Below are 57,671 nucleotides of genomic sequence, written 5' to 3' on the forward strand. Positions count from 1 at the left end.
ATTGCTCCACAATTCAGGATGCGCGCCTCAACCGCCGTTCCGCATCCAGATCCACCACTACATCTGTGCGCATGGATGATCCCAACCAGAAGGTTCGTCGCCGACGTGTCCTCGTCAATGAGCAGCAGCGGCGATCCGAGTTCGACAGCTTCGACGATGGCTGCGGCCTGCGAGGTCGAACCTGAAGCGTTTGCCGTTGAAAAGCGGGTGGTGTCGGCGCCTCCAGGGAGGTGAGTGATGAAAGGGGAGACATCGACGCCGGTGACGGCCCGCCCGTCGGCGGCCCGGATCTTCATCGCGTCAGGAGTGGTGGCCACAAGTTCGCGTCCGTCACCGGGGATGTGCGAGTAGACGCCGCGCTGCAAGGCTCCCAGCAGTGTGGATTTGCCGTGGTAGCCGCCGCCGACAATGACGGTGACTCCAGGTTCAATGGCCATGCCTGTGACTTGGCCTGCGTGCGGCAATGTAACGGTGGCGCGCAAGGAGTCTGGCGAGTCGAACGCGACGGCCTGGTCTGCGTCCATCGGAAGCTGGGAGACGCCGGATTTGCGAGCCAGGATGGACCCGTCAGTAACGAATGCCACCCAATTGTTGGCGACGAGGGCGTCTTGGAGTGCCCGGTGGTCAACGTAGGTTGCGATGTGTGCGAGCAGGGCTTGGCGTGCGAGCTGGGTTTCGGGTTCTTCGGAGACGAAGTCGAAGGCGTCCATGACGATGTTGGGGACGTCGACGTCGAAGAGTTGGGCGGCTTGGCGCCCGAGGATGGAGCGGCCTCGTGCGGGCATGTGGACTTGGAAGCGGACCTCGACGCGGTCGGGCAGGACGGTGGCTGCGGAGCGTTGGAGGATTTCTTGGCCGGGGTGGGCGATGCGCACGGCTGAGCCTGCGCCGCGCCTGCGGATGGCTGTTTCGAAGGAACGCACGAGGAAGTCTGCGGCGGCTAGGCGGGTTGCGCCGTCTTTCAGGGCTTCGTCTGGCAGGCCCATGGCCTTGGGGGTGGTGGTGGCGCGGATTGACGAGGGCGGGGCGTAGGGGTCGGCTTGGACTCTGTCGATAGCCAGGGAGAAGTCACCGTAGTTCCAGTCGCCGACGACTGACTTGTAGGTGCCGTAGGGGCGCCCGTCCATGCGTTGCAGGTCGTTGATGAGGTCTTGGTCGGAGCCTGCGCGGCGGCGGCCACGGTCAGAGAAGTTGTTTCGGCCTGAGCGGTATTCGGGGCGCGGAGTCATGGGTTTAGTTTATCGGCAGGTCGGGAAGGGCCGGTGGGGAGGCGCCGGTGGGAGAAAGAATTATGGGCGTCCCTCGCGAAATTTTCTCCCCGCGAGGGACGCCCAAAAGTCTGCCGAGGGACGCCCATCTTTCTCGCGAGGGACGCCCAAATTGGTCTTAGAAGATCCCTGTCAGCATTGAGTAGTCATAACCTGTCGAAGAAAGGCTAGCCAGGACGAAGACGACAATGACAATGTAGAAGAGGATGATGACACCCCACAGGATCGTTCCAACGATGCCGAGGATCTTGCCGATCTTTGCGTTAGAAACCACGTCCTCAGGAATGCCTGCAGCCTGAGCCTTCTTAATAAGGCGACCGCCCCAAATCCACGCCGGAATCGCGGTGAGTGGGCCGAGGAGGATCAAGCCGAGGATGCCGAGAACGAGGACGACCGTCGAGTCCGAACGCAACTTCGCCGGATCGACAATTTCGCCGTTGATCATCACGGGCTGGGCGAGTTGTGCGGGCTGGCCGTACATCGGCTGTTGGTAGCCAGGCTGGTATCCCTGCTGGTAGGGAGCCTGACCGTACGGGGGCTGGCCGTATGCTGCCTGGCCCTGTGTTTGGTCGTAGCCGGCCTGGCCGTAACCGCCCTGAGGGTAACCCTGACTGGTCTGCTGGTATTCCTGCTGAGCAGTCGACCAGCTTGGGTCCTGTGTGGTGCTTGCCTGCGACTGGTCAGAAGCCGGCTGTGTCGAAGAAGGCTGGGCAGATGCCCACGCATCGTTACTGTCGCGATTACCCGTGCCGTATGGGTCAGAGTTGGGAGTAGGAGCTGCGTAGGGATTCGTCATCTCAGATGATCCTTTCAAAAGTGTTAAGGCCACATTACGAGGTCGATGCGTGCTTGCGCACTACTGCGGGTGCGAATCACAGCATGCAGGAGACACAACCCTCGACCTCGGTACCCTCCAACGCCATCTGACGCAGGCGCATGTAGTAAAGCGTCTTAATGCCCTTACGCCACGCATAAATGTAGGATTTATTGATGTCGCGCGAAGTGACCGTGGACGGGTAGAACAGCGTCAACGACAAGCCCTGATCGACATGCTGAGTGGCCACCGCGTAAGTATCAATGATCTTCTCCGGGCCAATCTCGTAGGCGTCCTGGTAGTAGTCCAAGTTGTCGTTGTCCATGAAGGGCGCCGGGTAGTAGACGCGGCCAATCTTGCCTTCCTTACGGATCTCAATCTTGGACACGATCGGGTGGATCGACGAGGTCGAGTTGTTGATGTACGAGATGGAACCCGTCGGAGGGACGGCCTGCAGATTCTGGTTGTACATGCCGTACTGGGCGACCTCGGCAGCCAAAGCAGCCCAATCCTCGTTCGTTGGCACCTTGATCGATGACTTAGCCAGCAGCTCGCGGCACTTGTCGGTCTTAGGTTCCCAATCGCCCTCGATGTACTTGGTGAAGTATTCGCCGCTTGCGTACTTGGAATCCTCGAAACCTTCGAAGGTCTCGCCGCGTTCGCGAGCCATCTTGCAGGAGGTACGGATGGCCTCGAACGCCACCGTCATGAAGTACATGTTGGTGAAGTCCAGGGCCTCTTCGGAGCCGTAATACACATGCTCGCGAGCCAGGTAGCCGTGCAGGTTCATCTGGCCCAGGCCGATCGCGTGGGACATGGCATTGCCGCGCGCAACGGAGGGGACAGACTGGATATTCGACAGGTCAGACACGGCGGTCAGGCCGCGGATCGCTGTCTCAACAGTCTTGGAGAAGTCCTCAGAGTCCATGGTCTTGGCGATATTGAGAGAACCCAAGTTGCACGAAATGTCCTTGCCAACATGGCTGTAGGTCAAGTCGTCGTTGTAGGTTGATGCCTCGGATACCTGGAGGATCTCCGAGCACAGGTTCGACATGGTGATGCGGCCCTTAATGGGGTTTGCAGCGTTGACGGTGTCCTCGAAAACGATGTACGGGTAGCCGGATTCGAACTGAATTTCAGCCAGGGTCTGGAAGAAACGACGAGCATTGATCTTCTTCTTACGGATCCGCCCGTTATCGACCATTTCGCGGTACTTTTCGGTCACAGAGATTTCTGACAGCGGCACCCCGTAGACGCGTTCAACGTCGTAGGGGGAGAACAGGTACATGTCCTCGTTCTTCTTAGCCAGTTCGAAGGTGATGTCGGGGATGACGACGCCCAGCGACAGGGTCTTGATGCGGATTTTTTCGTCAGCGTTTTCGCGCTTGGTGTCCAAGAAGCCCAGGATGTCGGGGTGGTGAGCGTGCAGGTAGACGGCGCCAGCGCCCTGGCGAGCCCCCAGCTGGTTGGCGTAGGAGAAGGAATCTTCCAGCAGCTTCATCACAGGGATGACGCCGGATGACTGGTTCTCAATCTTCTTGATCGGTGCGCCGGATTCACGCAGGTTTGTCAGCGACAGGGCGACGCCGCCGCCACGCTTAGAAAGCTGGAGCGCGGAGTTGATGCCGCGGGCGATCGACTCCATATTGTCTTCGATACGCAGCAGGAAGCAGGACACTAGTTCGCCGCGCGCAGCCTTGCCGGCGTTGAGGAAAGTGGGGGTGGCGGGCTGGAAGCGGCCCGTCATCATTTCGTCAACGAGGCTCTTGGCGAGCTCAAGGTCGCCGCGTGCCAGGAAGAGCGCGACCATGACGACGCGGTCTTCGAAGCGCTCCAGGTAGCGCTTCCCGTCGAAGGTTTTCAGGGTGTACGAGGTGTAGTACTTGAAGGCGCCCAAGAAAGTGGGGAAGCGGAACTTGTGGGCGTATGCCTGCTTGAACAGGGCTTTGACGTCGGAGAAGTCGTACTGTTCGAGGACGTGGGCTTCGTAGTAGCCCTCTTCGATGAGGTATTCGATCTTTTCTTCGAGGTCGTGGAAGAACACGGTGTTCTGGTTGACGTGCTGAAGGAAGTACTGGCGGGCAGCCTGGCGGTCGGCGTCGAATTGGATGTTTCCTTCGGCGTCGTACAGGTTGAGCTGGGCGTTGAGCGCGTGGTAGTCGAGCTCAGGGCTGCGGATGTCTTCTACGCCTGTGTCGGTGAGATTTTGTGCCAAAACTCGTTCAGTCCTTCGCGAACTCTGGAGACGTCCTCGGGGGTTCCGAGGAGCTCGAACTTGTACATGTGTGGGACGTTCAGTTTGGCCGCGACAATGTCACCTGCGAGGCAGAAGGCCTTACCGAAGTTGGTGTTGCCCGACGAGATCACTCCGACGCATTGGCGCCGGTTGTCGGGGTCGTTGAGGAATTTGATGACTTGTTTGGGGACTGCGCCTTTGAGGTTGCCGCCGCCGTAGGTGGGCACGATGAGGACGTAGGGCTGGTCTACGTGCAGGAATTCGTCTTTGGGCAGCAGGGGGATGCGCTGTGCGGGGAATCCCAGTTTTTCAGCGAATCGTCGGGTGTTTCCGGTGGCTGAAGAGAAGTAGACGACGTTGACCACGATGGTCCTTTCGCGTGTTCTCTGGTTCAGGGGGGCGAGTCTGGTGGCGGGGGATGAGTCCGGTTACGGGGGGCCGGCGGAGGTGCTGGGGCAGCCAGCCTGCGCAGTAAAATGTCCCAGCCACCGGGGTGGCCGGGACGTTGAGGCTTAGTTTTGGCCGACGGCAATGGGGGCCGTGGCTGCTGCCGCTGCGGCGGCTTTGATGCGGTCGGGGCGGAAGCCTGACCAGTGGTCGTCGCCCGCCATGACGACGGGTGCCTGCTGGTAGCCCAGGCCCTTGATGAGTTCGAGGGCGTCAGCGTCCTGAGTGACGTCGATCTTGGTGTAGTCCAGACCCTGCTTGTCGAGGGCGCGCATCGTTGCATCGCACTGGGGGCAGCGGGGCTTGGAGTAGACGGTGATCGTCATTTCAGGGTCTCCTCGGAGTTTCTATGTGCCTGTGTTGTATGCGGCGCGGGCGGTGAAAAGCCCGATGACAGGCTTGTAATCACACGGTTGTGGTTCTTGTGAACCGGTTTGTGCCGCGTTGATGAGACAACACTACACCTAGGGTCTAGTCATGTGCTCAACCCCAAGATGTTGTGTTTGTCGCGTTGGTGACTATTGGGTTGTGGATGGTCTGTTGAGTTGTTGTGGACGGGTGGCACATAGTTGTTCTTTGCCTGTCTCACTATCTATTGGAGCGTAGGCATCTGCGGTTCACGCAAGGCTTGGAACCTCGGGGTTTTCGGGCAATCCTGGATCTGCCAGTGAGGTCTTCCGAACCGCTATTGAAACTGTGGATAGGTGAATAAAATCCATCCACAAGTTGTGGAAAACTAGAAAAAACCCCACAAAAATTGCTTCAAATTAGTTGTTGAGATCGGCGTGTCGCCCCTAGATGTAGTGGGGGAGCTTATGAACCAAACCCTACATCTGGGGTTGACTGTTGCTAGTGCTGGGTGCCAGCGTTCGGTTGCGACAGTGTGAGTAGCCTCTGCGCCAGGTGTCGCTCAGCGCTGAGCGGTGTTGGTGTCGGATCTACCCGCAGTTTTAGACACAGTCGTGCCCGCTTTAGACCAGGCGCTTTGAGAGAATCGTTGGAATCTAGAGGTTTTAGAAAAGTGATGCGTACCCAGAAATGTGTGACTGTGTCTATTTTTGCGGGTGGCTCCGGCGTGGCCGCCCGCCGCCAACTCGCCTGGGCTCAGCACTCCACGACATTGACAGCCAGACCGCCCTCAGATGTCTCTTTATATTTAGAGAGCATGTCATTGCCTGTCTGTCGCATTGTCTCAATGACCGCATCCAAAGACACGGTGTGCCGCCCGTCCCCCCACATAGCCATGCGTGCGGCATTGATGGCTTTGACGGCGGCGATGGCATTACGTTCGATGCAAGGGATTTGCACTAGGCCGCCGACAGGATCGCAGGTTAGACCCAAGGAATGTTCCATAGCGATCTCGGCGGCATTTTCGACTTGTGAGGGGGTTCCGCCCAACGCTTGAGCAAGCCCAGCTGCGGCCATAGCGCAGGCGGATCCGACTTCGCCCTGGCATCCCACTTCGGCTCCGGCGATCGAGGCGTTGGTTTTGATGAGAGCTCCGATGGCTGAAGCGGCGAGTAGGAAGTTGTGGACAGAACGACGCAAGTATTCTGGGCTTTCGGGAGTTAGCCGTACATGTGCCAGGGGTGCGATATTGTCTTTTGTTTGGTGTGTCGTGCTATCTGTCAGAGTCGATTCACAGGCTGTGGTGCTTGCCTCATGATCCTCTTTTTCTGCGTTGGGAGGAGCATTCAGGTTGACGCCGAGCGCACCGGCTTCGGGGCATTCGGTGACAAGGTATCCGAGCACTGCTGGGATGACGCCAGCTGCGCCGTTGGTGGGGGCAGTGACGATGCGGTGTCCGGCGGCGTTTTCTTCATTGACGGCGAGGGCGTAAAGGTTGACCCAGTCCATGGCTCGCATTGGATCGTTGGGGGTGGATGCCCAGTGGTTGGTCGGTATCTGCTGTTTGTTTCGGGTGCGTTGCCCGAGTTTACGGGCCAGGGCTGCTGCTCGCCGGGGCACGTCGAGGCCGCCGGGGAGGATGCCGTGGGCTTGGGTTCCTGCGTCGATGCAGTCGAACATGGTGTTGGTAATGCGATCAAGGTAGTTGTCGAGGTCGGTGCGTGGGCGGGCAGACTCTTCGTTGGTGCGAACCAGATCAGAGATGCTCATATTTGCAGCGGCACAGGCTTTGAGTAGTTGTTCGGCGGTAGCGAAAGGATGGGGTGCTGGCACAGTGGAGGCAGATCGGGTGCTGGTGCTGGCCAGTGGTGCAACTTCGGGCCTGTGGGGATCGGCATTGGTCTGGATCATGACGAAGCCGCCACCTACGGAGTAGTAGGTGTGTTGAAGGAGTGTGGTTTCAGGCGCAGGGTCGCCCTCGTATGCGGTGATGGTAAGTGCATTGACGTGGTAGGGCAGGACGGTGCGGGCGTGGAAGCGGATGTCGTCCGCGGGGTCGAGGTTTGCGCGTGCTCCGTTGGGCAGCGTGATGGCGCGGTGAGTGGCGATGGTGGCAAGCAGTGTCTCGATGGTGTGGGTGGTGACGGTTTCGGGGTGGTGTCCGGCGATTCCTAGGAGAACGGCTCGGTCGGTGTTGTGGCCGATTCCTGTTGCGGCGAGGGAACCGTATAGGTCGATGGTGATTCGCGAGGGCGTGGTGGCGGCGAGTTGGGTAGTGAAATGCAAACCGGCGCGCATGGGGCCGACGGTGTGGGATGACGAGGGGCCGATGCCAATGCGGAACATGTCGAAGACGGATAGGGGGTGAGGGGCATTGGTAGCTGCGATTTTGCCGGAGATGAGGTCAGCGGGGGTCGCGGGGATGATGGACTGGGTCATAGGCGTTAATTGTGCCGGATATTGAAGAGGGCGAGGTCGAGTCGGGGCTGGTCCGCACGGGCGTGTCTGACTTCAATTGTCGAGGGACGCCCAAAAGTGTCGCGAGGGACGCCCAAACTGAGGGAGCAGCATGCAACTTGTGCGTCCTTCGACAGACTTATGTGCGTCCCTCGGGGTGGTAGAGGTTGCGTGAGGCTTGCATGAGTAAGTAGTGCTTAAGCTCTAGGACGTGATTAACTGAGAGGTGTTGGGAGGGGATATAGAGGTAGCCTTTTTACCGAACGCCTGTCCCTGTAACCCGTGAATAGTAGGAGTGTGATTTAGGTTTCCGTTGACAAATGATGAATAGTTGTAGAGTATTCTAAGTATTCTCTTTTTAAGAGTCACATCCGCATTAAATTTGATCGCGGGTGGGCAGATCAATCAGCCTCAATCTCCCAAATCGCGGGGGGGGGGGGGGGAGTTCGGAGTAGTTTATGCAGCATGCGGCTTCCGTGAGGCACCGTAGTCGCCTTGTCGACCGGACTGTAGCTGTAGTGATGGCAGCAATACTGGTTTTTGGCAGCATTGTTGGGGCGATCTTCTTACCGACAACCCCGGATGCCCAGGCAGTAACCGAGACTCCTGCGAGTGTGGCCCTCACAATCACCTCGAACCGAGCGAAGGTCGGTCGGACGATCGTCAACAACTCGGGTGACACCACGGCCACCGACGCCTACCCCTCTGATCGTGTGTGCGTCTCCTACTATACGAATGGTGCCTGTGCGCGCTATCAGACCAATCTGATCCGCTACGGCCTCATCGAAGGTAAGACCCCCTACAGCGGTGGTACTGAATTGACGTCTCGTGTAGATCAGTTCTGGGTGACCGGTGACCAGAAGCCCGCGGACATGTGGTCCTATGTTGCCCGCGGTATTCCTGCCAGTGGCAGTTTGGGAACCGCGATCCAGGCAAACGATCAGTCGGCCATCGGTTTCCAGGCCAACCAGCTCACGAGCGTCAATGCCAACGAGCCCTTCCTCATCGGCACGATGCGCCACAACAACAATCCGATCCTGACGATGTATTCGTGGCTCCACTCATCGCTGCATCTTGACTTCAACGGTGTCGAGGAGGAGTTCCCTTTCACCCAGGAAGAGACCAGCAACAATGACACGAACGTCGTCGTGCAGCGCGCTGGAGGCAATTACCGTTACTACGGTCAACCGAGCTACAACAACTGGACCGGTAATTACAGCTGCGGTACGAATCTGGTGCTCGCGCGAGTCAATAGCGCCAGTGGCGCCCTCGGTTGCTACCAGCGTTCTGTGCAAACCGGTGATTATGACCTCTATTCGGATGACACCACCTACGCTGCCGGGCTCAAGATCGGAAGGGCCAACCAATTGCCCTCCTCCGATGATCAGGTGACGATCAACAAGGTCGATTCGGAGCGAATCGTCCTGGGCAAGGACGGTGTCCCCTACCGTCTCAAGATTTGGGGCTTCTACAACAATGGGGCCAACCAGAACTGTCCGAGCATTCCTCCGGGCAGCGACGAGGAAACCGTCACCTATTTCCGCACCAAGGAAGGTCAGGACACTTTCGGTTGTCTCTACGGTGAATTCCAGCAGGAGCGCTACGTTACGATCTCCAAGACCGCCACCGCTGACGCCAACTCCCAGAACATCGCCGTTCCAGAGTTCTCCTTCCGTACTGATGCCGACTCCAAGGCCGAGTACTTCCACACAGCGAACGTCGTCAACGACACCAGCCTGTTCACCGGTGCCACCAAGCAGATCGATGGTGCGCACGCCGGGTTCATCCACGACGGTGCCTTCAACTACACGCTGAAACCCACCACGGCCAGGGGATCGGGTGGAACCGACAACTATGACCTCGCCAATGGCACCAAGACGCAAGCCGATGCCTATTACGCCTTCGGTGTCGGTTCCTCTGGTTTCAGGATCATCGAGAACAACCACGACACCTCTGCCAACCGCACCAGATCCGGATGGAAACTCGAAGGCATCGCCTGTGTCAACGGCAATGGTGAGGACGTCCGCGTGGGGGTCGATCTGAACAGCGGCAGTGTGGACTTCTCCGACGTGGGGGCGGTCACCGACCCCAAGGCCGTACCGATCCGCTGCACCTTCCATAACAAGTACGAGGCAAAATCGACCCTCACCCTGCGGAAGGTCGTCAACGGTGGTCCCGCTGCTGCATCGAATTGGCAGCTGGCGGCCAGGGGGACCGACGCAGTGACCTCCGGCACGACCCGGCAGGGAACCACGGGTTCCGGCAGGGTCACCTCCACTGTTGTGCCCTCCGGTGAATACGATCTCGGCGAGTCGCTGCTCAACCAGAACATTTACGGTTACGAGCTGACGGATCTGACCTGCCGTGACGCTGCCGGGCGTACTATCGCCACCCGTGACGTCGACGGTGACGGGGCCACCTTGGCCGAAAGACTCACCTTGGCTCCCGATGCGAACGTCACCTGCACCTTCACCAATACCTACTCCACCGGTCGCATCGCGGTGGACAAGCTGCTCGACGGGAAGACCGATGGCTTTGCCGGGGGCGGGCAGGGATTCACTCTCAGTTACACGTGCAACTCCGGTCACACCGGCGACCTGACCGTCCAACACGGTGATCCTCAGCGTCTGGTCAGTGAGGAGATCCCGGTAGGGGCTACTTGCTCGATCACCGAGAAGAACCCCCCGACCGGTTCGGAGCGTCTGGTGAACACCTCCTACAGGTGGACCGAACCCTCTTACTCGGCGCCGGTCACCGTCACTAAGCAGAACACGGCCACCAACCCGGCCCTGCTGAGCGTCACCAACACCATCGTCCAGGACACAGGTGTCCTTGAATTGGCGAAGTCGGTCAAGCCTGATCAGGGAGTCCAGCCGGGCTACACCGGTGGCACCACCCGCACCTTCCCGCTCCAGTACTCCTGCAGCCTCGATGGTCAGATTGTCGCCCAAGGCGTGCAGAACGTCGCAGCCGACTCCCAGGTGGCACGAGTCGAGGTGCCTGCCGGCGCGACCTGTACCGTGAGCGAGTCGACACAGACCGTCCAGCCTGGTGACTTCTCCGCCAACTACTACGACTGGTCAACCATCTCCTACGCTGGCAACGACGTGGTGGTCGGAAAGGCCCAGACCAAGCGGGTCACTGTCACCAACACCTACAAGATTGCGACCGTTCCCCTCACCATTTCCAAGGCAGTCGTCGGCCCCGGAGGAACCCAAGCTAACCCCGGTGATACTGGCTTCGTCGCACCCGACCACACCTTCGTTGTGAACTACACCTGTGGCCCAGCGACCGGCCAGGTGCAAGTACGTGATGGTCAGTCTGTTCAGGTACAGGTGCCACGTCAGACCGCATGCCAGCTCGACGAGGTCATGACCTCCCTCGACGATGCAACCCTCAACTCCGATTTCGACTGGGACGCAGACAACATCAGGTATGAGGATGCCAGGGGTACCCAGTTACGAGGTCGATCAGTCGATGTCGGTACCCAAGGCGGAACCGGTGTCGTCGTCAACCCCACCAAGCGTTCCTTCGGCGGCATTGCGATCACCAAAAAGGTGGCGGATCCCTCAGGGCTACGGGCAGATGCAAGATTCACCTATGACGTGAAGTGCTACGCTCCCGGCGTTGATGCTGAAGCTCCGGGTGGTAACCAGCCAAACCATACTGAGACGGTATCCATCACCCTCAACCAAGTGTGGCGCCTAGCAGAGGATACCGTGCCTGCAGGTTCGAACTGTCTGGTCACCGAAACCAGCCCGAACCCAGGTTCTAGCACTGGATTCAACAATGACTCCTATGCCTGGACCACCACCAGCTGGGAAATCAGCCACGGGCAAGAGCATGACGGGCACCGAGGCGATGCTCGTTCCACCATCGTCACTGCCCACCCGAAATCGGCCGAAGGCTTCTACCCGCGGGTCACTTTCACCAATGAGTTCGAGCGCCAGTATGTGACCCTGCAGATCTCTAAGATGCTCGATCTGTCGAGTATCGATCTGCAGGCGATTGACGCCCACACCTACAGCGGCGGATTCTACTGCAAGCTCGGTGACGATGTGATGGCCGGTTCCTGGAGCAAGACCCGTGATGGTGGTCCGGGCGATGCCGGTCTGGCGACCCTGACTCTCACGACAAACGATCAAGGAGTCGATCAGGGCGGACGCACCGACACCCTCACCCTGCTTAAGGGGTCCTGGTGCCAGGTGAGTGAAGAACCGCTCACGACCCGCCCCTATGATGCCGATGCGCACTACGTTTGGGGCGCTCCCACGATTACTCCCGGCACTGCAACCTGGGCCGATGGTGTCACTGAGGAGAAGGTCACTGTCACCAACACCGTCAAGAAGACTGAGGCTAACCTCCTCATCACCAAGGCAGTCTCCGGTGGCGATGAAGGTAAGCAGTACGCGGTGGGGACGAAGTTCGACTTCATCTACACCTGTTGGACCGACGCCACCAAGGTCGCCAAGGTCGTCGTCAACGGAGTTACCGCCGAAGGAACCCGTTCGATCACCGCAGGTGAAACTGCTGAGCTTGCCGATGTGACCCTGCCTGCTGGGGCCTACTGTGAGCTTCACGAGAACATTGATGCCAAGCACGGGATCACAGTCGATCCGTGGGTCTGGGATCCGGTCAAGTATTCCAACGCCACCGAGACAGGTCGCACCATGACCGCTGGCACCGGTGAAAATGCATTGGAGTCTCCGGTGGTCTCGGTGACTGTTCCTGCACAGGGGGCTATCACCGTTCAGGCCAATAACCACCTCAACAACCGTCTTACGAATATCAAGGTGACCAAGCAGATCGCCGGACTCACCGAGGGCTACGTAGGTGGCCAGAACTTCACCTTCAACGTGACCTGTTTGCCGGAGGAAGGCTCCTTCGTCTCCGGCTACCAGGGCACCCACACGGTCACCATTCCTGCCGGTTCGACGACGGCCACGGTGGACACTGGAGCATTGGTTCCAGTTGGCCAGCACTGTTCGGTCACAGAGGTCCCTGTTTCCGGTGGACTCAAGGACACCTCCTACACCTGGGAGGAGCCTCGCTATGAAGAGATTGTCCACGGGGAGAACAAGACTCCGGCAACCGTGACCGCGAGCATCGACAACAGTGCAGAGCTCAAAGTCACCAATCCGATCAAACGGGTCCACGGCACCGTGGGATTAACGAAGAGGATTACCGGCGAGGGCTCCGCCGCCGACCAGGGCAGGGGTGCGATCTACTCTGGCACATTCACATGCACCTACGACGGCCAACCCGTTGCAGCTGTTGGTACCGGAACGTGGACAGTAACCGGTCCCGGCCAAGCGACTGTCAAAGCTGAGGATGGAACGGATCTGACCGTAGCCAATGAGCTGCTGCCGTTGGGTTCGGTATGCGCCCCTGTGGAACAACAGATCAATGGCCAACCCAATGCCAATGATCCGCAGTATCGATGGAAGAACGGCGACGGTGCGCCCATCTACACCAATGCGACGGTCAGTCCCGAAACGCGGGCCGACATGCTTGTCACAAACACCGTCGAGCAAAAGCGTACTCCCGCGAGAATCACGAAAATCGTCACGGATGAAAACGGTTCCGAAACAACGGACTTCCTCAACGATGCGAACCAGAAATTCAACATCACCGTGTCGTGCGCGCCTTCCTTGGACTTCAACAACCAGGTGTTGGTATCCAAAGACCTCACTCATGGGCAGTCGTCTTATGAACAATCCGTTCCTGCTGGCTGGTACTGCCGCATCACCGAGGATAGTCCTCGCAATGAGTGGCTCAAGGATGCTTCATATTCATGGTTGGAGCCAGAGATCACTGTCTTCAACGGCGATACGAGGCTTACCGCAGTCGATGGGCATCCCAATGTCTACCAGATCAATGACGACGTCACGGATATTAGGGTTCAGGTAGTCAACCAGGTTAAGCGCGTCACAGGTCCAATCTCCTTGACCAAGGTGTTGACCAGTCAGGCCCAGGGTGCCGTCGCTGACGCGACCAAGGCCTTCACAGGCCGTTACACCTGCATCTACGATGGCGCTACAGTCTCAGCAGGAACCTGGTCTTCTGTCCCCGGACAAGATGCGATTTTCGCTGAGGACGCAGGCTATCTGGCCGATGTGTGGACTCCGTCTAAGACCGCCGTACAGACCACCGGTGGCCTGCCTCTAACAACTTCGTGCTCCTTCACCGAGGACGCGCCCAGTTCAGACGATCTCAAGAACATTTCCTGGTCGTGGAAGAACCCCGTCTTCGAGGACGGTCATGGTACGCCGGAGAATCCTGTGAACGTGTTGGATACTGGCGGTGCCCGTAAGGTCGTCGTTACCAATGACGTTGCTCCGGTCTACTCCACTCTCAAGATCGTCAAAGATTACGACGGCAGTACCGAAGCCATCACTCCCGGTGCGACAGTCCACGTTCAACTGATCTGTCGTAACCCTAATGACGGGACTCGGATCTCTCAGAGCTTCGATCTCAATGCATTGGGTATCCGCAACAACCAAGCTGACCCGAGCGTATCCAGCGTGATCGTTGACGGTCAGGTGCAAACAGTTAATGGGGCAGAAGTTGACACTGTCAGAGTGCCTGCTGGAGCAGACTGCACCATCACCGAAGACTCTTTGTCGACCAAACTTGAAGATGCTGGTTCCCAGCTCGTCGATACCTCGTGGGCATGGGAAAACGAGCGTTACTCGTCTCAGCTCGGCGACGCGCAGAGCGTCACGAGGACAGGTAGTTGGACTGCAACAACCTCGGCTGATGATCTTCTAACTTTGACGGTCACCAACCGAGCCAAGCGGGTCTACGGATCCCTTGAAGTCGAGAAGATTGTGCCTGACGCTACCACCACTGAAACTAACTCGTATAAGGGTCGTTGGACCTGTATTGACGAGGCCGGAGACGAATACACGGGATCCTGGAACCGCAACGGTGCCGGCGTGGCTTCACTAGAGTCGGATCAGGACTATGACGGTGACGGAGTGCGCAATAATCACGTTCCCGTTGGCTCTCGCTGCACGATCACTGAAACGGATCGACCTGCCCAACCAAATGTCAAAGACCCCTCCTACCAGTGGAGTGTTGAGGTTGGTGCGGTGCCCGTCGAAGCCGTGACCAATGTTGTCGATACTGTCACCTCGAAGGTTGCGACGTCAGCCTCAAATGCGAAGCTTCGAGTCACGAACGATCAGACTCGACGCTTTGGTTCATTCACGATCACCAAGCAGGTGCAGGGAGCGACCGACGCTGTCGACGCGAACGGCGAGTACTGGGTGAACTACACCTGTTTGACTCGCAGTGGTGAAACGGTCAGTGGTCTGGTCAAAATTATGGCCGGTGAGGACAACAAGGCCACGATTGGCAACAGTGAAGAGAATGGAGATGACCTCCCTGTTACTGACCAGACCGGTCGAATTCCAATCGGCTCGAACTGCTATGTCAAGGAGCTTCCTCCGGGCGCAGTAGTAGATGGGGTGACTGCTCCAATTAACCTTGCCAAACCAGGAACGGATTTCGTGTGGCGCGATACCGTCGCCTACTATGCGACCAATGCTTCGGGGCAGGTGGTACCGGACGAAGGTGGCGAAAACCGAGATGTGAAGAATCCGGGTTACTCCTTCATTCTGGGGCCGGATCCAACTAACGCTACAGTTGTCAATAACCTTGATCCGGTAGCGCAAGTTACGAAGACTTTTGCTGAAACCACTCAGCACGTGGGAGCTGACGGAGCCTGGGACGGTACCTGGGATCTTCGGTACACGATCACCGTGACCAACCCCTCCTCAAAGGTTGGCGTCGCCTATGGTCTGAAGGACACCCCCTCGGTGCCCGAGGGTCACACGATGACAACCATGACAGTGACCGGGCCCAACGGCACCATTGATGTGTCGGGACAGCCCTTGGCCAGCGGCAGGCCGGTGACATTGGTCCCCGATCTGCGCAGTGGTGCTGTCCTGGGCCCCAAGGGGTGGGTGAGTGCTGAAGGCGAGATCCTCATGACGAAGGAGGCCCTGCAGGCCGCCGGTGCTGAGCAGAACCAGGACGGCAGGTGGGTGATCGCCAACCCAGACACTGCCGATGTCGTATTCGTGGACGGAGAACTGCGGACTAGAAACGGCGATAAGATCGCCCTCGATCGACGCGCCTATCTGCCGCTCTCTGGCACCCACACCTACACTGTGGTGCTCAATGTGACTGCCAATGAGCAGGGCACTGGGGTGGATCGGGCCGAACCTGAGAACTGCCGGGCCATCACTCCCGGTGACGCGGTAAACACCGTCCACAACCAGGCTGACGTCAGTTCGAACAAGGTAATCCGATCCGCCGAGGACTGCGGTAACATCCCCGATTCCCCGACTTTCTCAGTGAAGAAGGTCAACTCTGGGATCGAGGAGAATGGTGAAGCCATTCGCAACTCGGACGGTTCCTACACTGCCGCCTACGACGTCACGGTGACGAACACGTCGACGACGTCCTCGAAGATTTATGAGGATGTCACTGACGCGCTCACCCTGCCCGACTCGGCGACGCTCACCAAGGTGGTGTTCACGGATACTCACAAGGTGGGGGCGATTGACGCCGGGATTGAACAGCAGCTCTTCCCTGCTGAGGTTGGCCCCTGGACGCTGGCAGCAGCGGGGTCTGGCGATGTCCTTGCCGGAGGGATCAAGGGTGATGATGGGACCGTTACGGGAGGCGCATCCCGCACCTTCCATGTGGTCGTCACCTTCACCGTTGACTCGGCCTCACCAAACTTCAAAGACGAGGAGTATCAGTGCGGCACAAGCCGCGGTGCCGATGGCACGATGCCTAACGGCATTTACAACCTTGCCTCGATGGAGGGCGACACCGACGGGCCGGACAACAACCATGCTTGCCAACAACTGAATCCGAAGTTGAATGTTAAGAAGGAACTGGAAGCTTCCGGCGGCAATACTGGTGCGGCGACCTTTGACGTGATTTACAAGATCACTGCTGAAAATCTCGGTCTTCTTGCTCAAAATACTGGTGTGCTCACCGATAAGCCTGGTTTCGCTACCGGTCTGACCATTAACAAGGTGCAGGTGGCGCGCACTGTCGCAGAGTTGGATGCCGCTGAACCTGTGACAGTTGACGGCGATGGCACATACAAGCTCACCGACGGCGTCGTTGTCGAACCAGTGACGGTCGGTGCTGACGGGGCCAATGTGCTGGGCTCGAACGAGCAGGTGTTCTACATTCGCTTCAATGTCACGCTGGACACGAAGGCCGTGGGTTACGAATCGACCAAACTGGAGTGTTTGCCCGGACAGGACGATACATACACAGAAGGCAACGGCTTATTTAATCTTGTCACTGTTAAGGATGCGGGCAAGGATTCTGTGCCCACCGATAATGATGAGTGTGCCCCGGTGGGGCCACGCATGATCCAGGTTAAGAAGATTGGTACTCAGACTAACGCAGCTGGTAACAATGATCTGGTAGGCGCTGAATTCGCCCTCTTCGATGTGGACCCAGCCCTAACCGGTTCGCAGCCGATTGCTGAGGGGATGACTGTAGATCCGACTAACGGTGCTTTGTTCACCAGCTCCACTTTGGAGATTGGAAAGACGTATTGGCTTGTTGAGACCAAGGCTCCTACAGGTCACAACCTGATGCCGCGCCCCGTCAAGTTCCAGATCGGGCAGACAGACGACGACAAGAAGCTGACGACGATTGCTCTGTTGGATGGCGATGCGATTATCGGTACGGCGGTCTCGTCCACTGATGCCACTGATTCGGACATGGCTGTCATTACGGTCAAGGACACACAAATCGGTAAGCTGCCCCACTCGGGTGGTGCTGGAGTCTCGCCCTACGTATGGGTAGCGATGCTGCTCAGCGTAGGAGCTGTGGTGATCGCCCTGATCACCATGAGCCGACGTCGGGAGGTGCGCGCGAGGTACTGACGTCTGCAACATGAGTAGTGAATACTGATCACCACACAAGAACATTTGAAGGATTTCCCTTTCACACAGGAGAGAAAAGAACATGACCACCAAGAAGACCCGCCGCGGCATCAGCCTGCTGGCAGCCTTCGCAATAGCTGCCGGCGGTTTCGCCCTGCCGGTCGCAGCGATGGCCGCAGATCCGGAGCTACCTTCGCTTATTGATGTCACCCCTGGTAGAACCGGCACACTGACGATTCATAAGTACCTTCAGACTGAGGACAATGGTGTAGTTGATGGCAATGGCCAGCCCCAGGACATGGCAGGCCAAACTCCCGTCCCTGGCGTTGTGTACAAGGTTGAGCGCCTCAGTACCATTGATTTGACGACTCAAGCAGGGTGGGAAACACTTGTCGGCTACAACAACAACGTCGCAACTGCTCGCGCTGGAGGCGTGGACCCTGCACCGGCTGACCAGACAACGGGACCTAACGGTACAGCGACCTTTGCCAATCTACCTATCGGCGCTTACATTGTCACCGAAGTTTCGGTGCCCGCAGGTTACACCGCCTCCGATCCTTTCCTGATTACAGTCCCAATGACGAACGTCAACGGTCCCGATGGTGTCCCCGGCAACGCCGATGACAACACCACTTGGGACTACGAGCCCGACGTCTACCCGAAGAACCCCCAAACGGGGATCGAGAAGACCGTTGAGGATACGAACTCGGTTGCCGTTGGTTCCACCATCGACTACACACTCAAATCTGACATCCCGAAGCTCGCTGATGGGCAGAAACTCAACTACTACACCGTTGTTGACCAGTACGATGCCCGGCTCACTCTTAGCGATCAACAGAAGGGAGCTATTAAGCTCACTCTCACTGACGGCACGTCACTGCAGCTTGGTGTTGACTACACGTTGAGCTATATTGATGCCCCCTTCGCTTACGATGATGGTGAGCCTGAGACGACGAATGACAACTTCAAGCGAGTCACAGCGGAGTTCACCGAAACCGGACGTCAAAAGCTCCTTGATCAGCGTATTGCTGGTGACGGCAGCACCAACCAAGTCATTATGACTTTCACCGCCACTGTTGCTCAGGCCCTCAGCCCTGATGGCATCGTTGATAACACCGCCATGATTTTCCCCGACAAGCCTCGAAACGACTGGGATCCGAAGACGAATACCACCCCGCCGCCGGACACCCCTCCGAGCTCTAAGGTCGAATCGAAGTTTGGCAAGGTGAAGATCAACAAAGTTGGTCCTGACGGTAATACTCCTCTGGATGGTGCTGAGTTCCAAGTCTTCAAATGCACCGGCCCCACGGTTGGTACCGCCAACTTCACTCCTGGTAACTACACCCTTGTCGACTCTGACGCCGATGCCGGTAACCCCGATGGCAACGCCAAGACTCCATTGACTGTTGGTGGCCAGACCACATTCGTGACTGTTGGAGGCACCGTCACGATCGACTCCTTGCAGAACAATGACTGGGAGGACGGAAAGGCTATAGCAGACAATAACGCGTGGGATTGGTACTGCCTCGTTGAGACCAAGGCTCCGTCTGGTTACGAACTTCAGACGAAGCCGCTTGCCTTCCAAATCACGCAGGCCAACTCGACCAAGGATAACGAGTATCAGATTGAAGCTAAGGTCACCAACGTGCCCTCCAATGCTGGCTTCAAGCTGCCTCTTACCGGTGCTGCTGGTGTGGGCGTCCTACTGACCGCGGGTGTTCTGCTCGTGGGCGGTGCAGGTGCCATTGCCTATGCGAACAAGCGCCGCAAGGATCAGGAATCCTGACCTTCTCTTCTCCGCCGAGAGCAGACCTTATGGTCGTTTTAAGCCAGAAAAATGGCGATTTTTGACCACAAAGTCTGCTCTCGGTGAGATAGCGGGATGCGGGGAGGCCTAGTGCCTCCCCGCATCCCGCATATCAACCTCCCTCCCCTCCCCGCGAGGGACGCACAAAACTTTCTCGAGGGACGCACATCTTTTGAAAAAGACAGCGCCCCGACACCAGAAGTCCGGCACAGAAAGCGCGTCCTCGCCCTCGTATATCACGCAACACACCCAGGTAGCACCTACGCTAAATACGTAAGCATCCACCCAACGGAAGGCGCCGTGAGCACATCAGCAATTACCGAGCGGACCTCACCTGCTGACAGCAAGGACGAAACGCCCGAATCTGCCCATCGGCGTAAACCGACTCCACTGAAGTGGAAAATCCTCCAACTTCTCCCGCCAATCATGCTGCTCCTGGGCATCATTGTGCTGCTCTATCCCGTCATTGCTACCCAGCACAACAACGCGCGCCAACAAGAAATTGCCGACCAATATACCGCCGAAATGACCAATGTTGGCCCTGACGTCCTTGCCGCAGAACTCCAAGCCGCCGACCACTACAACGCCACGCTCGCCGAATCACCGATTCTCGACCCCTGGCTCGAATCACAACGCCCAGACACCCCCCAGTACCAGAACTACCTGTCGCAGCTCGACATTAACCCTGTCATGGGTCAAGTCGTCATCCCCAAAATCCACGTCGACCTCCCCATCTACCACGGCACCACCGACGACGTCCTCAACAAAGGTATCGGACACCTCTTCGGAACAGCTCTACCAGTGGGAGGCACCTCCACCCACTCAGTCATCACCGGACACACCGGCCTGGGCACCGCCACCATGTTCGACAACCTCACCAAAATCGAAAACGGCGATGTCTTCTACCTCCAAGTCGCAGGCCGCTACCTCAAATACGAGGTCAACGACATTCGTATCGTCCTACCCAACGAAACCGACACCCTCAACAAAGTCATCGGCCGCGACCTCGCCACACTCATCACCTGTACCCCATACGGCGTCAACTCCCACAGGCTCCTGGTCACAGGCGAACGAGTCCCCATCGACCCCGAACAAGCGCGCGCCGAAACTGCCGCAGCCACCCCCGCGCCCATGCAAACGTGGATGATCTGGGTGCTCATCGCGGTCGGCGTCATCAGCCTCATCGCAGTTGGCTTGTTCATCCGCTGGCTACTGATCGGGCGTCGCCGCAAACGCGACGAAAAGAAAGCCGACGAGGCGCGAATCGCCGCGCTGGCCGCCGCCGCGCGCGACGGGTACGAATTGCCCATCGACGAGGGCGAGGGCGAGAACCTCGATCACGGCACAGCTACCCAGCGCAAGCCCAAACACTGACAGTGGGCACCAAAGCACCAGAATGCGGGCACATCTAAACTAAACCCATGACAACCATCAACTTCCCCGAACGCATCCGCGTCGAAGCCGTCATCCAAGCAGCCATGGACATGGAAGCCAAACCCCTGCTCGATGCCCTCGAACCCCTCGAAGGTGAAGAAACACCGCAAGTGGTCGTCGCAGGAAAGTTCGGACACGCCGTCCAGCGTTTCATCCTCGGAATGCTCGACGGACACAAGGTCCTCGTCGTCACATCCGGAATCGGACTGGCCAATGGAGCTGCCGCCGCCGCGCGCGCCCTCGCCCTCGTCGACACCCCCATCTTTATCGCCGCAGGAACCACCGGCGGCCTCGCACACGACATCGAAGTCGGCGACATCGCCGGCGGCATCTCCACCGTCTACGGCCAAGCTGACGCCACAGCCTTCGGCTACTCCTTCGGACAAGTTCCCCAAATGCCCGCCGACTACAACTCATCCGAAGCAGCCGTCGGCAAACTCGGACGCCTTGGAGCCCACGTCGAATACACCGTGCGTTCGGGGCAAATCCTGTCCTCGGACTCTTTCGCCACCGAGCAGGTCGCTGACCCCTTGCGCGCCCAATTCCCCAAAGCCATCGGCTCCGACATGGAAACCTGTGCCATGGCTCAAGTCGCCTGGTCAGCTGGCGTCGACTGGATCTCGCTGCGTGCAGTGTCCGACCTGTGTGGGCCGGGAGCTGACCAACAATTCCACATGGACGGTGAGCGCGCTGCTCAGCACTCCGCTGATGCCGTGAGAGCGTTCCTCAACCTGGAAGACTGAGCCCGCTGACTCTTTTGCAGGGGTGCACGGCGCACGGTCCGCACGGGGCACCCATGTGGGGTTGACCCACGCGGGTGTGGGGCTTATTGGGCGCAATCTGTGCACACTGAGCTTGCAGCTTCCCTCAGATTCACAACTGAACGCCCCCTCTTACAGAGCGCGAACTGTAGAGCGCTAGGAGTGAACCTCGTAAGGAGAACCCATGAAACGCGTCCTCATGGTTTGTACCGGCAACATCTGCCGATCCACCATGGCCCACCAAGTCCTCGCCGAAGCTGTGGCCAAAGCCGGGCTTGATGTTGAGGTGGATTCTGCCGGGGTTTCAGACGAAGAACATGGGAACCCCATTGACCGGCGAGCGGCCAGAGTGCTGCGAGAAAATGGACACGGCGTGCCCGACCATCGGGCGCGCCAAATTCGCCAGAATGAGCTTGGCGAATGGGACCTGATCCTGACGATGACAGGGCACCATCTTCGATCCGTGAACCGGCTGCGTGACCTGGCTGGCTTGCGTGGGCGCTCTGGTGTTCAAAGGGAGGCGACGCCAGAAATCCGGATGTTCCGTGAGTTTGACCCGCAGGCTAGCCCGCGAGATATGGACCTGCCGGATCCCTGGTATGGCGGACACGAAGACTTCGTTGAAACGCTGGAGGTTATTGAGCGCGCTACCCCGAAGATCGTGGAGTATTTGCGTACCTTGGGGTGATGCTGTGGCGGTTCGGGGGTGCTGTGGCACCCTGCGGTGATTCTGCGCGACTTCGGTTGGTGTCTGAAGACGGGCTCCTTGCGTCACCCGCAAAAACAGACACAGTCGTGGAGTGCGTGAGAACCGAAAAAGTCCTGAAATCCCTTTGACCTGCGGAAATAGTTTTCATTTAAGGCGCTTGCCGGAACGACTGTGTCTAATTTTGCGGGTTAGTCACAGGAAGCTCCAGGAAGAGTAGTCCAATGCTGGCCGCTCCAGAGCCAATGCGTGATCACGCATTGCCAGCACTTCCGACACGAAGGTGCAATTTGTCATCACAGCTTCATACTCGAACCGCACTACCAGGAAGCCGAGTTCAACCAGCCGCCGATCTCGCTCAAGATCTCGGGCTCGCTGGAGCTTATCTTTATGAAAAGCCCAGCCGTCTAACTCGATAATCAACCGGTCGAAGACGATCATGTCCACCTCGCCAACTCCAGGGATTGGAACGCCAACCTGAACCCGAATTCCTGCATCCTCGAGTTGTAAACGAGCGCAAGTTTCTAAGATTGAACGGCTTCCTCTCACCGAATGCTTAATTGCTTGCTGAAGCCTGCTTGACGTCGGTCCGAAGCTGGGAATGTGCAGCTCTGCAATGTCGCAGAGATGATTTGTCGTGACGAAGTCCAGCATCGCGACGGCTGACTCTGGAGACAAGCAGGCGCAACTCCGTTCGAGAACTCGCGGCAAACTGGCCAGCCAGGGGCGAACTGGATCTGAATCGAGTGGTGTTGACTCTCGATGAATCACCACATCGTCCATTCTTCGCAGTCTGCTTGGTTGCTGAGACCGATTGCGCGGGACTGCTAGGTGGGTCCGCGGTGACTTGTCGCTGTGCAGGATTGGTAGGCCATGGTGAGCTGCTGCGCTGCAGCAGGTTAACTTAGCGTTGTAGATTGCGGCGCGGACTTGATCAAGACTGACGAACTCGGCTAAGTAAAGCCAACCTCTGTAGTAGTGCAGGGTTGAGGGCAGATCTACGATCGTTAACCCGTTGTGAACGAGAGGCGCCAGGCGGAGGAGGCCTCCAGCGCGCGCGACTTTTTCGACGATATCCATCTATTTATCATGTTGGTTCGTTCTGATTCTGCAAGGTTCGATTGTCTCCCTGTGGATAAGTTGTGATGGGTGATGATCTGTTAATTCTGTCTTGCTGCGGACCCAGAAGGCGACTTGGTGTGCAGAGCTGTTGTTGTGAGCAGTGTCTGCTTTGGTCTACCGGCAGAATTAGACACAGTCGTTCCGGCAAGCGCCTTAAGTGAAAGTTATCTCCGCAGGTCAAAGAGATTTCGCACAAGCGGCAGTTGACTGGCGAGCCACGACTGTGTCTGTTTTTGCGGGTGAAGTCAAGTCACTTCGAACGACGCGCGGCAAAACACGCTTCCTGCCATGCAGGATCAAGCCAATCAGGCAAACGGATTGGCAACCAGTACACAGCGACCGCTGCGATTACCAAGATCAGCCCCAGCGCTCCAAACACAGTCGCGACTTCGGCTGGCCCTCCCAGTGCTTCTACCACGGTCATCCCACCCACACTCAGGAGAATTGCCGCCGCGGCTGGAAACAACAATGAAAGGTCTGGTCGCCTCTTCGTAATGCTTGGCAGCGCCCGAATAGTGCGTCTGAGCCGAGTGTCGGTGAACAACCCGACCGCCCAGTATCCCCACACCACAAAGGAACTGAGAACGAACACTACGGCCCAAAGTGCCTCACTCATCAGCTTTTTGGCTTTCCCGCGCCCAGACCACCGCGTCGGCCCGACCTCGGTGGGCGTTCACAAGGGTGACATTTGCCGCATCCACAGTTCGAGTCCAGTGAGCAGCTTCCGCACGGTCACGCCCAAAGGCTTCATGGCGGGCCACTAGGCGCCGATAAACGTCAGCGTCTGGAGTATCAATATGGATGAGCAAATCGATGAGTTCTCGGACTTCACGCCACCCCGGCTGGTCGAGGCCCAAATAGTTCCCTTCGGTAATGACGATGCCGGTTGGCAGAATTGGCACCGAGGCGGCCACAGGCTCATGCAGGTCACGTCGATAGTCGGGCGCCAGGACAATTCGAGGATCCTGCGGCTTGGTTGGATCCACGGGAGCCTCTGGGGCTGGCGTCGACGGCCCAGCTGTCATGGCGGATTCCACGGAGTCGGTTGGCTGATCTGGATCAAGTGACGTGACTTCGGTAGCAAAGTTCCGCGACAAGTTTGGGCGTCCCTCGGTGAAGTTTTGGGCGTCCTTCGGGGGAGTTTTGGGCGTCCCTCGCGAGGAAGTATCTTGCGAGGAACTGTTGGCGGAGGAGCGGAGCCGACGAAGCAGAGCCACAAACCCCCACACATCGAAAGTGTCGGGAGCCCCCTTACGGTCGTGGCGATCCGACTCGTCCAACACCGCGTTAGACATATGGAATCCATCCATCGGAGCCACGCCCGCGACCTGCACCCCGCGTGCCCGCAACATGTCAGCGACCAGGGCTGCCACCGTGGTTTTCCCCGTGCCAGGTGGTCCAGTGAGCCCCAACACCCGCAACTCATCACCGCGGCGTAAGCGCTCAACCACGAGGTCAACCACCTGTTCGGCCACTGAAATGGATGCAGCCACGCCCCCACCCGTCCGGGTGGGGGCACCGCCCTCGTTAATCTCCATCACGAAGCCCCAAGCTCATCGCCGCAGCCCAGAGGTCTGCAGTCCCGCAGCCCAGCGGCCCGAAGGCAGGCAGCCCAGAGGGCCACGGTTCACACCTGCGCGGCCGCGTCGCCGGGCACAATCACCGGCAGCGTCGACCACGGGAAGTTGATCCACTTATCGGTTTCGCGCCAGATGTAATCCGGGTCAATGATCGACACCGGCTTCTTGTAGATGACCGCGCATCGCGCATCCACGCGCACATTCGTTTCACCGTCCAACGACAGGCCGTGCTCGTCGATCAAATCCATGACCATCTTGAGCGTCTTGCCTGAATCGGCAACATCGTCAACTACCAGGACACGCTTTCCATCCATCGCGGACACGTCCATGAGCGGAGGCAGCAGCTGCGGCTCGTCCAGGGTTTCACCGATGCCGGTGTAGAACTCGACGTTCATGGTGCCCACGGCTTTAACGTCCATCGCGTACGAGATCGCGCCTGCCGGAATGAGGCCGCCACGCGCAATCGCCACAATCAGGTCAGGCATCCATCCGGAATCGACGATCTGGCGGGTGAGTTCTCGCGACGCCTCGCCGAAAAGATCCCACGTGAGAACCTCACGGTCTGGGGCTTCGCTCGCATCCTTGCTGGTCACCTGGGTTGTCGAATCCGCATGGTCCGTCATGGTGTTGCTGCTCCTTCAATTCTGCGTTTTGCGCGGCGGCGCGTTTCTTCATTTTGCTCGTGAGCATTATCGACGAGGGCGGACGCGCCTGGCACTTGGGTGAGCGAGGGTCGCGGCGAGCCTTCGTCGAGGTGAGGGAATTAGTCTCCCATACCGGTGCCGACGTGTCGTGCCGCCTCGATCCACGGGTGGTCCAGGGGAACCATTTTGACCTGTCCGGCCACATCTTTCAAAGGCACAGGCACGGCTCTCTGGTGCTGTGAAGCGACCGTCACTCCGTATTCGCCGCGCGCCACCAAGTCCGCGCCGGCCCCGCCCAACAGGGTGCCCAGCAGCCGATCTTCCGCGTCCGGTGTGCCGCCGCGTTGGACATATCCGAGGACGGTCACGCGGGCTTCGAGGCCTGTGGCGGCTTCGAGTTGGGAGGCGAGGGCGAAGGCGTTGCCTCGGTGAGCAGCTTCGAGAGCCTTCTTGTGTTTCTTCGCAGCGGCTTTGCCTTCAGCGTTGTCGGCCTGGCCGATGAGTGCGTCGGCGGCGGCCAGGTCGCGCGCGGTTTCCACGTCGCAGGCGCCCTCGGCAATTGCGACGACGGAGAAGTTTGCGCCGTGGGAGGCGCGGCGTTGGATGGACTCGACGATCTTGTCGACGGAGTAGGGAATTTCCGGTAGCAAAATAATGTCTGCACCCCCTGCGATGCCCGAGCCCAACGCCAGCCAGCCGGCGCGGTGGCCCATGATTTCCACGACGATAATGCGGTGGTGGCTGTGGGCTGTGGAGTGCAAGCGGTCGATGGCTTCGGTGGCGATGCCAAGGGCTGTGGAGAAACCGAAACTGGTGTCGGTGTGGGCGATGTCGTTGTCAATGGTCTTGGGCAGGTGAATAACGTTCAGGCCAGCTTTGGCGAGGCGCTGCGCGTTCTTCGCGGTGCCTGCGCCGCCGATGCACACCAGGCCGTCGAGCCCATCTTTTTCGACGTTTTCGACGATGGTGGGGATCATGTCGCGCACTTCGCCGTCGACGGTCATCTTGTGTACCTTGTCGCGGCTGGTTCCCAGCAGGGTGCCGCTGACTGTAAGGATCCCAGATAGGGCCTTGGAGTCCAGGTCAATGAACCGGTTTTCGGCCAGACCGCGCACGCCTCCAAGGAAGCCGACTAATTCCATGCCGTAGTGTCCAATGGCTGCTTTGCCGAAGCCTCGGATCGCGGCGTTGAGGCCGGGGGCGTCTCCTCCAGCGGTGAGAATACCGATGCGTTTGGCGGTCTTTTTCGTCGATGCCATGGCGGCCTCCGAGTTGATCGGGATCAGTTACCTTCGAGGGTAGGGCACTGGAGTGGTGGTTGGCAGCGGAAACGTGGTGGGGGGTGTGAGTGTCTGTGCTGGTGGGATGATCTGCGGTGGTGGCTTGTGGGGCTATTTGAGGCGCCGTTGGATGGACCGCAATTCGCGTTCATAGGCGGCCCCAGGTGACGCGGGAACACCATTGTGAGTCCACTCGAGGATTCTTGCTGCGTCAAAGGTGGATGAACAGTGGCCGCAGGCTGTGACTCGGCGAGGAGCCCTAAACAGTTTCCTTTGCGCGTCACACATCGGGCAGTGGCCCACCCACGGTTCCACCGGTTTGGGAAGATCAGCCGATAGCCGAGCACTATCAGGGGCGCCCAAACCTCGCGCCACTTTCTTCCATACCGCATCATGGTGGTGGTCTGGCCCAACCAGGGCGTGCGCGACCTCGTGGAGGATTACGCCGCGAACAGTGTCCACATCGTAAAGATCCACGAGGGGCCCCGAAAGAGTGATCGTTCGCGTTGAATGCGTGCACGAGCCCGCGCGGCGCTTGGCGTGGTCGAAGCGGAAACTCCACCGCGTTAGCCCCGCGGCATCCATGATGGTGCGCGCCTCGCGGCGTGCCTGATCGCGGTTCATTGACGCCCAGGATTCTGGCTTGTGGAGGCAGGAACAGCTTCGGGGCCGATGACCCCGAGGATCCGTTTAACGGAGACTTTCAGGGGGGTCCCCAACTGCTGCGCAAACATCGAAACGCGGAGTTCTTGGAGCATCCACCGAGCCTGCTCCAATTCCGCTGCACGCCTGGCATCGAAGGGACGACTATCGGCCATCTTTCGGGCCTGAGTCAGCACGGCCTCGACCTCGTGAATACGTTCCATGTCCTGTAAATCTCGGTCCAAAGCGCCAGCGGAGGACGCGGCTTTTTGGAGCCGGACGGCACCCGCACGAAGATACCTGGCCACGTGCGGCAGGGAACCAAGAGGGGTGGCTGAAACGAAACCGGGGAAGTTGAGAGCCCTCGTATTCGCGTTGACGTCGGCAACGACCTCGGCAAGAGAAGCGGCCTGATGGGCGCGCGACGCATTGTCGACTTCCGCGGCAGCTTCCATAGCTCGAACCACTGCACCGAGGATTTCGTAGACGCGGTCCTCGTGGAGGTTACGTGCGCGGCCCACCAGGTCTGCGAATGCTTCCGGCGTGCGAATAGATGACGGGCCGGCCGCCCCCGTTGACCCCGGGTGCTGGGTGAGCTCGTCGACCAGGCTGAGCGCGGAGGCCAGCTGGGCATCAGCCACCAGAGCACCAGTGTCTTTATACGGGGAGGCGGCAAGCATGAGCGCTTGACGTCCCGTCCAACGAGTGGTGATCCGCGTCTGCTGGAGCCTGATTTTAAGGACCAGGAGGCGAGCGAGACCTTCGCGGTGCTGGCGGTCAGCTTCAGCGGCGTTGGCCATGACGCGGACACCAGCTTTGGGAGATTCAGGCGTTCCTTGGGGAACCAACGTGGGGAATCCTCGCAGGGTGAGGGCTTGGGATGCCGCGGACGTTGACGCTGAGGATTCAATGGAACGGGGGAGGGACTGCGGGAAGTCGGTGAGGTCATCCAGATGGAGATTTGGGTGGGAGTGCGACTGTTCCAACCCGCTGTTTTGGACACAGTCGTCGGCACTCCCGAAAACTGACCTGCGGTTTTGCGTCGAATCGGGCGAGTTTTGGCCACGACTGTGTCTATTTTTACGGGTGTTCTGTGTCTGCCGGTCTGCTGAGGTTGCCTCCCGGCTACCGTTCTTGCTCCTGCCCTCGCTTCTGTCCTTGCTTCTGTTCTTTCCGTGACCCCGATTCTGCGAAGCGTCGGCAAAGGCTTCGGCCACTGCCCCGCGAACGGCGCGCCGAATCGCATTATCAGCTTGACCTGACAAGGTCTTTTGCAGGTAAACCAGGTCCTCGCCTGAACCTAGTTCACGCCCAGATCGATCAACGACGACGAAAGTCATCCGCAGGTGTGCAGGGAGATTCTCCTCGGAGTAAGCCAGGTCGGCCGCAGACACATCGACGCCACGAATCTCTCTGATCGCGTGGGTGAAAGCCGTTGCGAAGCTCGGACGCTTCTTGGACCAGTCAAGCGCGGCTGCGGCGGAGGTTGATGTGGCGGCTGCAACTGCGGATGGTGCGGCGGCTGGGGTGGCTGCGGGGGAGGTTGACTGTCCGGATTGAGGGGGCGAAGACGGGGTCGCAGGCTTCTTGTTCTGGTGAGACTTCTGTGTCCGATTGGTGCCTGTAGCGGCTCCCCAACGTGAGAGCCGATCCATAGCCGCCGATAGCGACATCGGATCAACTTCGTCGACAGGTTCGCTTGGGGTTTGAGCCGCCGGCGCTAATCCAGACTCAAGTGCGGTCCGAATCCAACGTGCAGCCTGCGAACCCACTTCTGGGGCCGGAGCTAAGAGCCGGCGCTTTGCCTTGGGGAGAGCTCGAATGGTTTCAGTGATGAGTTCTTCAAGCATGCCCGGTACCAACCAGTCGGTGCCTTCATCGCTGACCCGCTCAAGGACTTCAATTGGGATGGTCATGGTGACGCCATCGCGGTTTGAGCCAGGTGAGAATTGGTACTCCAGAGGCAATCGCAGGTCTCCGGACTCCCATGAGTCGGGGAATCCTTGCTGGTCCTGATTGATACTGCGGGGAAGAAGTAGTTCTTGCGTGTAGGTCAGCAGATCGGGGTTGTCACGCTGAGCGCGCTTCCACCAGCGATTGAAGTGTCCCGTGGAGACGATGTCGTCGGGAATGAGATCGTCGAAGAATCGATGCAATGCCTGCTCGTCAGCTACCAGTCCATGCGTGCGGGAGCGGCGCTCAACCTCGCGAGCTTGTTCAAGCAGTTCGGCATTCTTTTTCTGGAAGGGATGGCGTTCTCGCCAGTTTCCAGAAACCAGAGCGTTCTGAATGAACATTTCGCGGGCTAGTGAGCGGGCGGTGAGCACATCGCCGCTGGCTTGCGTGCCAGGATCTTGAGGATCACCCGCAGAATTAGACACAGTCGTTGGCTTGCCAACCTGTTCAGCTGAATCTGATTCTGTGTTTTCCCTGGTCAAACGGAATTTGCTGATTTGAGGACCTTCGCCAGCACGCACGACTGTGTCTGTTTTTGCGGGTACTTCCGCGGAACTAGGCCCTGCAGGCTGAGGTGCCCCCACAGATTCGGACGAACCAGACAGCTCATCTGCCAAAGCCATTGCCAAGATGTCTCGGCCAACTGACCCAATGTGGCGTGAAGCCCCGGAATCAGCTGTGTACCCCAAAAGTCCTTGAGCCAACCCAGCTAAGGAGCCAGGTTTTGCCACGGACTGCGTGCCCAGCGCCCCCCTGATCCCGCCGACACCGGCACCGGCACCGGCGCTACCGCCCGAGCCAAAGCCCACTCGGTCATCCAAAACCAGGTCGCCCAAGCGCCCCAGCAATACAGGCCGATCAGCCACCAATGTCATGCCATACAGCAGGACTTTCTCCTTGACCATGGCCGCGCCCTTAGAGGTCGACCAATACGGCTCGGAGTAGACACGCTTGAGCAGCCCACCAGCTAACGGCTCAATCCATTCGGGCCGAATCCGGGCAACCGTTCGCGCAAACAACCGCGATGTCTCCACCAGCTCGGCGGTCATCACCCACGCAGGATGCGAATGCGCCAACCCTGATCCAGGCCAAATAGTGAAGCGCGTCCCGCGAGCGCCTTGGTACTCGCGTTTAGCCTCGTCCCATGAGCCCAGATTCGACAACAATCCAACGAGCAAAGATCGGTGGATTTCATTGGCATCTACGGAATTAGCGCCAGCTGTGTGAGCAACGACTGCACGAGCTGCTGCATCTTGAACGCCGCCAAAACGCGCGGCTTCAATAACATCACCTGAACTTGGCCCAGAAATGTCATGGAGTTTGAGGTCGAGTGGCCGAGCCATTTGCTTGAGCTGTCCGACCACGTCTCGCCATTCGCGGAAACGCAGGTAGTGCAAGAACTCGTTGCGGCACAGCCTGCGGAAAGCCGATCCGGATAGGTCGCGCTGTTGGACGTGCAGGTATCGCCACAGGTTGAGGTAGGTAATGAAGTCGGAGTGGGGATCCGCCAGGCGCGCGTGCGCGGCATCGGCGGCTCCTTGGTATTCGAGTGGGCGCTCGCGGACGTCTTGGATGGAAAGCGCTGCAACGATGACGAGCACTTCGGAGGCGCAACCGTTCGCATCTGCTTCGAGCAGCATCCGTCCAAGGCGCGGGTCGATGGGTAGGCGTGCGAGGTCGCGCCCAATTGGTGTGAGCCGGTATCCGCCAGCGTGCGGCCCAGAGGTGGAGTTGTGCGGCCCAGACGTAGCTGAGTGCTGTCTCGTGCCGGAGGACTGCCCGCGAGGCGTGTCTTCTTCCAACGCTCCGATTTCAACGAGCAGTTGCACGCCGTCACGAATAGCTCGACGATCCGGTGCGTCAAGGAAGGGGAAATCGCCAACAGAACCAAGTCCCAGAGACGCCATTTGCAAGATGACGGAGGCCAGGGAGGTCCGCAGGATTTCCGGTTCGGTGAAGGCGGGCCGCGCCTCGTAGTCACGCTGGGAATACAGGCGGATGGCGATGCCGTCGGCGACGCGCCCGCAGCGTCCGGCGCGCTGGTTGGCGGAGGCTTGTGAGACGGGTTCGATGGGGAGGCGTTGGACTTTTGTGCGGTTGGAGTAGCGACTGATGCGCGCCATTCCGGGGTCGATGACGTAGCGGATGCCGGGCACGGTGAGCGATGTTTCGGCAACGTTGGTGGCCAGTACGACGCGGCGCAGCCGGTGGGGTTCGAAGATTCGGTGTTGTTCGGCTGCTGTCAGCCGTGCGAAGAGGGGCACGATTTCAACGTCGCCAGGCTTGGCGCCTGCGTCTTGTCCGGCGCGTACTCCGCGCGGCCCGAGGTGGTCGAGGAGGGCTTGTTCGGTGTCTCGGATGTCGCGTTCGCCGGGCAGGAAGACGAGGATGTCTCCCAGTTCTGGGCCTGTGCGTTTTGCGGAGTCTTCGCTGATGAGTTCGTCGACCGCATGGCAGATGGCTTGTTCGACGTCGATGTCTTCGCCGAGCCCGTAGCCGAGGGTGGGCAGGTCGTCGTCTGGGTCTTCGAGGACGAGTTGTTCGGCTCCTGCTGAGCCTGTTGAACCGGTTGAGGGTGATTCGCCAGCGGGGGTGCCACCGTCCTCGGCGGGAGGCGACCCAGGTTCAGGTGTGGACGAGGACGTGTACGACGTTGGTAGGTCGGCGCTCAGTGGCCGGTATCGGATTTCAACGGGGTATGTACGTCCGGAGACTTCGATGACGGGAGCGGCTTCAATGAGGGTGCCTCGTCCGGGAGTGCCTTGCCATCTTCCGAAGTGGGCGGCGAAGCGTTGGGAGTCGATGGTGGCGGAGGTAATGATGACTTTGAGGTCGGGACGCATGGGCAGCAGCCGCGCCAGATAGCCGAGGATGAAGTCGATGTTGAGGCTGCGTTCGTGTGCTTCGTCAATGATGAGCGTGTCGTACCGGCGCAGCATGGGGTCGGATTGGATTTCGGCCAGGAGGATGCCGTCGGTCATGAGTTTGACGAGGGTGGTGGGTCCCACTTCGTCGGTGAATCGCACTTGGTAGCCGACGACTTGGCCTGGCGCTCTTCCCACTTTTTGGCCGAGTTCTGCGGCGATTCTGTCGGCGACGGATCGGGCGGCGAGGCGTCGGGGCTGGGTGTGCCCGATCATTCCTGCGACACCGCGCCCTAGTTGCATGCAGATTTTGGGGAGCTGCGTGGTTTTTCCTGAGCCGGTTTCGCCCGACACGATGACGACTTGGTGGTCGCGTATGGCGTCTGCGATTTCGTCGCGGCGGGCCGATACGGGTAGGTCGGGGAAGGTGACGACGGGGATGGAGGCTGCGCGCGCTGCGAGTTCTTCAGGGGTGAAGGGTTTGAAGGCGCGTGCGCGTTCGTGCGTGGGTTTGCGGTGTCGACGAGGGCGGCCGCGGGTGTGTGCGGACGCGTTCTTCTGGGCGCCTCGGCCTGTGTCACCACGTGTTACGTTGCGGCGACGTTTGGGCTGTCGGGGGCCGGGGTTTTCCAGGTTGTCGGGCACTCGGTAATTTTAGCGATCTTATAGGTGTGGTTCCTGACGTGCCTGTCCTGGCGAACTGCTAACTCATCGTTCTTTTGAGTTCTTTGGCTCTCCATTTCACAGCGGTTTTCATGTCGGAAGCTAATTCGGGGTTAATTGATTCGATCCTTTAGAGGCTCTTTGATCGGCTATGTAGAGCCCAAGCTGTGTTGGAGTATGTAGGCGCATGTTTTCCTCGCTGAGTTCTCGATGGCATGTCAATAATCGCTGACACATTTGTGTGTGTCGTTGAACGTTGACATTTTTGCTATCTGCACGTCCCCGGCTGATCTTCTTCGAAGCGAGTAACAGCTTTCTCACTGATGGATGTTGCTAGCAGGCGTGCGGCTAGTGCATCAATTTGTGACCCCTCATGCAGGGTTTGCTTCCAGCGGGCAGGGATTGCCTCAATTCCGTAGTAGGCGCCGCCAAGCTGACCGAAGATTGCAGCGTTTGTGTCGGCGTCGCCACCCAGATTGGCGATGGCGAGCGCAGCCTCTTCGAAGGAGTCAAAGTCCATGAGCCCCCCACACCGCCAAAGCTATGCCGTGAATGACGTAGCCGCTGGTGTTGTTGCGAGATGACGCCCGAACCTGGGGATCCCTCGAGATGGTCTGGCCGCTAACAACATCAAAACATTCGGGCCAATGTGACGCTGACTTCGCCCACGACACGTCCAAGATGTTCTCCTTGCCCAGCCCCTGCATTGCTCCAACGAGCAGGGCGGCAAAGACTTCCGTGGCGGCCTCGGCCTCGACACTGAAGTGGGTTTCGCGCGCTGACAAACGAGCCATACGCACAATGTCTAGTGGATTGCGACCTTCAAAACCGGCGATGATCACCGGAGCAAGCCGCATGATTGCACCATTTCCTGCCGATTTTGTGCGCGCCTCATCAGCCGAAACTAGGCCGCCGGCTACGCGCTGGAAAGAATGAATTGCGTGGGATACCTGGTTGCCAATGTCGAAGCACTCTCCCGTGGAAGACCGGTACCCCTCAAAAGCCCACGCTGCGTAGCGCGACATGACGTCGAGGGAGTCGTAGCGGCCACACGCCAACAAAGAGTCGGCTAAACATAGGGCCATCGAAGTGTCATCAGTCCACTGGCCGGGCTCCAAGTTGAAGGGCCCTGCGCCGACGATGGTGTCGATCGGCTCGAACTGGCCAGGTGAACAGAACTCGTTGGTTGTCCCCAGAGCATCGCAAGTGGCAAGGCCTACGAGCATCCCGCGACCTCGGTCGCTGACAGTCAGTTGAGATGCACATGGTGCTGAATCATGTGAATGAATGGTCCGCGTCATGCATTCATTGCAACACGACCCATGTGCATCTGCGGAACCTTCTGCTTCGGCTCAAGACCAGAATGGGTCTTGCGTGAGCCCGGGTCCAAGTCGCACCACACACTCACCCCAGACTTACGAGAAATTCCTTCCAAAATCCACGATGGTGAAGTTTTGTGGGTCTGTGGTGGTACGCACGGTAATCCACACGGAGTAGTGCTCATCCGTTGTCACGAGCTCTGTATTGGGTCCGGTGCCCGTTGTATCAATTCCGCACACAAAGTCTCCGGGTTGTGCTGTTGACGAGGAGAAGGAATTAATGATGCGGCCGCTGGGATCTCCCGATATCAGGATTGAAGAACCGTATTCTTTTGTCTAGTGCCCCCAGCAATGCACACTGGCCAACCTTTCCGCCTACGGAAAGTGAATGACACGGAAACCGTGTTTTTCCATGGAGTCGGGTGCTGAACAGTCTGACAAACATCCCTTTTGCAGACTCTCAATGTTCTTCGCGCTCGTGTACTTGGCGACGAGGGAATCGTCCCCGAGCGAAGCGGCGTCATAAATTTTTTGAAGTGTCTGCTGATCAGGCTCAACAACGAGACCTCGGGGTCGTATATGAAGCTGACGTTCGCTCGAAATCCTGCCCATTCCACGTGTATTCCAGGTGTGCCGTTGCTGAACCGCCACTGGCATGGTCTGGGGCGTCGCCAATAACTTTGACCCTGGGAATATCAAAAGACACTGTGTTCGTGTCGGTCACAAGGTTTTCGATCTCGATATCGTTAACATACGCGTGTAACCGATGAGAGCCCTGTCCCTAAGTTTCAAGGCTGGCCACCATTTTCAGGTCGGCGTCGTACATGGCAATTGAATCGTTCGAATAAGCGCCTCTACCAGAGCAGATGAGCACAGCCACTGCCACATTTTTGCCTTCGAAAACACCGGGCGTTGCTGACCTCAAGACCACTCGCGCATTGTGTTCGTTGGGAGACATCGCTGTCCCGTCGACGAAGTTGCCAGATGCGTTCTGGTCTTGGAGTCCAAAACCTGCACATGTAGTTGGCAGAGACAAAGTTGCATTGCGTAAGTGCTGGAGGCTGGGCGCAGGCCGTAGGTCGTGTGTGCCTTGATCCCCCTCACTTTCTGACTCTCCGCCCATATCCGATCCGTCGTCCGTCGCGCCGTCGCCCGACTGACTGGACTTGCTAGTCGATACGAGGACGTCATTACCGTTCGCCCCAAGCAGGTGCGCGGCCAAAGCGGCCACACACCTAATAATGACGAGGGCGGCCACCGCGATGCCGACGATGAGACCCTTTGCGCTGGAAGTGCTGGGGCTTGGAGAGCTGGGCTGTATCGGAGTTGTCATGAAGCCATTGCAACGCCCCATGTGCATCTGCGGCCGAATTGAATGGACCGAAATTCAATATGCTAGCTAGTAATAACTTATCCGCTTTGTCATTGCTGGCATATCGCTCTTGAGTTGTGACCTCAGGCCAGATTCTTGATCCGCAGCCGGCAAGCTCGCTCCACACCGGCCACAATGGACTCATGCATGTTGTCTTTGCTGGCCTGACCACCTTGGATGTTATTCACGCCCTCGATCATCGGCCTGACCCTGAAACCAAAACCACATCCGTTGATTATGCGATGGCTGCGGGTGGGCCTGCGACGAATGCGGCGATTACGGCTGCTGCACTTGAGGCAATTGCGCAGAGGTTAGCTGACGGCAGTCCCGCGACCCGCATGCCCGGCACACACGCCCTGACTGGCACGCCTGCTGCAACTGACTTCCAGCTCGCTTCGGCCCTAGGAGCCGGCGAGGCCCTAGGAACCGACAAGGACCCAGGAACTGGCGCGATCCCATCCCCACTCTCGACTCCACCAGCGCCGAGCGTGACCCTGGCGACCGCCCTCGGACAGGGGCCAACCGCTACCTTCCTGGCCGCTGACATTGACGCCTTGCACGTTCGAGTCCTAGACGCCAGCGAGGGCACGGGATCGCCGGCAGTCTCATCGATCGTTGAGCATCCCGAGGGGCGCATGGTGGCCTCCACCAACGCGCGCCTAGCCATCAACGATGAGCGAGGTCGCCAACAACTGGCCCAAGCCGTTGCCGAAAACGGCGCGCCCGACGCCGTCCTCGTTGACGGACACAACCCCGCCCTCGCCGAAGCTGCTCTGATGCTGGGCGTCCAAGCACCCGACCCAGACGAGGCCGATCCCTTCGCTCTCCTCGACGCCAAACCTTGCCACCTGCGCGTCCTCGACGGCGGATCGTGGAAAGACTGGTTCACGCCGCTGCTGTCACTCATTGACGTAGCTGTCGTTTCCGCAGACTTTTGCCCGCCGCTCATCAACACTCCGGTGGGCGAGGATATCGCGCAGTTTTTGCGCGGATTCGGCATCACGCGCACGGTACGCACCCGGGGCCCCGAGCCTGTGCAGTGGTGGTGGGATGGCAAGTCTGGTGAGGTTGAGGTGCCCGGCATTGACGAGGACGAGGCCGAGCGCACAGGCCAAGCCGATCTGGACACGGCCAGCCAAAACTCGCCTATACCAGGACGGTCAAAGGTGGGGGAGTCCACGCGGGGAAGCTCATCGCTGGATGAGTCCTCTCCCAACAATTCCTCGCAGGAGCTTTCAACGCTCGGCGCCTCCACTTTGGGTGCGGGAGACATCTTCCACGGAGCTTTCGTGTGGGCGCTCGCGCATATTCACGCAGCAGGCTCCCCCGCGCCAACTGATCCCACCGGTATCATTCGATTCGCGTCATCAGTTGCAGCATTGTCGACGCGGACCTTCGGGACGCGACGTTGGCGCGATGAGCCCGCCCTGGTTGGACTGGTAGAGGAGTTTCTGCGTGAGTTGAGTTGATGAAGCCTGCCGTAGGTGAAGGTTTCACCATGCGCGGATGGGTTCACAGCGCGGGCGTGTTTGTCGCGCTCACGCCTGCACTCATCTGATGTGCGAGGTCTCCCGAGCTACGGGCACCCACTGTTGTGCGTAGGCCAAAGCAGGTTCGTCGAGCCGATTAACGTCTTGGCCGAGGCCGAAGTCAGCGTCCGACACCACCTCAACGCGAGAGCCGTCAGGTAGTTGTGGGAAGATATCCAGGGTCATTGCCAAGAGTCCGGATTCGTTATCTGCTGAATCGTGGATTATCAGGGTGGGTACGTCGAGGTTGTGCAAAAGTTTGTCAGGCTCAGTCATCGACAAGTCCACCAGTGTTTGCTTGGAAATCGTGAACTGTTGACGCACGGATGACGAGTCATCGGGGATGGTGGTGGTGCCGTAGACCTCGAGGTCGCTCAGCTGAATATCGGAAAAGATCCGGTTCCATTCGTATGACACCGGCCCGATAGCTGGAGAGGACAGAACATAGGAGCCAATTGCTGACGGTCGGGCAGTGAGAGCTACCGTCGCGCCGAAAGAATGGGCGTGTAACACTTGGCGCCCAAATCCTTGGTCAACGAGCCACCCGGAGGCAGCGCGCAGGTCTTCAACCATCGCTTCTAAGGTGATGATGTCATCGCCGGATGCTCCGTGACCGGAGTAGTCGAACTCTAAGGTGGCGTAGCCGGCCGCCCGGTATGTTTTAGCGAGGCGGTCGAAATGTTCGGAGGAATGCCGGTCCCCTAGGAAGGTGTGCGAGAAGATTACCGCGGCGTCGCCAGTGTCGACGGGGTTGACGAACGTCCCCGACAGACAGACCCCTCGGGGAGTTTGAATCAGAATCTCGCTCACCGATCCAACTTACCGCGACGAGGCCGCATGGTCGAGAACCGTTCCAATGTGTGCATATCTGTAACATTCCTTCCCGTGCCCTTCCCCCCCCCTTCTATCCCGCGAGGGACGCACAAAAATCTCGCGAGGGACGCCCAAATATCCGCTAATCAATAGTGGAAAGGAGCAGGATGGAGGAAGGGGAAAAGAACTTTGGTTAAGGAATCCCCACGGCTGGCAGGTTGCTCAATACCAGGTAAGCGCCGACCGCTAACAGCCACGACGAAAATGACCCGATGAGAAACTCTTCGGCTGCTCGTCCTCGAGTCTGATCATTCCTACTGATCTCGGGGAATCGGATGACTCCTTTCGCTGCAATAACCGCTGCGATTGCTGCTGGAGCGTCAATGAACGCGAGCGACAAAATAAGAATGCGTTCAAGAGATCCAATCCAACGGCCCCCTCGCAAGAGGCTTTGATCAGTGTGGGGATTGCGTTCTCCAGGAGGTTCCTCCATTGACTCTTTTTGGCGCACGAGCGTCAGTGTTGCTGCGATGAATTCATTCGATGGTCGCGCCATCATCAAGACCACTCCGACTACCGTCAGTGGCGTCAGGTTAAGGGCAGAGGTAGTTTCGTTGAGGTGAGCAGCGCTTATCGCTGGCAGTAGCGTTGGCATACGAGATGTCATCAGGGCAGCGCCGAGGGCGAAGGTGGCGGCGCGAGCCACGATGCTTTTTGGCGTAGTAAAAATGGCTCCCCAAATAGCCCAGAGCACTAGTGCTATCAGAGGAAGGATTGTTGAGAAGGCGTTCTCAAAAATGATCCACCCTAGAAGTAAAGTCGCAAAAGCGGTCGTTGAGCCGATGATCCAGATCAATGGTGATGGGCGGCGTCGATCACGTAAGTCGGTGAGCGAAAGGCCGGCTTCGAAAGCGCCGATAGCTAGAAGAGTTAGTGTGATCATTGTGGTCACTCCGAGCCGCTGAGAGGCTGAAGGGTGCCTTGTAGAAGGAGGCGCTGAGCTTCCAGAAGGGCGGCTCCGCTTCCGTTAACTACTGAAGACACTGCCGCTTGAGTGATGCCTTCCTTGCGTGCGATAGCTATTTGTGTGGTTCCGACGAGGGCGGCCGCGATGATCCGTCGAGGTCTTTCCTGAAGTCGGCTCACTGTTTGATCTCGCAGCGTCAGTAGTGCGTTGGTGTGGGCGGTGCGCTGCGGGTCTGCGCAAGCGGCTCTCGTTCGTGTGAAACGAAGATGTTTTTGAGTTTCGTGAGCATTGTCGATAGCTTCCCGTGCTCTCCACCAGGCGCTTCCGTCCTGAATAGGCGTGTGTTGAGTGGGGATGGTTTTGATGTCGCCCTCGCCGATGCCGAAGCGTAAGCCGAGGTCGAGGGGGAGTAGGAGCTGTACTCTCAAGGTGAAGTCGAGGGCGTCCTCAAGGCTGGAGCAGACTGTTTGAAATTCATCTCCGACGGTTGCGTACGGTTGTTGCAGTATTTTGAGAGATTTTGTTGCTTCTTCGAGAACAGATAGGAAGCTTTCTTGGGCAGCGTTTCGATCGTCGAGTTCTCGTGAGTTGATGATGTCGGCGAGAATTGCGTAGGAATAAGCCATAAAATTAAGTGTAAATCTAATAGTTACGCAAATACAAGACTTTATTTTAAGTTAAGGGGTAGATATCAAAAACATCCTTATATTCTGCTGAAAATAAGGGTTGGGCTGAAGGTTATCTGAAGACCGTGTATGTCTGCGTGATTCAAAACCACTCTAAAAATCCATAGTGAGGATCTTCTACAACACCGGTACGCTTGGAAGCCGACACATGTGGCGACCCCACGGGCAATGCGAAACAAGCAGTCTGTGGTGCTACAGCTGGCCAAACCCGCAACAACACTCGTTGGATGCGAACCGGCCAGGACAATTTCAAGGAGACGACATGGGTACAAAGATAGGCATCCTGCTCGGCGCTGGCGTCGGCTACGTCCTCGGCACCCGAGCTGGACGCGAACAATACGAGAAACTGCGCGCCACAGCCTCCAAGCTCCGCCGCATCCCAGTCGTGGCCAAACCCCTGGACCGTGCGGGTGAAAAGATGTCCGACATCGTTCGCGAACAGGGAGAACGCGTCACCGACAAGGTGGCTGACGCCGTGAAAGAACGCCTCTTTGGGGCTCCGCCCTCGTCCTCGCAAACCCCGCCCTCGTCGACGAACCCGAAGACGGCCCCGACAACCACGGTCGAAGCAAACTTCGATTCCCCCGACGGTCACGCCCGCTGACCCCATGACTTCCACGATCCGCCCCGGTTCCTACACCACTGGAATCGGGGCGGATTCGGGTTCCCGCAACCTCGCCCCAGGAGAACCATTGCCACAGGACGAACCTCGAACAGGCGCCACATCCGCACAACGGGATGCTGACGCACAACCAGACTTTCCCGCTCCAAGCGACACCAACACCCCACAACCCCCAACCCCGAACGCCACGCGCGCCCAAATCCGCCGGTGGAGGCGCCACCTCGCCGAAGAACGCATGGAAGCTCGCACCTACCGCGCGTTGGCAGAACGGCGCACCGGCGAGGAACGCGAAGTCCTCCTTCAACTGGCCGAAGCCGAACGCCGCCACGAGGAATACTGGCTTGCGCTCCTAGGTGACAAAGCCCTCCCCGCCCCCAGGCCCCGCCTTTCGGCCCGCATTAGCGCCTGGCTCGCGCAAATTTTCGGCACAATTTTCATCCTCGCCATGGCTCAGCGCGCAGAACAGCGCACCACCTACGACATGGACGACGACGCCACCGACCAGATGGCCGCCGACGAACACATCCACGGCGAAGTCATCCGAGGCCTCACCGCCCGCTCCCGCGAGGCGCTCGCTGGCACTTTTAGAGCCGCAGTCTTTGGAGCCAACGACGGCCTGGTCTCCAACCTTGCCCTCGTCCTGGGAGTTGCGGCTACGGGAATGAGCCCCGGCCTCGTCCTGGCTACGGGTGTTGCAGGCCTGCTCGCAGGCGCTTTGTCGATGGCCGCGGGCGAGTGGGTGAGTGTGCGCAGTCAACGCGAGCTGCTTGACGCTTCGATCCCCGACCCCGAAGCGCACCAGGCTGTGCCAGCCCTCGATGTTGATGCGAATGAACTGGCTTTGGTGTTCCGCGCTCGCGGTGAGTCCGAGGCTGACGCTGCCGCCCACGCTGCCAAAGTGTTCAGCCAGGTTCGCAAGCCAGCTGGGTCAGAGTCCGGCGTCATTGCGGTGCGCGCAGCCTTGGGCGATGGGGGCGTGAATGGGGCCGGAGCAGGAGACCAGGTGGGAACGCCGTGGCGGGCCGCGGCCTCATCATTCGTGTTCTTTGCAGTGGGTGCGCTGTTGCCGCTGCTGCCCTACATCTTCGGGCTGACGGGCGTGACCGCGATTATTGTGGCCGCCGTGATCGTGGGGGCTGCCTTGCTGGTGACGGGCGGGATCGTGGGCGTTCTTTCAGGTCAGGCCCCATTGCCGAGGGCGATCCGCCAGTTGCTCATTGGTTACGGAGCTGCTGCCGTGACCTATTTGCTGGGTGGACTATTTGGCACGGTCGTCGCGTGACGGCACAATATTTTCGTGCTTGACACACTGAACGAGACTCTGCCGGATCTTTTCCGCGCCATTGACCTGCTGGGAGTGCTGCTCAATGGCATCCTGGGCGGGCGCTTGGCGCGCATGAAGAACTTTGATGCGGTGGGGTTTGGAGTGTTGGCCATTATGTCGGCGCTTGCCGGCGGCATGTTGCGCGATGTTCTGTTGCAGTCGGGTCCTCCGGCGGCTCTGACAGACCCGTACTACCTGGGAACTGCCTTGGTGGGTGCGGGTATTGCCATGCTGTGGAAGTTGGAATCGAGGCCGTGGCGTATTGCGCTGGTCATTGCAGATGGCACGGTGCTGGGGTGTTGGGCGGCCACGGGTGCGCTTAAGACTTTGGATGCTGGTTTTTCGTGGATTCCGGCGATCATGCTGGGCATTATTACGGCTGTTGGTGGCGGGATGATCCGCGATATTTCAGCCGGTAATGTTCCCCAGGTTTTTGGGGGGAATAATCTTTATGCGACGCCTGCTTTGGTGTCGGCCACGATCCAGGTGATCTTCTATCGTTACGAGTTGTCCACGATTGGGATGTTGGTGGCGATCATTGTGGGCATGGCCTTCACGGTGTTGTCGCATTGGCGTCGTTGGCAGTTGCCGCAGACGGGGGAGTGGACTTTGACTCTGACGGCGTCGCAGTTGCGCGCCATCATGGCCCTGCGCCGCGAAGGACGCCCATAACTCCCCCGAAGGACGCCCAATTTGCGGTGCTAAACCCATGCGCAGAACTCGGTGCCCGCATGCCGATCATCCCAGTCTCACCCAATGTCGCTTCATACCAAGGATGTGACCCCAGGCCCCCCGACGGCCTAACCTTTCCAGGTTGCCCGTAGCTGACCAGGACAATCGGGCCCGATGAAAGGCGACCAGTGACCATGAGTCCGTATCCCCCAACACCAGCTAACAATGCCGCGCCCTCGCGCACACCTGAACACGCAACCCAAGCAGGCGCGCCCTCGGGCGGCCGACGCTTCAAAAAACGCCACCTGTCCATGATGGCAATGGGTAGTGCGATCGGCGCCGGATTCTTCCTGGGCACGGGCGTTGCCGTATCCGAGGCCGGACCGGCCGTCCTCGTTTCCTATGCGCTGGCCGCACTCATCGCCGTCTCTGTGATGTTCTCGCTGGCAGAACTGGCGTCCGCGCTGCCGTCGACCGGATCCTTTTCCACCTACGCCGAAGCGGGTATCGGCAGGTGGGCGGGCTTCACGTCCGGCTGGCTGTACTGGGCGATGCTCATTATGGTGCTTGGCTTGGAAATTACCGGCGCCGCGGCGATCTTCATCGGCTGGTTCCCCTCCGTACCTCAGTGGGTGGTGGCCCTGGTGATCGTTGTGATCCTGGGTGGCATTAACCTCATGGCTGCCGGAGATTTCGGCGAGGTCGAAGCCTGGCTGGCGGGCATTAAAGTCGTCGCGATCATTGCCTTCCTCATCATCGGTGTTGGCCTGATAACCGGCGTAATCCCAGGCCGCAGCGAAGGGCTATTCGACACTCTCATGGGACACGGAGGCTTCATGCCCCAAGGCATGTCCGGCATCGCGGTGGCCCTGCTGGCCATCATCACGTCCTTTGGTGGCATTGAAATTGTCACCATCGCCGCCGCCGAGGCCGATGATGCGAAGGCCGCGATGGGCGCTGCGATCCGCTCGGTGATTGTGCGAATCTTGGTGTTCTACGTGGGTTCGGTGATGTTGCTGATCCTGCTGTTGCCGTGGAATTCCCCGGATATGGCGACCAGTCCCTTTGCTGCGATCTTGGAAATGGCTGGCGTTCCGGCGGTGGCTCGCATTATGGAAGCGGTCGTCTTTATCGCTCTGATCAGTGCATTTTCAGCGAATATCTACGCGTCGAGCCGCATGGCGTATTCCCTGTCTGCCCGCGGTATGGGCGTGCGTTGGCTGCTGGGGCGTGACGCGGGTGAGCTGGGGTCGACGATGGCCGAGGCTGGCGCGTCAGTTGACGGTGTGACTGCGGTTCTCAGCGAAGAGGGTGAAGGCGATATTGCCCGAGGCCGTACGCCTCGGAGAGCCGTGTCGGTGTCGATTTTCTTTGCGCTGGTGTCGGTGGCTTTGAATTGGCTGCTGCCCGAAATTTTGTTGGGGATCCTCATCAATTCGGTGGGCATGGTTCTGCTGATTATTTGGGTGTTCATTCTGGTGGCGCAGATGCGTTTGCACGATTCGTTGGAAGAGTCGGGGCGGATGGCGATTCGGATGCCGGGTTGGCCGTGGCTGCCGTGGGTTGTGTTGGTGGCTTTGGTGGTCGTGGCTGGTTTGATGGCGTGGAATCCGACGGCTCGCCAGCAGTTGATTGCGATGTCGGTCCTGACGGTGATCGTGGTGTGCCTGTTCTTCGTCAAGGATTGGTGGATGAAGCGCCGCGCCGGCCGCGTGGCGCAGCTCTGACGTATTGACGAGGACGAGCCCTGTGGATAGGACGCAGTTGCCCATGCCATGTTTGATGATGGTGTGAGTTGGTTGAGCGCCCTCGTTGGGCGCTGATTTTGGTGATGGGAGACAACATGTCGCATCGTGGGCGTCGGCGCAGGAGTAGGCGCTGGGGTTTGGGCGATGCGGTGGTGTGTGTTTTGATCGCGTTGATCTTGGTGTGGGCTTTTGTTCCCGGTGTGGGGCCTGATCTGGCGCGTCTGGAGTCGCGTTTTGGGCGGAAAGTTACTTGGCCTTGGGATGAGTTGGCGTTGCCCCAGGCTTTGCCGGGAGCTTCGCCAACGGACTTGCCCGACTCTGAGGCGGCCTCCCAATTACAGGGTCTGCGGGTGCGGTCAGTTGGGGAGTCTTTTGACGTGCCCGAATATCAGCGCGATCAATTTGGTCAGGCGTGGGCGGATGAGGATCACAATGGCTGCGATACTCGCAACGATGTGTTGGCCAGGGACTTGGCGCGCCCGACCTTTAAGCCGGGGACTCATGACTGTGTGGTCTTGTCGGGCACCTTGGCTGAGCCGTATGTTGGCAAGATTATGGAGTTTCAGCGGGGTCAGGACACGTCGAATTTGGTTCAGATCGATCACGTTGTCGCGTTGAAGGATGCGTGGCAGTCTGGGGCATGGAAGTGGGATTTAGCGACGCGCCAGGCTTTCGCGAATGATCCGGAGAATCTCTTAGCCGTTGATGGGCAAGCCAACCAGGACAAGTCTGCTTCCTCGGCGGATACCTGGCTGCCGACGAATAAGGATTTTCGCTGCGAGTATGTCAGCCGTCAGGTTGGGGTGAAGTCTTCTTACGGTTTGTCGGTGACTCAGACGGAATATGACGCCATGGCGAAGGTTCTGGCCTCCTGCACCTAACACCGCCGAGAGCAGACCTTATGGTTGTTTTTTAACCATTTTCAGCCGATTTTTGACCATAAAGTCTGCTTTCGGCGAAGGGGGGTGCGGGCAGGGGAACGAGGGCGTAGCAAGCGGGGAATAATCGGGGCGCCTACAGCCAGCCGGATTCGGTGGCGATACGCACGGCCTCTGCCCTCGTGCGCGCCTGAGTCTTGAGCATTGCGGCAGACACATGATTCCTCACCGTTCCCTGGCTCAACCCCAAAGCTGCGGCAATATCAGCGATGGTCCCGCCCTCGGACACGGATCGCAACACATCTGCCTCACGATCAGTGAGCGGCGAGGCTCCGCGCGACAAAGTCTCCACCGCCAACGTCGGATCTATGACTCGTTGGCCTGCGGCAACGCGGCGCACAGCATCAGCTAATTGTTCGGAGGGCGCGTCCTTAACAACGAAACCACTAGCGCCCGCGTCCAAGGAACGCTGGACGTAGCCTGGCCTGCCGAAGGTTGTCAGCATGAGCACTCGCACGCCCCGATGGGCAGACAGGATGGCTTCGCAGGCAGTAATACCATCCATGCGCGGCATCTCCACATCCGTTAAGACAACATCGGGCAACTGATCGGAGTTTGAGGACGCTACAGCGGACAGGAACTCTAAGGCCTCCACCCCGTTAGAGGCCTGGCCGACGACCTCGATGTCTGGTTCTAAAGCGAGCAGGGTGGCGAGGGCGCCGCGAACCATCGCCTGATCGTCAACGACGAGGACTCGGATCACGCCAGACCTCCGACCTTACGCGAATCGCTCGGTACAACGGTGCCCATACGCACGATCACAAACTCCCGTTGTCTAGGTTTGAATGTTCTTTATCAGTGATGAGGCGTTGCCTCGCTTCTAACCATGCAGTCGCGCAGGTGCCCTCGTTGCTCATGCTTCAACTTTAAGGGCGAGGTCAAGCACCCAACGGCCATCCTCAACTCCAGCGGTGACCGTCCCCGCCTCACCAACCCGCTCCCGCAGGCCAGCAAGCCCAGAGCCAACGCGATCATTGTCGAGCAAACCGTCATTGACTACCTTGACCCCGTCCGAACGCAGGGTCACCGTAACAACCGATGGCGCCGCATGGTGCAGAGCATTCGTCACGCCCTCGCGGATCGTGTGGGCCACCAAGGTCGACGGTGCACCCGGGGCGGGCTCGCCCTCGTAAACGACTTCGAAACGAGCTCCGATTGCTTGGACGAGGCCGCGCGACTGCTCGACTTCAGTTTCTGGCAAAAGGGTTCGGTTCTGGGCGACCACGGTTCGTACATCCGCCAGAGCTGACCGGGATAGTTCTGTAAGTTCGTCGATCTGTGTGCGCGCCTCGTCGCTGCGTCCTGCGTCGAGCAACCGTCCGGCCAGGTCTGCTTTGACCGTGATTCCGGTGAGGGTCTGGCCAAGGATGTCGTGCAGGTCGGCTGAAATTCTTGAACGCTCGACCTCGCGTTCCAAGAGGAGTTCGTGCTGGTGCCGGACACTTTCGCGGCGGTCTCTTTCCACGCCGTTGCGCGCCAGTAAGCAAATGACCAGGGTCATGCAAACGGTGAGGATAGCGAAGTGTTGCTCACCGGGCACCAGAAGAATCTCGAGCGCAACCAGCACTACAGAGAACCCTGTTGAGGGAATCAATAAAGGTTTGGGCGAAAGCAGAGCGGCGATTGATGCGATGTAGCAGACCATGTATGCGCCGCCGGTGATCTGCTTGGCCTCGGGGAGAAGAACGAGGGATTCCATCCCAACCTGTGCGGCCACCACCAGGACAAAGGACACGACGAAGCGTTTTGTTATGCGCGGCGATAGCGGCGCGGGAGGGTTAATAATCCACGCGGCGATATAGGTGATGGCCAGGGCTGCGGTGCTTGTCAGCAGGTAGGGGACCACCGGATGGGACCATCCGGCGCGAATGGCAGCGGTGATGGGGAAGATGAGGAACACCAGGAAGGGTGTGGCCCACGCCAGCGAAATGAGCCGGTCTTTGGGAATGCCGAGGACGCCCACGTTCTGTGAGTTCGTTGTTGAGGTGGGGTCATTGTGCGAGGTTGTCGTTGGTTTCTGGGCCTGGGGGACAGTTGCCAACCCGGCCTCGCCCTCGTCAAATGCCCTAGCCATAGTCGTGATCCTAGCCTTCCCCGTCAACGCCCCGTGTCGCGACGCTGCGCCCATACGGCCACGCCCGCGAAGAATACCGCCCAGCCCAGCCACGTCGCAGCCCACTGCCATTCGAACGAGTCCCACCCAATCAGCGGAACTTGAGCCAGCTTCATCATCCCGTAGAAGGGCGTCCACGGAGCAACTGCGGAGAAGAACTCACCCATCTGCTCCAGCGGCATGAACATGCCGGACATGAAGGAACAGACCACGGTGATGATTGAGGTCAGGGCAAACACCCCATCTGAACGCACGAGGTATCCGGCGGCCAACCCCAAAGCCGTGGGCATCATGGTGGCTACCAAGATGATCAGCGCGGAACCAATCCACGCAGCCGGTTCCATAGTTGCACCGGTGGTGGCGCCGATCGTGTAGACGAGGGCGAGCACGACGGCGCTGATGAGGATGGAAGCCAGCAGTCGTGCAACAATGAGCGCGCTGGACAACATGGGGGTCAGGGCATAGAGCCTGCTCACGCCTGAGACTCGTTCAAGGGAGACGTTGGCACCCATTGATGACGAGGTCATTATGACCCCGTAGATCGCCATATTGACTAAGATGGCGGCGCTGACGTTAGCGTGCCCGATGTTGGTGTCGGCGAAGGTGGCGTCGGTGCCGAACATCAGGTACATGAAGATCGGTAGTGCGATGGAAAAACCCAGCGAGAACGGGTTGGTGATGAGCTTCCAGAAGTTCCACCACGTCAAGGTTGGCAGGCCTTTCCAGCCCGACCCCACTTTCCGCGAGGGACGCCCAAAAGTCTGGCGAGGGACGCCCAAGTTGGCATGCTGTGAAGGGTCGTTCACTACGTTTGGTGTGGTCATCGTTCAGTCCTGACAATCATCGGAGTCGACGAGGGAGGCAAACGCGTCCTCAAGGGTGGCGGAGGTCAGCTCGAGGCTGTGGGTGCCCGCAATGTTGAGCAGGGCGCGGGCGGCGTCATCTAAATCGTGACCGCTAACAGTCAGCGTGCGTTCTGTGGGAGCTGGGGCGCGATTGCGCTTGGCTGCCGGCGAGTCCGCGGAGGCAGTATCGGCCGAGGACGCGGCGCCCACCTCGTCGGCCCAGGACACTTGCCACCGATCGGACTGCGGCAGATTAGCGAGGGCGGCCTCGGCCTCGTTGACGCTGGAAACCGGAACAGAGATGGTCAGCTGGGATTGCGTGGCGTCACGGCGAATGTCTTCGGTGGCGCCGTCGCGGATGATGCGTCCACCGCGCATGATTATGGTGCGTTCAGCGAAATCCTGGGCTTCAGCTAGGTAGTGGGTGGCGAAGACGATGGTGCAGCCAGCGTCTGCCTGGTGTCGCATGAGCTCCCAGAAACGTCGGCGGGCCACCGCGTCCATCCCGGCAGTAGGTTCATCGAGGATCAGGAGTTGCGGGTCGGGCAAGAGAGCCAACGCCAGGCGGACCCGTTGTTGTTCGCCTCCGGAGAGTTTGCCGACGCGGCGCTTGGCTAGGGCCGTTAGGTCGGTGCGTTCCAGGATGTCGTCGAGGGGGAGCGGCTGGTCATGGGTGGCGGCGAAGAGCTTGAGTGTTTGAGTCACCGTGTATTCGGGCAATAGCGCACCGGTTTGGTGGACGACGCCGACGAGTCCGCGGCGAATGGCGTCACGCGGGGCCATGCCAAAGATTTGCGTTGAGCCTGTGGTGGGCTTTTGGAAACCGATGATCATGTCAATGAGCGTGGTTTTACCGGCACCGTTCATCCCCAGGAGGGCCATGATTTGGCCGCTGGGGACATCAAGATTGACGTCGCGCACCGCGGTGAAGGAGCTGAAGTTTTTGGAGACTTCGGCAACGCTGATTGCCTGTGTTCTTGTCATGACTTAATCCTGGTGGCGAGCTGGCTGTGGCAGAAGTGTCGTCTGAGGCAAGGTTTCCCATGACATCTGTCATGGGAGTTGTTGGCCCCCTCCCGCCGAGAGCAGACCTTATGGTCGTTTTTGGCCTGTTTTTAGACGATTTTTGCGCATAAAGTCTGCTCTCGGCGGAGGAGGGGCTTCGAGGTGGGAGGAGAAACCATGGGACGATAGGAGCTATGAACAGCGCAGCGGATTGGCTTTTCGACGCCGGCGTCGTCCTTGTCCTATCCGTTGTCATCACTGGTGTCTGGTGGATGCGTGGCCATCGCTCCCGCCTATGGCTTCTGACCTGGCTCTACCTTGCGACCCTGATGGTTTTAACAACTCTGCCGCTGCCGGACGATCCGGCCTCGTGGTGCGCCCGCCGAGTGGACTGGTCGAATCTGGTGCCGGGCGGTTCCCTCGTGGGGATCGCTGACCTTGTTGCGGCGGGTAGATCGTGGCGAGCTGGGATTTACGCGGTCCAAGTGGTGCTCAATATCGTGCTCTTTATGCCTTTCGGCGCGCTGCTTGAAGTACATTTTGGCGCGAGCCGACGTCTTCTGAGCCGCCGCTGTACGTCTTCGTCGGGTGATGCTGGTGGTCTGCCGCCGTCGAGCCGTGTGATGTACGAGGGCGAGCCCCGGCCTCGTGAACACCCCTGGGCGACCTTGGCGTTGTGGACGCTTATTGGATATGCCGTGTCCTGTTTGATTGAGCTGACCCAGTGGACCGGCCTTTACGGCGTTGTTCCTTGCTCATATCGGATTGCCGACGTCGATGACGTCATTATGAACACCCTCGGAACCTTCGCGGGCGTGGTCGCGGTGCGCACGTGGTGGAAGGGACGCACTCCTTAAAACTGCGCCGAGAGCAGACTTTGTGGTCAAATCTGGCCCGTTTGAGGGCCAAAAACGACCATAAGGTCTGCTCTCGGCGGAAGGGGCGTAGGTAGCCCTTAAAGATTCAGCTGGATTCGGCGGCCGGGGACCGCGTCAATCAGATCGCGCGTGTAATCCTGAACCGGGTTGTTGAACAGCTCGTCGGTTGTATTCTGCTCAACCAGTTTGCCTCGCTCCATGACCACCACGTCGTCAGCAATCTGGCGCACCACAGCCAGATCGTGAGTGATGAACAGATAGGACAAGCCAAGCTGTGCTTGCAAATCATTGAGCAGGTGCAGAATCTGGTTCTGAACTAGTACGTCCAAAGCGGACACGGCCTCGTCCAGAACAATCACCTCAGGGTTCAGAGCCAAAGCGCGAGCCACAGCCACGCGCTGACGCTGACCGCCAGACAGCTCATTGGGGTAGCGACGCATCGCCGAACGCGGCAACGCCACCATGTCCAACAGCTCTGAAACCCGCTCAACGCGCAGACGTTTCGGATTGAGTGCCTTCTTCTCAGCAGCCGTCAGCTCACGTCCAGCAGCACGCACTTCCATGATCTTTTGGATCCATGCCTCGGGCTCGCGGCCGGTAGCTTGGGCGCGCGCAAACTCCTGCTCCGCGTACTGGGCCGAACCGTAGCCGTGAACCAGCAAAGGCTCCTCGATCAGACGGTAAATCGAATACATCGGATCCAAAGACCCATAGGGGTTCTGGAACACAGCCTGCAGGCGGCGGCGGAACGCGAAAAGTTCCTTATCGGAAAACTTCGACGTGTCCTGGCCGTCAAAGAACACGCGACCTGATGTGGGCTTGAGCAGATGCAGAATCATGTTCGCCGCAGTGGACTTGCCCGAACCAGACTCGCCCACAACCGCCAGAGTGGTTCCACGCCGCAGTCCGAAGGACACGTTGTCAACGGCCAGCAGCTTCTTGGCTTCGCCCTTGGCACCACGAATGTCGAACTCGCGAGTCAGATTCTCAACGCGAATGATCTCGTCAGTAGCAACGGCTCCCTTGCCGGCGCCGGTCAGTTCCTCTTCCGTCACCGAAATACCGCGCGCATGAGCCGACTCAATGCGAGCAGACGCCAACGAGGGCGCAGCAGACACCAGGCGCTTCGTGTAGGGGTGCTGCGGGTGCTGGAGGATTTCCAGCGCCGGTCCCGATTCGACAATGCGACCACGGTGCATGACGATGAGTTGTTCGGCGCGCTCGGCAGCCAAACCCAAGTCGTGGGTGATGAACAGGACCGCGGTCCCTAGGTCGCGAGTCAGCATCCCCAGGTGGTCGAGGATGCGGCGCTGTACCGTCACATCCAGGGCAGAGGTCGGCTCGTCAGCGATGAGCAGCTTGGGGCGAGCAGCCAAACCAATGGCAATGAGGGCGCGCTGGCGCATGCCGCCGGAAAACTCGTGCGGGTACTGCTTGGCGCGACGCGCCGCGTCTGGTAGGCCGGCTTCGTCAAGGAGTTCAGCGACTCGCCTGCCGGTCTGAGAGTTCGGCACGACGTTATTTGCCGTGAGGGCTTCCTTGACCTGGGTGCCGATGCGCAGCACCGGATTGAGGTTGGTCATCGGGTCCTGGGGAACCAGGCCAATGCCGGAGCCGCGCAGCTCAACCCATTCCTTGGAGGACAGGTTGGTGATGTCTCGCCCATCGAATTCGATGGAGCCTGCGGTCACCTTGCCCGTGCCTGGCAGCAGGCCGATAACGGCGGCAGCTGTCGTGGACTTGCCGGAGCCGGATTCGCCAACGATGGCGACCGTCTGGCCGGGGTAGATGGTGACGTTTGCGCCGCGCACAGCGGGCACCATGCCCGTCGAGGTCGTGAAGGTGACCTCCAGATCGGTGATCTTGAGCAGCGGGGCCTCGTCGTCGGGGTGGAGCTCGCCCTCGCCCTCGGCAGTGGTGGACGGGTCGAGGACGACGCCACCTTCAGCGGTCGCAGGTTCGGCGGCGGAGGCGCCCTCGTCACCCAGGACGATCCGGTTGACGGCTTCTTCGAACTGCTCCTCGGTGGGAGTTTGCGGGGTCTGTTCGTTTTCGCTCACTTGCGGGCCTTCGGGTCGAGGGCGTCGCGCACGGCGTCACCCATCATGATGAAGCTGAGAACGGTCATAGCCAGGGCGCCTGCTGGGTAGAACAGCACCATCGGGCTGGAACGCAGCGAAGCCTTGGCGGCGGAAATATCGGCGCCCCAAGACACGATGTTTGGCGGCAAGCCAATACCCATGAAGGACAGGGATGCCTCGGACACGATGAACGTGCCCAGAGCAACCGTCGCGTAGACGATGATCGGGGCCATCGCGTTGGGCATGATGTGGCTCATGAGGATGCGGAACTTGGATGCGCCGGTGGCGCGCGCCGCGGTCACGAACTCTTCGTTCTTAGCCGTCATGACGGCGCCGCGGGTAATACGCGCAATCTGAGTCCAACCGAACGCACTGAGCACCAGGATGACCATCCACACGTTGCGGTGTTCCTTGAACATCTGCATAAAAACGATGGCGGCCAACAGCAGTGGAACCGCGAAGAAGATGTCGGTGATGCGCGACAGGACCGAGTCGAACCATCCGCCGAAGTAGCCGGCCAACGCACCAATGGCACCACCGATAATGGCCACCATGATGGTGGTGACGACGCCAACGGTGACCGAGGCGCGGGCTCCGTAGATCACGCGGGCGTAGATGTCGCAGCCCTGGCGGTCAAAACCGAAGGGGTGACCGTCGGTCGGGCCGGCCTGCGAGTTGGCCAGTTCGCAAAAACGCGGGTCTTGGCTGGTGAAAAGCTGGGGGATTGCGGCCATTGCGATGGCGAAGAGGATGATGAATGCGGCGACCCAGAAGATGGGGCGTTTGCGCAGGTTTTTCCAGGCTTCGCCCCACATGGACGAGGGTGCAGAGTCGTCTGCAACGGCGTCGACTGCACCCAGGCCGGTTTCGTCGATGTCGGAGACGTAGTGGCTTTGTCCAGCGCGGGTGCGCGCGATGTTGGCTGAGGGGATGTACTCACTCATAGCGGATCCTCGGGTCGAGCACGGCGTACAGGAGGTCTACGACAAGGTTGGCGAAAATGTAGACCAGGACCAGCACTGTGGTCACAGAGACGACGGTTGCGGGTTCGCCTTTGATGATGGCTTGCCACAGGGTTCCGCCGACGCCGGAAATGTTGAAGATACCTTCGGAGATGATGGCGCCGCCCATGAGAGCTCCGAGGTCGCCGCCCAGGAAGGTGGCAACGGGGATGAGGGAGTTACGCAGGATGTGGCGGCTCATCACTTGGCCGCCGGGTAGGCCCTTGGCGCGTGCGGTACGCACGAAGTCGGCTGAGACGTTTTCGGACACCGACTGGCGGGTCAGGCGAGTGACGTAGGCCAGGGAGACGCCGCCTAGCACGATGGCGGGCATTGTCAGTGACTGGAAGTTGACGTTGACGCCCACGGTGGTGGGGAACCAGCCGAGTTTGACGCCCAGGATGAACTGCAACAGGAAGCCGAGGACGAATGTCGGAACCGAGATCAGCAGCAGGGAGAAGACGAGGATGGTTGAGTCGAATACCTTGCCGCGTCGGATGCCTGCGATCACTCCGAGGATAATGCCGCCGATAGCTTCGATTGCTAGCGCGTAGAGGGCTAGGCGAATCGTGATGGGGAAGGCGTGTGCCATAACGGAGATGACGGGCTGACCGGAGAAGGTGTTACCGAAGTCGAGGGTGAATACGCCCTTGAGGTAGAGCAGGTATTGCATCCAGAACGGTTTGTCCAGATTGTATTCAGCCCTGATCTCTGCGGCGGCGGCCTCGGAGAGGCCACGGTCTCCGCCAAGCGCCTGTACGGGGTCGCCTGGCATGAGGTAGACCATTGCGAAGATCAGGAACGTCGCTCCGAAGAAGACCGGGATGGTCTGCAGGAGGCGCCGTCCGATGTAGCGCAGCATGGAGTGGTCCTTCGACTCTGTAGTGCGGCTGGATGTCGCACTGATGGGACGTTGTCGTCACGAGGGCGGCAACGGTGTGCGAGGCCCGGTCGGGGACGCACACTCTCGGCATCATAGGGTAAAAGATCGGCAAACGATATTTTGTGAGACGCTGAACGGGGCATGATCACATTGTGGAATCGCATCTGAGTGCTGTCTGGGCGCCGTCTGGGAATGGTTTGGTGGTCTGCTGGGCTTAACCCTGACCTCCCCACCCGCGAGGGACGCCCAAAAGTCTCGCGAAGGACGCACATCTTTCCCGCGAGGGACGCCCAAGTTGGTGGCACCGTGCGAGGGTGCCGCCCGGACCCCCGTTACGTGGTGAGAACCACCGCTGCCTGCCAGACCCATCGCAGCTCGCCCAGATTGACGGTTGCGCCCAGCCCCACAGTTACCCGGCGAGAACCACAGTTACCCGCGCAGACCCACCGTTAAGTGGTGATACCTGCTCGTAGACGAATCGGCGTCGGCGCGTAACGGTGGATCTCGACGCGCTTCTTCATACGTTAGCGAAAGGGCAGGGCCCTCACCCGCAAACGAGGGGCGAGTGACAGGGCAGAAACCCCTCAACCACAAACGAGGGGCGGATGGGAGAAATCCGAAGAAATCCCCATCCGCCCCTACGCCAGCGAATCGTCAGATCAAAGCATCTGCTTCAATCTCAGAACATCACTTCTTGGTGATGTCGGTGTACAGAGCCACCGAATTCCAACCGAAGACAACGTTCTCAACGTTCTCGGACCAGCCACCGTTGACGTTGGCATACCACAGCGGAATGGCCGGAAGGTCCTGGAACAGAACAGTCTGAGCCTTGTCGAGGATCTCGTTCGATTCCTCAGTGGTAGCTGCCGAGGCGGCCTGAGCCAGTAGCGAGTCGAACTCTTCGGAGGAGTAGTCGCCGTCATTCGCGCCAGCGCCGGTGGCGTAGATCGGTGCCAGGAAGTTGTACTTGCCCGGGTAGTCGGCCTGCCAGCCGGTACGGAAAGCGCCCTGGATCTTGCGGTTGGTCACGTCATCGCGCAGTGACTTGAAGTCCGGGTATGGGGCGCCTTCGGCGTCGATACCCAGGTTGTTCTTGATCTGGTTGGTGACGGCGTCAACCCAAGCCTGGTGTCCACCATCAGAGTTGTAGCCGATAGTGAAAGTGCCGGAGAAGGGAGCGATGGCCTCAGCCTGTGCCCACAGTTCCTTAGCCTTATCGGCATTGAAGGTCAGAACCTCGTTGCCTTCGACGGACTCATTGAATCCGTCGACGACGGGGGAGGTGAAGTCCTTGGCGGGGGTGCGGGTGCCCTGGAAGATGGTTTCGGTGACCTCTTCGCGGTTGATGGCCATGGAGATGGCCTGGCGACGCAGCTTGCCCTCTTCGCCCGAGAAGTGCTCGAGGTTGGTGGGAATGGTGAAGCTCTGGAAGATGGCGGCAGCCTGGTTAACGGAGCGGCCAGCGAGCTCGTCCTCGTAAGTGGAGAACGCCGAGTCCGGGATTGCATCCAGGACGTCGAGGTTGCCACTGGTCAGGTCGGCGTAGGCCGCATCCTGGGAGGCATAGAAGATGATCTGGACACCGTCGTTCTGGGGCTTCTCATCGCCGACGTAGCCGGGATTGGGCACCAGGGTGATCTGAGCGTTGTGCTCCCAAGCGTTTTCATCCTTGAGCATGTAGGGGCCGTTGCCGACCGGGTGCTCGCCACCGGCTTCGGGATCAGCCAGGGTCGAGTCGGGCAGCGGAGCGTAGGCGGAGTAGCCCAGGCGCGAACCGAAGTCAGCTGCCGGTTCCTTCAGCGTGACGGTGAAGGAGTAGTCTCCGGTGACCTCGAGGCCGGTCAGGTCACCCGCGCCCTCTTCATCGGCGCCGACGATGGGTGCGTAGAAGTAGGAGGAGAGCATGGCTTCCTTGGCGCCTAGCTTCCATGCGTCGACGAAGTTGTGCGCCTGGACGGGGGTGCCGTCGGTGAAGGTGCGATCCTCGTTGAGGGTGATGGTCCAGACGGTGGCGTCCTCGTTGTGCTCGATGGACTTAGCGACGTCGTTTTTAGCGGTGCCGTCGGCTTCGTAGCGGACGAGCTTGGAGAAGATCAGGTCGATGATCTTGCCGCCGCCGACCTCGTTGGTGTTTGCCGGGATCAGGGGGTTCTGGGGCTCGGAGCCGTTGGTGGTCACGTAGTTCGTGCCGCCGGTGGAGCCGGAGTCGGAGCCGGAAGCTGCGCCATCGGTTGAACCGCCGCCGGAGCAGGCGGTCAGGCCGAGCGCGAGGATGGCGGGAACAGCCAGCCATGTCCTCTTGAGGTTCATGAAGAGTCCTCCTGTTGAATGGGTACGTCCGGCGGAGAAAAACGCCGAATACTCGGGCAGTCTATGCATGGATACCTTTGGGCTGCGTCTTGAGACCGTCATGTGGTCGTTACAGTTAAGTAACGAGAGGTCACGATTGTGTAAAGCGTTCTTTACTTTCTGCACCGTGGGTGCCCGAACTTTCGCCAATTACGCGCGGGTAATGAGAAGGTAGAGCAATGACTCCGACACGTGTCTGCGTTGCAGGGCCGTTAACCCTCTCACTCGTCATGGGGCCGCTGGCCCACGAGCCCCGCCTCGGCGAAGAACAATTCGTTTCCGAATCGGCGCTGACCCCCGGCGGTTCGGGCGTCCAAGCTGTCGCCATGGCTAGGCTCGGCCTGGACACTGAGTTGGTCACCACTATTGGTATTGACGAGGCCGGCGCCGTCGTGCGCGACATGCTGGTTCGCGATGGCGTCGACCTGACGTGGGCGACCAGGGTTCCGCGCCAGACTGTCACCGCGTCGTTGGCGATGGGTGCGGATCGTGCGCTGACGACCTTCGGGTCTTTGGATGTGCCGCCGCTGACTGTTATTACGGAACGCCCCTCCGCTCTGGCTTCCGAGCTGCACGTTGTGGGTGCCAATATCGACACTATTGCGTCGTGGCGTCATGGCATTGGCGAGGGCGAGACACCAACGTGGGTGCTGTGCGGGTGCCGCTGGGATGCGACGGGGGAGTGGAAGTCGTCTGACCTGACGGCCTTGGACGAGGTCGATATGTTCGTCCTCAATCAGATCGAGGCCGCGAACTACACGCATAAGAGCAGTGATATTGACGCGTTGCGTCAGTTGGCGTGGCATACGCCCGGAGTCATTATTACCAGGGGCAACCTTGGGGCGGTGGCCATTATTGAGGATGAGGAAATCAATCTTCCTGCTGCTCCTGCCCAGGCTGTTGATACGACGGGTGCGGGAAGACCGTTCACCGCGGCGCTGGTGTGGGCCAAGATGCGGGGGCTGAGCGGGCGCGCTGGGTTGTCGATGGCGCTGCTTGCTTCGGCGAAGTCCACTGAGAAGGTGGGGTCACTGTCGGGTGTGCCAACGTTGCAGGAGCTGCAAGAGTGGACTCTTAAGCGCGATGTGCCCGAAGGTTATGACCTGTCGTTCCTTGATATTGATGATGCGGATGGTAACGGTATTCCGGATCATCTTGAGGCTCCCCAGGACGATGAGCGCCACGAATCTGGGTTTGAGAGCGCCGAGGATATCGCCGACGACCTAGCCTCCGACGACGACTAACCCCTCCCCTCTCTCCTCCCCCTCCGCTTCACCCCGCGAGGGACGCCCAAAACTCCCGCGAGGGACGCACAAAACCGTCATCGGCGCCAGTTGTTGGCTCTACAAACCTTCAGTTGCCGCCTCCAGCTGCAGCAGTCCCGCAACAAGCGCCCACGCCTGCGTACCTGGCAGGGGCACCAAAGCACACTCCCCATCCACAGGGACCCCGCCCTCGCCAATACCGAAAGCAGGCGCCTCGACCTGATAAAGCATCGCCGGAGTGCGCAACAGCGTGATGTGATGACTCAATCCCCACCCGTCCTCGGTCAACTCTTCGCGGAAAATCAG

Annotated in this window: 41 protein-coding genes (1 of these 41 running past the window's edge); 13 read left to right on the forward strand and 28 right to left on the reverse strand. The window is 59.3% G+C overall.

Annotated elements, in window-relative coordinates; translation table 11 throughout:
• From G439_RS11875 to G439_RS0109845, 6 genes are all read right to left on the reverse strand, one after another.
• Nucleotides 1-1,229 (reverse strand): P-loop domain-containing protein (locus G439_RS11875; protein ID WP_022869013.1); only part of this gene is annotated, 1,229 nt, incomplete at its 3' end.
• 157 nt (nt 1,230-1,386) lie between these two features.
• Complete coding sequence (locus tag G439_RS0109825; RefSeq protein WP_022869014.1) at nt 1,387-2,064, reverse strand: hypothetical protein; 678 nt, start codon at nt 2,062-2,064, stop codon at nt 1,387-1,389.
• A gap of 76 nt (nt 2,065-2,140) precedes the next feature.
• Entirely contained in the window at nt 2,141-4,297 is a 2,157-nt protein-coding gene (gene nrdE / locus G439_RS0109830; RefSeq protein WP_022869015.1) for a class 1b ribonucleoside-diphosphate reductase subunit alpha, read from the reverse strand.
• Nucleotides 4,267-4,683, reverse strand: coding sequence for a class Ib ribonucleoside-diphosphate reductase assembly flavoprotein NrdI (gene nrdI / locus G439_RS0109835; RefSeq protein WP_022869016.1), 417 nt, complete (start codon nt 4,681-4,683; stop codon nt 4,267-4,269). The genes nrdE and nrdI overlap by 31 nt, the downstream gene beginning before the upstream one ends.
• A gap of 147 nt (nt 4,684-4,830) precedes the next feature.
• Nucleotides 4,831-5,091, reverse strand: a complete 261-nt coding sequence (gene nrdH, locus G439_RS0109840) for a glutaredoxin-like protein NrdH (protein WP_022869017.1) — start codon at nt 5,089-5,091, stop codon at nt 4,831-4,833.
• A 778-nt stretch (nt 5,092-5,869) separates the two neighbouring features.
• Nucleotides 5,870-7,552 carry an L-serine ammonia-lyase, iron-sulfur-dependent, subunit alpha gene (locus tag G439_RS0109845; protein WP_022869018.1) on the reverse strand — a complete coding sequence of 561 codons (1,683 nt, stop codon included), beginning with the start codon at nt 7,550-7,552 and terminating at the stop codon, nt 5,870-5,872.
• Nucleotides 7,553-8,046: 494 nt separating this feature from the next.
• On the opposite strand from G439_RS0109845, the gene G439_RS0109850 reads away from it, so the two are divergent.
• The 5 genes from G439_RS0109850 to G439_RS0109870 all read left to right on the forward strand — a co-directional run bounded on the left by G439_RS0109850 (nt 8,047) and on the right by G439_RS0109870 (nt 22,186).
• A complete protein-coding gene (locus G439_RS0109850; RefSeq protein ID WP_131333624.1) occupies nt 8,047-17,496 on the forward strand; it encodes a DUF5979 domain-containing protein in 9,450 nt (3,149 codons plus the stop codon).
• Between the two features lie 82 nt (nt 17,497-17,578).
• Nucleotides 17,579-19,282, forward strand: a complete 1,704-nt coding sequence (locus G439_RS0109855; RefSeq protein ID WP_022869020.1) for a SpaH/EbpB family LPXTG-anchored major pilin — start codon at nt 17,579-17,581, stop codon at nt 19,280-19,282.
• 321 nt (nt 19,283-19,603) lie between these two features.
• The gene (locus G439_RS11880) at nt 19,604-20,677 is read left to right on the forward strand and encodes a class C sortase (protein ID WP_022869021.1); all 1,074 of its coding nucleotides are present in this window, start codon (nt 19,604-19,606) and stop codon (nt 20,675-20,677) included.
• 47 nt (nt 20,678-20,724) lie between these two features.
• Nucleotides 20,725-21,480, forward strand: coding sequence for a 5'-methylthioadenosine/S-adenosylhomocysteine nucleosidase (gene mtnN, locus G439_RS0109865; protein WP_022869022.1), 756 nt, complete (start codon nt 20,725-20,727; stop codon nt 21,478-21,480).
• 202 nt (nt 21,481-21,682) lie between these two features.
• A complete protein-coding gene (locus tag G439_RS0109870; protein WP_022869023.1) occupies nt 21,683-22,186 on the forward strand; it encodes a low molecular weight protein-tyrosine-phosphatase in 504 nt (167 codons plus the stop codon).
• 213 nt (nt 22,187-22,399) lie between these two features.
• On the opposite strand, the gene G439_RS11885 is transcribed toward G439_RS0109870, so the two are convergent.
• The 10 genes from G439_RS11885 to G439_RS0109920 form a co-directional block, all read right to left on the reverse strand.
• Complete coding sequence (locus G439_RS11885; RefSeq protein WP_165544539.1) at nt 22,400-22,987, reverse strand: endonuclease domain-containing protein; 588 nt, start codon at nt 22,985-22,987, stop codon at nt 22,400-22,402.
• A gap of 947 nt (nt 22,988-23,934) precedes the next feature.
• Nucleotides 23,935-24,864 carry an AAA family ATPase gene (locus G439_RS12815; protein WP_022869026.1) on the reverse strand — a complete coding sequence of 310 codons (930 nt, stop codon included), beginning with the start codon at nt 24,862-24,864 and terminating at the stop codon, nt 23,935-23,937.
• An 89-nt stretch (nt 24,865-24,953) separates the two neighbouring features.
• The gene (locus G439_RS0109890) at nt 24,954-25,529 is read right to left on the reverse strand and encodes a phosphoribosyltransferase (protein WP_022869027.1); all 576 of its coding nucleotides are present in this window, start codon (nt 25,527-25,529) and stop codon (nt 24,954-24,956) included.
• Between the two features lie 140 nt (nt 25,530-25,669).
• Entirely contained in the window at nt 25,670-26,809 is a 1,140-nt protein-coding gene (locus G439_RS0109895; RefSeq protein WP_022869028.1) for a 6-phosphofructokinase, read from the reverse strand.
• Between the two features lie 132 nt (nt 26,810-26,941).
• Nucleotides 26,942-27,454 (reverse strand): SprT-like domain-containing protein, encoded by a 513-nt coding sequence (locus G439_RS0109900; RefSeq protein WP_022869029.1) that lies wholly within the window; start codon nt 27,452-27,454, stop codon nt 26,942-26,944.
• A complete protein-coding gene (locus G439_RS12445) occupies nt 27,451-32,937 on the reverse strand; it encodes a DUF3418 domain-containing protein (RefSeq protein ID WP_022869030.1) in 5,487 nt (1,828 codons plus the stop codon). Before G439_RS12445 ends, G439_RS0109900 begins: the two co-directional genes overlap by 4 nt.
• A 286-nt stretch (nt 32,938-33,223) precedes the next feature.
• The gene (locus G439_RS12890; protein WP_341532753.1) at nt 33,224-33,475 is read right to left on the reverse strand and encodes an ADP-ribosylglycohydrolase family protein; all 252 of its coding nucleotides are present in this window, start codon (nt 33,473-33,475) and stop codon (nt 33,224-33,226) included.
• Nucleotides 33,465-34,256 carry an ADP-ribosylglycohydrolase family protein gene (locus G439_RS11905; protein WP_341532754.1) on the reverse strand — a complete coding sequence of 264 codons (792 nt, stop codon included), beginning with the start codon at nt 34,254-34,256 and terminating at the stop codon, nt 33,465-33,467. Before G439_RS11905 ends, G439_RS12890 begins: the two co-directional genes overlap by 11 nt.
• A 114-nt stretch (nt 34,257-34,370) precedes the next feature.
• Nucleotides 34,371-34,514 (reverse strand): hypothetical protein, encoded by a 144-nt coding sequence (locus G439_RS12655; protein ID WP_165544540.1) that lies wholly within the window; start codon nt 34,512-34,514, stop codon nt 34,371-34,373.
• Nucleotides 34,515-35,055: 541 nt separating this feature from the next.
• The gene (locus G439_RS0109920) at nt 35,056-35,607 is read right to left on the reverse strand and encodes a hypothetical protein (RefSeq protein ID WP_131333626.1); all 552 of its coding nucleotides are present in this window, start codon (nt 35,605-35,607) and stop codon (nt 35,056-35,058) included.
• Between the two features lie 182 nt (nt 35,608-35,789).
• Between G439_RS0109920 and G439_RS12820 the strand changes: the two genes are divergently transcribed.
• On the forward strand, nt 35,790-37,115 hold the full coding sequence (locus tag G439_RS12820) for a carbohydrate kinase family protein (protein WP_243442578.1): 1,326 nt from the start codon (nt 35,790-35,792) through the stop codon (nt 37,113-37,115).
• Nucleotides 37,116-37,196: 81 nt separating this feature from the next.
• Here the strand turns inward: G439_RS12820 and G439_RS0109935 are convergent, their stop codons facing one another.
• The 3 genes from G439_RS0109935 to G439_RS0109945 form a co-directional block, all read right to left on the reverse strand.
• Nucleotides 37,197-37,985 carry an alpha/beta hydrolase gene (locus G439_RS0109935; RefSeq protein ID WP_022869035.1) on the reverse strand — a complete coding sequence of 263 codons (789 nt, stop codon included), beginning with the start codon at nt 37,983-37,985 and terminating at the stop codon, nt 37,197-37,199.
• Between the two features lie 196 nt (nt 37,986-38,181).
• Nucleotides 38,182-38,931 (reverse strand): hypothetical protein, encoded by a 750-nt coding sequence (locus G439_RS12725; protein ID WP_207382285.1) that lies wholly within the window; start codon nt 38,929-38,931, stop codon nt 38,182-38,184.
• Nucleotides 38,932-38,936: 5 nt separating this feature from the next.
• Nucleotides 38,937-39,581: a SatD family protein gene (locus tag G439_RS0109945; protein ID WP_022869037.1), complete on the reverse strand. Its 645-nt coding sequence runs from the start codon at nt 39,579-39,581 to the stop codon at nt 38,937-38,939.
• Nucleotides 39,582-39,903: 322 nt separating this feature from the next.
• On the opposite strand from G439_RS0109945, the gene G439_RS11920 reads away from it, so the two are divergent.
• The 5 genes from G439_RS11920 (at nt 39,904) to G439_RS0109970 (ending at nt 44,888) form a co-directional block, all read left to right on the forward strand.
• A complete protein-coding gene (locus G439_RS11920; protein ID WP_022869038.1) occupies nt 39,904-40,245 on the forward strand; it encodes a YtxH domain-containing protein in 342 nt (113 codons plus the stop codon).
• A gap of 4 nt (nt 40,246-40,249) precedes the next feature.
• A complete protein-coding gene (locus tag G439_RS0109955) occupies nt 40,250-41,545 on the forward strand; it encodes a VIT1/CCC1 transporter family protein (protein WP_083940867.1) in 1,296 nt (431 codons plus the stop codon).
• Between the two features lie 9 nt (nt 41,546-41,554).
• Nucleotides 41,555-42,259 (forward strand): trimeric intracellular cation channel family protein, encoded by a 705-nt coding sequence (locus G439_RS0109960; RefSeq protein ID WP_026459603.1) that lies wholly within the window; start codon nt 41,555-41,557, stop codon nt 42,257-42,259.
• A gap of 194 nt (nt 42,260-42,453) precedes the next feature.
• Nucleotides 42,454-43,986: an amino acid permease gene (locus tag G439_RS11925; RefSeq protein ID WP_040435036.1), complete on the forward strand. Its 1,533-nt coding sequence runs from the start codon at nt 42,454-42,456 to the stop codon at nt 43,984-43,986.
• 116 nt (nt 43,987-44,102) lie between these two features.
• Nucleotides 44,103-44,888, forward strand: coding sequence for an HNH endonuclease family protein (locus G439_RS0109970; RefSeq protein WP_026459604.1), 786 nt, complete (start codon nt 44,103-44,105; stop codon nt 44,886-44,888).
• 133 nt (nt 44,889-45,021) lie between these two features.
• Here G439_RS0109970 and G439_RS0109975 read toward each other — a convergent pair whose 3' ends face one another.
• From G439_RS0109975 to G439_RS0109990, 4 genes are all read right to left on the reverse strand, one after another.
• Nucleotides 45,022-45,615 (reverse strand): response regulator transcription factor, encoded by a 594-nt coding sequence (locus tag G439_RS0109975; RefSeq protein ID WP_051125771.1) that lies wholly within the window; start codon nt 45,613-45,615, stop codon nt 45,022-45,024.
• A 183-nt stretch (nt 45,616-45,798) separates the two neighbouring features.
• Nucleotides 45,799-47,019, reverse strand: coding sequence for a sensor histidine kinase (locus tag G439_RS11930; RefSeq protein ID WP_022869044.1), 1,221 nt, complete (start codon nt 47,017-47,019; stop codon nt 45,799-45,801).
• Between the two features lie 23 nt (nt 47,020-47,042).
• Nucleotides 47,043-47,882 (reverse strand): ABC transporter permease, encoded by an 840-nt coding sequence (locus G439_RS0109985; RefSeq protein WP_022869045.1) that lies wholly within the window; start codon nt 47,880-47,882, stop codon nt 47,043-47,045.
• 3 nt (nt 47,883-47,885) lie between these two features.
• Complete coding sequence (locus tag G439_RS0109990) at nt 47,886-48,887, reverse strand: ABC transporter ATP-binding protein (protein ID WP_022869046.1); 1,002 nt, start codon at nt 48,885-48,887, stop codon at nt 47,886-47,888.
• A gap of 215 nt (nt 48,888-49,102) precedes the next feature.
• On the opposite strand from G439_RS0109990, the gene G439_RS11935 reads away from it, so the two are divergent.
• On the forward strand, nt 49,103-49,765 hold the full coding sequence (locus tag G439_RS11935; protein WP_022869047.1) for a VanZ family protein: 663 nt from the start codon (nt 49,103-49,105) through the stop codon (nt 49,763-49,765).
• Between the two features lie 98 nt (nt 49,766-49,863).
• Here G439_RS11935 and G439_RS0110000 read toward each other — a convergent pair whose 3' ends face one another.
• From G439_RS0110000 to G439_RS0110015, 4 genes are all read right to left on the reverse strand, one after another.
• The gene (locus G439_RS0110000; RefSeq protein ID WP_022869048.1) at nt 49,864-51,846 is read right to left on the reverse strand and encodes an ABC transporter ATP-binding protein; all 1,983 of its coding nucleotides are present in this window, start codon (nt 51,844-51,846) and stop codon (nt 49,864-49,866) included.
• Nucleotides 51,843-52,811 (reverse strand): ABC transporter permease, encoded by a 969-nt coding sequence (locus G439_RS0110005; protein WP_022869049.1) that lies wholly within the window; start codon nt 52,809-52,811, stop codon nt 51,843-51,845. Before G439_RS0110005 ends, G439_RS0110000 begins: the two co-directional genes overlap by 4 nt.
• On the reverse strand, nt 52,804-53,730 hold the full coding sequence (locus tag G439_RS0110010; RefSeq protein ID WP_022869050.1) for an ABC transporter permease: 927 nt from the start codon (nt 53,728-53,730) through the stop codon (nt 52,804-52,806). The genes G439_RS0110005 and G439_RS0110010 overlap by 8 nt, the downstream gene beginning before the upstream one ends.
• A 708-nt stretch (nt 53,731-54,438) precedes the next feature.
• Entirely contained in the window at nt 54,439-56,061 is a 1,623-nt protein-coding gene (locus tag G439_RS0110015) for a peptide ABC transporter substrate-binding protein (RefSeq protein WP_022869051.1), read from the reverse strand.
• Between the two features lie 218 nt (nt 56,062-56,279).
• Between G439_RS0110015 and G439_RS11940 the strand changes: the two genes are divergently transcribed.
• Nucleotides 56,280-57,344, forward strand: a complete 1,065-nt coding sequence (locus G439_RS11940) for a carbohydrate kinase family protein (protein WP_022869052.1) — start codon at nt 56,280-56,282, stop codon at nt 57,342-57,344.
• A gap of 99 nt (nt 57,345-57,443) precedes the next feature.
• Here the strand turns inward: G439_RS11940 and G439_RS0110025 are convergent, their stop codons facing one another.
• Nucleotides 57,444-57,671 carry the 3' portion of a hypothetical protein gene (locus tag G439_RS0110025; protein WP_022869053.1) on the reverse strand. The gene runs 564 nt beyond the window's last position, so 228 of the gene's 792 nt are visible here — the last part of the coding sequence; its start codon lies off the right edge, out of view; its stop codon occupies nt 57,444-57,446.

Source organism: Schaalia vaccimaxillae DSM 15804 (assembly GCF_000420425.1).
GTDB classification, from domain to species: Bacteria; Actinomycetota; Actinomycetes; order Actinomycetales; family Actinomycetaceae; genus Pauljensenia; species Pauljensenia vaccimaxillae.

What these genes read in the sequence shown, in the direction of transcription:
- G439_RS0109955 (WP_083940867.1), top strand. Translation starts at nt 40,250, where the DNA reads ATGACTTCCACGATCCGCCCCGGTTCCTACACCACTGGAATCGGGGCG.
- G439_RS11885 (WP_165544539.1), bottom strand. Translation starts at nt 22,987, where the DNA reads ATGGACGATGTGGTGATTCATCGAGAGTCAACACCACTCGATTCAGAT.
- G439_RS0109845 (WP_022869018.1), bottom strand. Translation starts at nt 7,552, where the DNA reads ATGACCCAGTCCATCATCCCCGCGACCCCCGCTGACCTCATCTCCGGC.
- G439_RS12725 (WP_207382285.1), bottom strand. Translation starts at nt 38,931, where the DNA reads ATGATCACACTAACTCTTCTAGCTATCGGCGCTTTCGAAGCCGGCCTT.
- G439_RS11920 (WP_022869038.1), top strand. Translation starts at nt 39,904, where the DNA reads ATGGGTACAAAGATAGGCATCCTGCTCGGCGCTGGCGTCGGCTACGTC.
- G439_RS0110005 (WP_022869049.1), bottom strand. Translation starts at nt 52,811, where the DNA reads ATGAGTGAGTACATCCCCTCAGCCAACATCGCGCGCACCCGCGCTGGA.
- G439_RS0110010 (WP_022869050.1), bottom strand. Translation starts at nt 53,730, where the DNA reads ATGCTGCGCTACATCGGACGGCGCCTCCTGCAGACCATCCCGGTCTTC.
- G439_RS0109990 (WP_022869046.1), bottom strand. Translation starts at nt 48,887, where the DNA reads ATGACAAGAACACAGGCAATCAGCGTTGCCGAAGTCTCCAAAAACTTC.
- mtnN (WP_022869022.1), top strand. Translation starts at nt 20,725, where the DNA reads ATGACAACCATCAACTTCCCCGAACGCATCCGCGTCGAAGCCGTCATC.
- G439_RS12820 (WP_243442578.1), top strand. Translation starts at nt 35,790, where the DNA reads ATGCATGTTGTCTTTGCTGGCCTGACCACCTTGGATGTTATTCACGCC.
- G439_RS11905 (WP_341532754.1), bottom strand. Translation starts at nt 34,256, where the DNA reads ATGACGCGGACCATTCATTCACATGATTCAGCACCATGTGCATCTCAA.
- G439_RS0109945 (WP_022869037.1), bottom strand. Translation starts at nt 39,581, where the DNA reads ATGGCTTATTCCTACGCAATTCTCGCCGACATCATCAACTCACGAGAA.
- G439_RS12815 (WP_022869026.1), bottom strand. Translation starts at nt 24,864, where the DNA reads ATGGAGATTAACGAGGGCGGTGCCCCCACCCGGACGGGTGGGGGCGTG.
- G439_RS0110015 (WP_022869051.1), bottom strand. Translation starts at nt 56,061, where the DNA reads ATGAACCTCAAGAGGACATGGCTGGCTGTTCCCGCCATCCTCGCGCTC.
- nrdH (WP_022869017.1), bottom strand. Translation starts at nt 5,091, where the DNA reads ATGACGATCACCGTCTACTCCAAGCCCCGCTGCCCCCAGTGCGATGCA.
- G439_RS0109975 (WP_051125771.1), bottom strand. Translation starts at nt 45,615, where the DNA reads ATGGTTCGCGGCGCCCTCGCCACCCTGCTCGCTTTAGAACCAGACATC.
- G439_RS0109900 (WP_022869029.1), bottom strand. Translation starts at nt 27,454, where the DNA reads ATGAACCGCGATCAGGCACGCCGCGAGGCGCGCACCATCATGGATGCC.
- G439_RS0109855 (WP_022869020.1), top strand. Translation starts at nt 17,579, where the DNA reads ATGACCACCAAGAAGACCCGCCGCGGCATCAGCCTGCTGGCAGCCTTC.
- G439_RS0109895 (WP_022869028.1), bottom strand. Translation starts at nt 26,809, where the DNA reads ATGGCATCGACGAAAAAGACCGCCAAACGCATCGGTATTCTCACCGCT.
- G439_RS0109870 (WP_022869023.1), top strand. Translation starts at nt 21,683, where the DNA reads ATGAAACGCGTCCTCATGGTTTGTACCGGCAACATCTGCCGATCCACC.
- G439_RS11935 (WP_022869047.1), top strand. Translation starts at nt 49,103, where the DNA reads ATGAACAGCGCAGCGGATTGGCTTTTCGACGCCGGCGTCGTCCTTGTC.
- G439_RS11940 (WP_022869052.1), top strand. Translation starts at nt 56,280, where the DNA reads ATGACTCCGACACGTGTCTGCGTTGCAGGGCCGTTAACCCTCTCACTC.
- G439_RS0109970 (WP_026459604.1), top strand. Translation starts at nt 44,103, where the DNA reads ATGTCGCATCGTGGGCGTCGGCGCAGGAGTAGGCGCTGGGGTTTGGGC.
- G439_RS0109825 (WP_022869014.1), bottom strand. Translation starts at nt 2,064, where the DNA reads ATGACGAATCCCTACGCAGCTCCTACTCCCAACTCTGACCCATACGGC.
- G439_RS0109985 (WP_022869045.1), bottom strand. Translation starts at nt 47,882, where the DNA reads ATGACCACACCAAACGTAGTGAACGACCCTTCACAGCATGCCAACTTG.
- G439_RS12890 (WP_341532753.1), bottom strand. Translation starts at nt 33,475, where the DNA reads ATGGACTTTGACTCCTTCGAAGAGGCTGCGCTCGCCATCGCCAATCTG.
- G439_RS0109920 (WP_131333626.1), bottom strand. Translation starts at nt 35,607, where the DNA reads ATGACAACTCCGATACAGCCCAGCTCTCCAAGCCCCAGCACTTCCAGC.
- G439_RS11930 (WP_022869044.1), bottom strand. Translation starts at nt 47,019, where the DNA reads ATGGCTAGGGCATTTGACGAGGGCGAGGCCGGGTTGGCAACTGTCCCC.
- G439_RS0109890 (WP_022869027.1), bottom strand. Translation starts at nt 25,529, where the DNA reads ATGACGGACCATGCGGATTCGACAACCCAGGTGACCAGCAAGGATGCG.
- G439_RS11925 (WP_040435036.1), top strand. Translation starts at nt 42,454, where the DNA reads ATGAGTCCGTATCCCCCAACACCAGCTAACAATGCCGCGCCCTCGCGC.